This is a genomic window from uncultured Photobacterium sp., assembly GCF_947502415.1.
Classification (GTDB): Bacteria; Pseudomonadota; Gammaproteobacteria; order Enterobacterales; family Vibrionaceae; genus Photobacterium.
On record NZ_CANMZV010000006.1, the window covers coordinates 113080 to 170750 of the forward strand.

General features: G+C 47.0%; 60 protein-coding genes (2 of these 60 only partly in view). 35 read left to right on the forward strand and 25 right to left on the reverse strand.

Going from position 1 to position 57671, the window contains the following annotated elements:
- Positions 1–192, forward strand: partial view of a VCBS repeat-containing protein gene (locus tag Q0852_RS08480; protein ID WP_299016960.1) — the final stretch only. The gene continues 2331 nt to the left of window position 1, outside the view; only the last 192 of its 2523 coding nucleotides appear in the window; its start codon lies off the left edge, out of view; its stop codon occupies positions 190–192.
- A gap of 415 nt (positions 193–607) precedes the next feature.
- Here the strand turns inward: Q0852_RS08480 and pfkA are convergent, their stop codons facing one another.
- Complete coding sequence (gene pfkA, locus Q0852_RS08485; RefSeq protein ID WP_299016963.1) at positions 608–1570, reverse strand: 6-phosphofructokinase; 963 nt, start codon at positions 1568–1570, stop codon at positions 608–610.
- Between the two features lie 558 nt (positions 1571–2128).
- The gene (locus Q0852_RS08490) at positions 2129–2629 is read right to left on the reverse strand and encodes a CpxP family protein (protein WP_299016965.1); all 501 of its coding nucleotides are present in this window, start codon (positions 2627–2629) and stop codon (positions 2129–2131) included.
- A 198-nt stretch (positions 2630–2827) separates the two neighbouring features.
- On the opposite strand from Q0852_RS08490, the gene Q0852_RS08495 reads away from it, so the two are divergent.
- The 3 genes from Q0852_RS08495 to trmL all read left to right on the forward strand — a co-directional run bounded on the left by Q0852_RS08495 (position 2828) and on the right by trmL (position 5524).
- A complete protein-coding gene (locus tag Q0852_RS08495) occupies positions 2828–3520 on the forward strand; it encodes a response regulator (protein ID WP_299016968.1) in 693 nt (230 codons plus the stop codon).
- A 70-nt stretch (positions 3521–3590) separates the two neighbouring features.
- Complete coding sequence (gene cpxA / locus Q0852_RS08500) at positions 3591–4952, forward strand: envelope stress sensor histidine kinase CpxA (protein ID WP_299016971.1); 1362 nt, start codon at positions 3591–3593, stop codon at positions 4950–4952.
- A gap of 107 nt (positions 4953–5059) precedes the next feature.
- Positions 5060–5524, forward strand: coding sequence for a tRNA (uridine(34)/cytosine(34)/5-carboxymethylaminomethyluridine(34)-2'-O)-methyltransferase TrmL (trmL, locus tag Q0852_RS08505; protein WP_299016974.1), 465 nt, complete (start codon positions 5060–5062; stop codon positions 5522–5524).
- 73 nt (positions 5525–5597) lie between these two features.
- On the opposite strand, the gene cysE is transcribed toward trmL, so the two are convergent.
- The 4 genes from cysE to Q0852_RS08525 form a co-directional block, all read right to left on the reverse strand.
- Positions 5598–6419 carry a serine O-acetyltransferase gene (gene cysE / locus Q0852_RS08510; RefSeq protein WP_299016977.1) on the reverse strand — a complete coding sequence of 274 codons (822 nt, stop codon included), beginning with the start codon at positions 6417–6419 and terminating at the stop codon, positions 5598–5600.
- Positions 6420–6586: 167 nt separating this feature from the next.
- Positions 6587–7603: an NAD(P)H-dependent glycerol-3-phosphate dehydrogenase gene (gpsA, locus tag Q0852_RS08515; RefSeq protein WP_299016980.1), complete on the reverse strand. Its 1017-nt coding sequence runs from the start codon at positions 7601–7603 to the stop codon at positions 6587–6589.
- A gap of 17 nt (positions 7604–7620) precedes the next feature.
- A complete protein-coding gene (secB, locus tag Q0852_RS08520) occupies positions 7621–8091 on the reverse strand; it encodes a protein-export chaperone SecB (RefSeq protein ID WP_299016985.1) in 471 nt (156 codons plus the stop codon).
- A 139-nt stretch (positions 8092–8230) separates the two neighbouring features.
- Positions 8231–8680 carry a rhodanese-like domain-containing protein gene (locus Q0852_RS08525; protein ID WP_299016988.1) on the reverse strand — a complete coding sequence of 150 codons (450 nt, stop codon included), beginning with the start codon at positions 8678–8680 and terminating at the stop codon, positions 8231–8233.
- A gap of 432 nt (positions 8681–9112) precedes the next feature.
- Here Q0852_RS08525 and gpmM point away from each other — a divergent pair, with 432 nt between their 5' ends.
- The 3 genes from gpmM to Q0852_RS08540 are packed head-to-tail and all read left to right on the forward strand — an operon-like array spanning position 9113 to position 12567.
- On the forward strand, positions 9113–10654 hold the full coding sequence (gpmM, locus tag Q0852_RS08530; RefSeq protein ID WP_299016991.1) for a 2,3-bisphosphoglycerate-independent phosphoglycerate mutase: 1542 nt from the start codon (positions 9113–9115) through the stop codon (positions 10652–10654).
- An 8-nt stretch (positions 10655–10662) separates the two neighbouring features.
- A complete protein-coding gene (locus Q0852_RS08535) occupies positions 10663–11820 on the forward strand; it encodes a peptidoglycan DD-metalloendopeptidase family protein (RefSeq protein WP_299016994.1) in 1158 nt (385 codons plus the stop codon).
- Positions 11821–11850: 30 nt separating this feature from the next.
- Positions 11851–12567 carry a divergent polysaccharide deacetylase family protein gene (locus Q0852_RS08540; protein WP_299016996.1) on the forward strand — a complete coding sequence of 239 codons (717 nt, stop codon included), beginning with the start codon at positions 11851–11853 and terminating at the stop codon, positions 12565–12567.
- A 27-nt stretch (positions 12568–12594) separates the two neighbouring features.
- Here Q0852_RS08540 and Q0852_RS08545 read toward each other — a convergent pair whose 3' ends face one another.
- Positions 12595–13239, reverse strand: a complete 645-nt coding sequence (locus Q0852_RS08545; protein WP_299016999.1) for a TetR/AcrR family transcriptional regulator — start codon at positions 13237–13239, stop codon at positions 12595–12597.
- Positions 13240–13352: 113 nt separating this feature from the next.
- On the opposite strand from Q0852_RS08545, the gene rfaD reads away from it, so the two are divergent.
- The 7 genes from rfaD (at position 13353) to Q0852_RS08580 (ending at position 20713) form a co-directional block, all read left to right on the forward strand.
- Positions 13353–14300 carry an ADP-glyceromanno-heptose 6-epimerase gene (gene rfaD, locus Q0852_RS08550; RefSeq protein WP_299017002.1) on the forward strand — a complete coding sequence of 316 codons (948 nt, stop codon included), beginning with the start codon at positions 13353–13355 and terminating at the stop codon, positions 14298–14300.
- A gap of 13 nt (positions 14301–14313) precedes the next feature.
- A complete protein-coding gene (gene lpxM, locus Q0852_RS08555; protein WP_299017005.1) occupies positions 14314–15270 on the forward strand; it encodes a lauroyl-Kdo(2)-lipid IV(A) myristoyltransferase in 957 nt (318 codons plus the stop codon).
- 1 nt (position 15271) lies between these two features.
- Positions 15272–16453 (forward strand): O-antigen ligase, encoded by a 1182-nt coding sequence (locus tag Q0852_RS08560; RefSeq protein WP_299017008.1) that lies wholly within the window; start codon positions 15272–15274, stop codon positions 16451–16453.
- A 7-nt stretch (positions 16454–16460) separates the two neighbouring features.
- Positions 16461–17201: a glycosyltransferase family 25 protein gene (locus tag Q0852_RS08565; RefSeq protein WP_299017011.1), complete on the forward strand. Its 741-nt coding sequence runs from the start codon at positions 16461–16463 to the stop codon at positions 17199–17201.
- 11 nt (positions 17202–17212) lie between these two features.
- On the forward strand, positions 17213–18295 hold the full coding sequence (locus Q0852_RS08570) for a glycosyltransferase family 4 protein (protein ID WP_299017014.1): 1083 nt from the start codon (positions 17213–17215) through the stop codon (positions 18293–18295).
- Positions 18296–18685: 390 nt separating this feature from the next.
- Positions 18686–20212, forward strand: coding sequence for a phosphoethanolamine transferase (locus Q0852_RS08575; RefSeq protein WP_299017016.1), 1527 nt, complete (start codon positions 18686–18688; stop codon positions 20210–20212).
- Between the two features lie 138 nt (positions 20213–20350).
- Positions 20351–20713, forward strand: a complete 363-nt coding sequence (locus tag Q0852_RS08580; protein ID WP_299017019.1) for a diacylglycerol kinase — start codon at positions 20351–20353, stop codon at positions 20711–20713.
- Between the two features lie 94 nt (positions 20714–20807).
- On the opposite strand, the gene Q0852_RS08585 is transcribed toward Q0852_RS08580, so the two are convergent.
- Positions 20808–22706 carry an LTA synthase family protein gene (locus Q0852_RS08585; protein WP_299017022.1) on the reverse strand — a complete coding sequence of 633 codons (1899 nt, stop codon included), beginning with the start codon at positions 22704–22706 and terminating at the stop codon, positions 20808–20810.
- Between the two features lie 422 nt (positions 22707–23128).
- On the opposite strand from Q0852_RS08585, the gene Q0852_RS08590 reads away from it, so the two are divergent.
- Positions 23129–23944: a glycosyltransferase family 25 protein gene (locus Q0852_RS08590; RefSeq protein WP_299017024.1), complete on the forward strand. Its 816-nt coding sequence runs from the start codon at positions 23129–23131 to the stop codon at positions 23942–23944.
- A 62-nt stretch (positions 23945–24006) separates the two neighbouring features.
- Here Q0852_RS08590 and Q0852_RS08595 read toward each other — a convergent pair whose 3' ends face one another.
- The 3 genes from Q0852_RS08595 to Q0852_RS08605 are packed head-to-tail and all read right to left on the reverse strand — an operon-like array spanning position 24007 to position 26733.
- Entirely contained in the window at positions 24007–24924 is a 918-nt protein-coding gene (locus tag Q0852_RS08595; protein ID WP_299017026.1) for a polysaccharide pyruvyl transferase family protein, read from the reverse strand.
- Between the two features lie 8 nt (positions 24925–24932).
- The gene (locus tag Q0852_RS08600; protein ID WP_299017028.1) at positions 24933–25697 is read right to left on the reverse strand and encodes a glycosyltransferase family 2 protein; all 765 of its coding nucleotides are present in this window, start codon (positions 25695–25697) and stop codon (positions 24933–24935) included.
- A 4-nt stretch (positions 25698–25701) separates the two neighbouring features.
- Entirely contained in the window at positions 25702–26733 is a 1032-nt protein-coding gene (locus Q0852_RS08605) for a CDP-glycerol glycerophosphotransferase family protein (RefSeq protein WP_299017031.1), read from the reverse strand.
- A gap of 224 nt (positions 26734–26957) precedes the next feature.
- Between Q0852_RS08605 and waaA the strand changes: the two genes are divergently transcribed.
- Positions 26958–28244: a lipid IV(A) 3-deoxy-D-manno-octulosonic acid transferase gene (gene waaA, locus Q0852_RS08610; protein ID WP_299017034.1), complete on the forward strand. Its 1287-nt coding sequence runs from the start codon at positions 26958–26960 to the stop codon at positions 28242–28244.
- Positions 28245–28248: 4 nt separating this feature from the next.
- Here waaA and Q0852_RS08615 read toward each other — a convergent pair whose 3' ends face one another.
- Complete coding sequence (locus Q0852_RS08615) at positions 28249–28953, reverse strand: 3-deoxy-D-manno-octulosonic acid kinase (RefSeq protein ID WP_299017037.1); 705 nt, start codon at positions 28951–28953, stop codon at positions 28249–28251.
- A gap of 94 nt (positions 28954–29047) precedes the next feature.
- Here Q0852_RS08615 and Q0852_RS08620 point away from each other — a divergent pair, with 94 nt between their 5' ends.
- Entirely contained in the window at positions 29048–30085 is a 1038-nt protein-coding gene (locus Q0852_RS08620; RefSeq protein WP_299017040.1) for a glycosyltransferase family 9 protein, read from the forward strand.
- A gap of 41 nt (positions 30086–30126) precedes the next feature.
- Entirely contained in the window at positions 30127–30609 is a 483-nt protein-coding gene (gene coaD / locus Q0852_RS08625; RefSeq protein ID WP_299017043.1) for a pantetheine-phosphate adenylyltransferase, read from the forward strand.
- A 54-nt stretch (positions 30610–30663) separates the two neighbouring features.
- Here the strand turns inward: coaD and Q0852_RS08630 are convergent, their stop codons facing one another.
- From Q0852_RS08630 to radC, 6 genes are all read right to left on the reverse strand, one after another.
- On the reverse strand, positions 30664–31668 hold the full coding sequence (locus tag Q0852_RS08630) for an NAD-dependent epimerase (RefSeq protein ID WP_299017045.1): 1005 nt from the start codon (positions 31666–31668) through the stop codon (positions 30664–30666).
- A 155-nt stretch (positions 31669–31823) separates the two neighbouring features.
- Positions 31824–32633 carry a bifunctional DNA-formamidopyrimidine glycosylase/DNA-(apurinic or apyrimidinic site) lyase gene (gene mutM / locus Q0852_RS08635; protein WP_299017048.1) on the reverse strand — a complete coding sequence of 270 codons (810 nt, stop codon included), beginning with the start codon at positions 32631–32633 and terminating at the stop codon, positions 31824–31826.
- 21 nt (positions 32634–32654) lie between these two features.
- Positions 32655–33140, reverse strand: coding sequence for a hypothetical protein (locus tag Q0852_RS08640; RefSeq protein WP_299017051.1), 486 nt, complete (start codon positions 33138–33140; stop codon positions 32655–32657).
- Between the two features lie 247 nt (positions 33141–33387).
- Positions 33388–33555, reverse strand: a complete 168-nt coding sequence (gene rpmG, locus Q0852_RS08645; RefSeq protein WP_004405486.1) for a 50S ribosomal protein L33 — start codon at positions 33553–33555, stop codon at positions 33388–33390.
- A 13-nt stretch (positions 33556–33568) separates the two neighbouring features.
- Complete coding sequence (gene rpmB / locus Q0852_RS08650; protein ID WP_047875542.1) at positions 33569–33805, reverse strand: 50S ribosomal protein L28; 237 nt, start codon at positions 33803–33805, stop codon at positions 33569–33571.
- Positions 33806–33978: 173 nt separating this feature from the next.
- The gene (gene radC / locus Q0852_RS08655; RefSeq protein WP_299017115.1) at positions 33979–34653 is read right to left on the reverse strand and encodes a DNA repair protein RadC; all 675 of its coding nucleotides are present in this window, start codon (positions 34651–34653) and stop codon (positions 33979–33981) included.
- A 309-nt stretch (positions 34654–34962) separates the two neighbouring features.
- On the opposite strand from radC, the gene coaBC reads away from it, so the two are divergent.
- The 3 genes from coaBC to slmA all read left to right on the forward strand — a co-directional run bounded on the left by coaBC (position 34963) and on the right by slmA (position 37419).
- Entirely contained in the window at positions 34963–36186 is a 1224-nt protein-coding gene (gene coaBC / locus Q0852_RS08660) for a bifunctional phosphopantothenoylcysteine decarboxylase/phosphopantothenate--cysteine ligase CoaBC (protein ID WP_299017117.1), read from the forward strand.
- Positions 36173–36628, forward strand: a complete 456-nt coding sequence (dut, locus tag Q0852_RS08665; RefSeq protein WP_299017120.1) for a dUTP diphosphatase — start codon at positions 36173–36175, stop codon at positions 36626–36628. The genes coaBC and dut overlap by 14 nt, the downstream gene beginning before the upstream one ends.
- A gap of 200 nt (positions 36629–36828) precedes the next feature.
- The gene (gene slmA / locus Q0852_RS08670) at positions 36829–37419 is read left to right on the forward strand and encodes a nucleoid occlusion factor SlmA (protein WP_299017123.1); all 591 of its coding nucleotides are present in this window, start codon (positions 36829–36831) and stop codon (positions 37417–37419) included.
- Positions 37420–37532: 113 nt separating this feature from the next.
- Here slmA and pyrE read toward each other — a convergent pair whose 3' ends face one another.
- The gene (pyrE, locus tag Q0852_RS08675) at positions 37533–38174 is read right to left on the reverse strand and encodes an orotate phosphoribosyltransferase (protein ID WP_299017126.1); all 642 of its coding nucleotides are present in this window, start codon (positions 38172–38174) and stop codon (positions 37533–37535) included.
- A gap of 114 nt (positions 38175–38288) precedes the next feature.
- Positions 38289–39005 (reverse strand): ribonuclease PH, encoded by a 717-nt coding sequence (gene rph / locus Q0852_RS08680; protein ID WP_299017129.1) that lies wholly within the window; start codon positions 39003–39005, stop codon positions 38289–38291.
- Between the two features lie 240 nt (positions 39006–39245).
- Here rph and Q0852_RS08685 point away from each other — a divergent pair, with 240 nt between their 5' ends.
- From Q0852_RS08685 to Q0852_RS08715, 8 genes are all read left to right on the forward strand, one after another.
- On the forward strand, positions 39246–40109 hold the full coding sequence (locus Q0852_RS08685; protein ID WP_299017132.1) for a YicC/YloC family endoribonuclease: 864 nt from the start codon (positions 39246–39248) through the stop codon (positions 40107–40109).
- A gap of 233 nt (positions 40110–40342) precedes the next feature.
- Complete coding sequence (locus Q0852_RS08690) at positions 40343–41533, forward strand: tyrosine-type recombinase/integrase (protein ID WP_367278121.1); 1191 nt, start codon at positions 40343–40345, stop codon at positions 41531–41533.
- A gap of 9 nt (positions 41534–41542) precedes the next feature.
- The gene (locus tag Q0852_RS08695; protein WP_299017138.1) at positions 41543–42220 is read left to right on the forward strand and encodes a hypothetical protein; all 678 of its coding nucleotides are present in this window, start codon (positions 41543–41545) and stop codon (positions 42218–42220) included.
- A 122-nt stretch (positions 42221–42342) separates the two neighbouring features.
- A complete protein-coding gene (locus Q0852_RS08700) occupies positions 42343–42546 on the forward strand; it encodes an AlpA family transcriptional regulator (protein WP_299017141.1) in 204 nt (67 codons plus the stop codon).
- 34 nt (positions 42547–42580) lie between these two features.
- Positions 42581–42772 (forward strand): helix-turn-helix transcriptional regulator, encoded by a 192-nt coding sequence (locus tag Q0852_RS23965; RefSeq protein ID WP_367278124.1) that lies wholly within the window; start codon positions 42581–42583, stop codon positions 42770–42772.
- 167 nt (positions 42773–42939) lie between these two features.
- The gene (locus Q0852_RS08705; RefSeq protein ID WP_299017145.1) at positions 42940–43536 is read left to right on the forward strand and encodes an inovirus-type Gp2 protein; all 597 of its coding nucleotides are present in this window, start codon (positions 42940–42942) and stop codon (positions 43534–43536) included.
- A gap of 123 nt (positions 43537–43659) precedes the next feature.
- The gene (locus Q0852_RS08710) at positions 43660–44274 is read left to right on the forward strand and encodes an HGGxSTG domain-containing protein (RefSeq protein ID WP_299017148.1); all 615 of its coding nucleotides are present in this window, start codon (positions 43660–43662) and stop codon (positions 44272–44274) included.
- 64 nt (positions 44275–44338) lie between these two features.
- Complete coding sequence (locus Q0852_RS08715; protein ID WP_299017151.1) at positions 44339–44836, forward strand: hypothetical protein; 498 nt, start codon at positions 44339–44341, stop codon at positions 44834–44836.
- 62 nt (positions 44837–44898) lie between these two features.
- Here the strand turns inward: Q0852_RS08715 and Q0852_RS08720 are convergent, their stop codons facing one another.
- The 5 genes from Q0852_RS08720 to Q0852_RS08740 form a co-directional block, all read right to left on the reverse strand.
- A complete protein-coding gene (locus Q0852_RS08720; RefSeq protein WP_299017154.1) occupies positions 44899–47433 on the reverse strand; it encodes a S8 family peptidase in 2535 nt (844 codons plus the stop codon).
- A gap of 13 nt (positions 47434–47446) precedes the next feature.
- Positions 47447–48427: an AAA family ATPase gene (locus Q0852_RS08725; protein ID WP_299017156.1), complete on the reverse strand. Its 981-nt coding sequence runs from the start codon at positions 48425–48427 to the stop codon at positions 47447–47449.
- 415 nt (positions 48428–48842) lie between these two features.
- Positions 48843–49256, reverse strand: a complete 414-nt coding sequence (locus Q0852_RS08730) for a hypothetical protein (protein WP_299017159.1) — start codon at positions 49254–49256, stop codon at positions 48843–48845.
- Complete coding sequence (locus Q0852_RS08735; RefSeq protein ID WP_299017162.1) at positions 49256–49501, reverse strand: hypothetical protein; 246 nt, start codon at positions 49499–49501, stop codon at positions 49256–49258. The genes Q0852_RS08730 and Q0852_RS08735 overlap by 1 nt, the downstream gene beginning before the upstream one ends.
- Positions 49489–49971 (reverse strand): hypothetical protein, encoded by a 483-nt coding sequence (locus Q0852_RS08740; RefSeq protein WP_299017165.1) that lies wholly within the window; start codon positions 49969–49971, stop codon positions 49489–49491. The genes Q0852_RS08735 and Q0852_RS08740 overlap by 13 nt, the downstream gene beginning before the upstream one ends.
- Positions 49972–50296: 325 nt before the next feature.
- On the opposite strand from Q0852_RS08740, the gene gmk reads away from it, so the two are divergent.
- The 6 genes from gmk to Q0852_RS08770 form a co-directional block, all read left to right on the forward strand.
- Complete coding sequence (gene gmk / locus Q0852_RS08745; RefSeq protein ID WP_299017168.1) at positions 50297–50923, forward strand: guanylate kinase; 627 nt, start codon at positions 50297–50299, stop codon at positions 50921–50923.
- A gap of 52 nt (positions 50924–50975) precedes the next feature.
- Positions 50976–51251, forward strand: coding sequence for a DNA-directed RNA polymerase subunit omega (gene rpoZ, locus Q0852_RS08750; protein WP_036821454.1), 276 nt, complete (start codon positions 50976–50978; stop codon positions 51249–51251).
- An 18-nt stretch (positions 51252–51269) separates the two neighbouring features.
- Complete coding sequence (gene spoT, locus Q0852_RS08755) at positions 51270–53372, forward strand: bifunctional GTP diphosphokinase/guanosine-3',5'-bis pyrophosphate 3'-pyrophosphohydrolase (protein WP_299017173.1); 2103 nt, start codon at positions 51270–51272, stop codon at positions 53370–53372.
- Between the two features lie 93 nt (positions 53373–53465).
- Positions 53466–54173: a tRNA (guanosine(18)-2'-O)-methyltransferase TrmH gene (trmH, locus tag Q0852_RS08760; RefSeq protein WP_299017175.1), complete on the forward strand. Its 708-nt coding sequence runs from the start codon at positions 53466–53468 to the stop codon at positions 54171–54173.
- A 20-nt stretch (positions 54174–54193) separates the two neighbouring features.
- Entirely contained in the window at positions 54194–56275 is a 2082-nt protein-coding gene (gene recG / locus Q0852_RS08765) for an ATP-dependent DNA helicase RecG (protein WP_299017178.1), read from the forward strand.
- 375 nt (positions 56276–56650) lie between these two features.
- Positions 56651–57671, forward strand: the 5' portion of a protein-coding gene (locus Q0852_RS08770) for a uracil-xanthine permease family protein (protein ID WP_299017181.1). It continues 350 nt past the right edge of the window; 1021 of the gene's 1371 nt are visible here — the first part of the coding sequence; its start codon is at positions 56651–56653; the stop codon falls past the right edge of the window.

Below are 57671 nucleotides of genomic sequence, written 5' to 3' on the forward strand. Positions count from 1 at the left end.
ATCGCAGCGATCATGATCAATGATGGCACAGGAAACTTCCTCGACGGCCAGAAGATAGAGGGCACCAGCTCCTATAACAACAAGTCCGCGCTAGGTGACCTGGATAATGATGGCGATCTGGATCTCCTCATTGCGGGATATATTCAAAAAGGAAATTCCAATAAAACAATTTACTTTAATCAGAATCGATAATTAATCACACATCACCGAAAGCGCGCTAAATAGTTAACGCGCTTTTTTCAGGGGGCGAACTGCCCATTTTTATTCACCGACTACAACTCAACACCAGTGATTGTCCCCCTTTCTCCTTCGTCTGATTTCCACCTTACACTTCCACCTTACACATTGATATGATGCAAAACTAACGCATTGGAATGGCTGTCATCAAAAACCACTTTCTTCGGTATTCCATATCGGCCGATAGCCTTTGACCTGGCTTTTTCACTTGTCGGGCACGATGCTCCTGTAAGGAAACGTATTTGATAACCCACCGGTTGATGGTCAACATAGATATCTAACGGAAAGTAACAGCATGATATATACCGATATTAAAAAACCGGCCATCAGGCCGGTTTTTCAATCAAGCTATTTAGAGAATAAGCTGTGCTTAGAACAGCTTATCAGCTAAATCGTACAAGTCTTTACGAACTGGACGTTTCATGTTCTCAATCGCATCGATGATGTCGTGGTGAACCATTTGCTCGTTCTGGATACCCACACAACGACCACCTTCACCTTTCAGCAACAACTCAACCGCATAAGCACCCATACGTGAAGCCAGGATACGGTCGAATGCCGTTGGCTGACCGCCACGCTGGATGTGACCCAGTACAGTTGCACGAGTTTCACGACCAGTTTCATCTTCGATGTACTTAGCCAGCTCATTGGCATCGGTCATCAGCTCTGTCAATGCAATGATTGCGTGCTTCTTGCCTTTGTAGATACCTTCTTTGATCTTCGCCAGCAGCTCTTCTTTGTTCAAACCGGTTTCTGGTGTGATGATATATTCACAGCCACCAGCAATCGCAGACATCAGGGTAAGATCGCCACAGTGGCGGCCCATGACTTCGACGATAGAAATACGCTGGTGAGAAGAAGACGTGTCACGTAGACGGTCAATCGCATCAATAACGGTATTCATTGCCGTCAGGTAACCAATTGTATAATCAGTACCTGCTACATCGTTATCGATCGTGCCTGGAAGGCCTATACACGGATAACCCATCTCAGTCAGCTTTTTCGCACCCATGTAAGAACCGTCACCACCGATCACAACCAATGCGTCGATGCCGTGGATTTTCAGGTTCTCAATTGCCTGAGTACGCACTTTCTCATCTTTAAATTCAGGAAAACGTGCTGAACCCAAGAAAGTACCACCTTTATTGATCACATCTGATACGCTTGAGCGAGTCAGCTTCTCAATACGGTTCTGGTGTAGGCCCTGATAGCCGTCATATACACCATAAACTTCCAGGCCTTCAGACAATGCAGCACGCACAACACCGCGAATCGCCGCATTCATACCAGGTGCGTCACCACCACTGGTCAATACACCAATCTTTTTAATCATGGTTACCCTCTGACTTTGGGAAATGAAAATTCAAATCCGACACGAGTTACCAAGGTTCCCCCGCTTGGCACCATAAGCCGATATATTGTGCTTATGCTCGTGTAAACTGTAACTTTCCTACTAATGTAGGAGTATTACAATTTTGATAAAAAATTTTGTTGATTCACATCACGATCACTTCGGACTTCAGCCAACCACGTGACTTTTGCCTGAATTGACAACGGATATGAAACGAAACTGTTAGCATTCTGGTTGACGACCTGGCAAACAACTAACTGCAAGCAGCCAAAATAGAGTCATACCTTAAGTATATATCCTGTCATCAGAGCCACCAGCCGTGCATGAGGGAGAGTGATAACCGTGGTGGCTGGGTGTTTTCATCCATGATAATCACGCCTGTTCATGAGCACTCACTGGGCAATATCCCGCAGTATAGCTGTTTTATGATGAAAATTAATAACAAAAAATGACAGAAAATATGAATTTCATACCAGTTCAAAGTTTCAAAACCACAAAAAAGCCGCAACCTAAGTTGCGGCTTCAGTCATCCGAAAAAGCTTACTGGTCATCGTCAGCCCAGCGTCCTTCACAGTGCGATCGGCGATCCTGCTGTAACTGTTTAAATTTTTCTTTTTGAGCCGGAGTCAGGACTTTCAGCATTTCATGGCGTTTTTGCAGCATAGCGACACGGTGCTCTATTTGTTGGTCTGACATCTGCTTAGCCAAAGCACGTACTGCATTTTCATCAAAGTTTTCAGCCAGCATCAGGTTCTGCATCTGCTGGTGATAACCACGCATGCTGTCAAAATGCTCACGGTACTCAGTGCGCATCGCATCACGATTAGCTCGGCGATAATCCCGCACCTGGTCACGCTGCTCATCAGTCAGATCCAAATCACGGAACATCTCGCGGCCATCGAAATTACCACAACCTCCTCGGCCATCTTGATAACCATGGTGTCCGCCTTTATGGCCTCCACCGTAAGCCAGTACGCTCGCCGAGCCCAATGCGAAAGGAAGAGCGATTGCAATTAACACTGTTTTCTTAAATTTTGTCATGATTGTTCTCCAGTTTCCGTCAGCAGGTATAAGTCTAGAATAATCCCTGCTAGGTAAAGTGCTGTCTGCCAAACGTAAAACTGCGTAAAGCCAACTTTTGAAAGCTTGGCTGAAAAGAGGAGATTAGCGATACTGGAGCTATCCCATTAATCTTAACACGCCTCCCCGCAAAGGCAACCAGATGCATAAGGTGGTAATATGGCAAAAATTCTGCTCGTCGATGATGACACTGAACTTACTGCACTGTTAACGGACATCCTTGAGATGGAAGGCTTCGAGATCATTGAAGCAAACAATGGCGAGCAGGGGCTAAGCAAAGTCGATGACAGCATCGACCTGATCCTGCTTGATGTCATGATGCCGAAAATGAACGGCACTGAAATGCTCCGTAAACTACGCGAACAGCACAGCACGCCAGTATTGATGCTGACAGCGAAAGGCGAGGAAATCGACCGGGTACTGGGACTGGAACTGGGAGCCGATGACTACCTACCGAAGCCTTTCAGCGATCGGGAGCTGCTGGCCCGGATGCGTGCCATCCTGCGCCGGACTCAACACACCGACAGTGATCACCGCCAATCCCCAGATTGCCTGACCTATCAGGATATTAATATCTATCCGGGGCGACAGGAGGTGCACTGCAACGACCAGGCTATTGATATGACGGGCACCGAGCTGGCCCTGCTGAGCTATTTTATCCAGCACCCCGGCCAGATCATTTCTAAACATGAGCTCAGCCTGGAAGTGTTGGGCAAGCGCCTGGCACAGTTTGACCGGGCTATCGACATGCATGTATCCAACTTGCGGAAAAAGCTGCCCGTACGGAGCGATGGCAAACCGCGAATTAAAACCTTGCGCGGCAAAGGCTACCTGCTGGTAGAGGAGATCTGATGCCACTGCCTATTCTGACAACATTCCTATCCCTTCAAGCCCAGTTGTGCGTATCAACAAGGAGGGCTTCATGAAACTGCCCCGCTTTTCCAGCCTGTACGGACGGATTTTTGCCACCTTCTGGTTAACGCTGCTGATCATCGTACTTGTGCTCTTATTGCTGCCAAACCTCGATCCGCGCTCACAGCATACAATTCCGGAACCACAACTTAAGCGATTCCAGGACTCTGCGCTCAACATTTCAGATAAAATCACCTACAGCAGAGGCTCGCTGGAAGATAAACTTCGTCGTTTTGCTGATCACAAGCGCCATCAAGGCTTTCAGCTTTACTTCACAACGATCGAAGGAGAAATCATCAGCCCGGGCGGTCGCAACAAAGCCCTGCGTAATTTCATTACGATGGCCGATAGCCCGGACACGCCAAGGCAAAAACTTTACGGCCGCTGGATGATGGCAGGCCCATTTGCTGTCACCGATCAACAGCAAACCATTCTGATGTATATCGGCCGGATATGGCGCCAGCCGCCGCCGTTCTTCATCCAGATCCTCGATAAACCTTTCCAGCTCCTGTTACTGACAATGTTAATCAGTACCCCTCTTTTGCTATGGCTGGCCTGGGCAATCAGCATCCCGGCCCGTCGCCTACAAGAAGCGGCCGAGCGTGTTGCCACCGGAGAATTTGAAGCGGATCCAAAGCTGGAATCCGGTCCGCGAGAGTTCAAACAGGCGGGAGCCAGCTTTAATCAAATGGTTCAGGCCATCAATCAAATGATCAGCGGCCAACAACGACTGCTTTCCGATATTTCCCATGAACTGCGATCACCGCTGACCCGGCTGCGGATGGCCACAGCCCTGACACAGCGCAAACAAGGGGAAAGCAAAGAGCTTAACCGCATCGACACCGAAGCCGAGCGACTGGAAAAAATGATCAGTGAACTATTGGAGCTCTCGCGAATGCAGGTCAACAGTCATGAGCAGCGCGAGCACGCTGATGCCCGTAGCCTGTGGTATGAAATGCTGGAAGATGCCCGCTTCGAAGCCGAGCAAAATAGCAAGCAGCTAAGCTACACGCCGCTGGAAGAATGGCCGATCAGCGGTAACCCCAACCTACTGATCAGTGCGCTGGAAAACGTGATCCGTAATGCCATCAAATATGGCAACGATATCATTGAGGTCACCTTCACGCCCAAGAACGAGATACTCTCTATCGAGATAGACGACAATGGGGAAGGCGTACCGGATGAAGAACTGAATGATATTTTTCGCCCCTTCTACCGGGTTTCGGCCGCGCGCGACCGTCGCAGCGGCGGTACCGGGTTAGGGCTGGCTATCACTGAAAGTGCCATCCGCCAGCATAGCGGAACGATCCAGGCCAGCCGCAGTCCTCTTGGCGGCCTGAAGATCAGCATTACCTTACCCCTGACACAATAAATGATTACCTCAACCAAACGCTAAAGCCGGGCGTTCAGATAAGTGACTGTCTGATCACCCGGCTTTTTCGCTACAATAGAGCAAATTTTCGAGCTGAAGCCACCATTATGTTTGATATCGCCCTGTACGAACCTGAAATCGCCCCGAATACCGGCAACATCATCCGCCTGTGCGCCAACTGCGGCGCCAACCTGCACCTGATTGAACCACTCGGTTTTGATCTGGAAGAGAAAAAGCTGCGCCGTGCCGGCTTGGACTACCACGATCTGGCACATGTCCAGCGCCATAAAAACTTCGATGCTTTCATGGCAAAAATGGGCGATCGCCGAATCTTTGCCTGTACCACTAAAACCACCAACTTCCATACCAATGCCCAGTTCCAGGAAGGCGATGTGCTTTTGTTCGGCCCGGAAACCCGAGGCCTGCCTGCCGAGTTCATTGAAAGCCTGCCACTAGAGCAGCGTCTGCGTATCCCTATGCACCCGGACAGCCGTAGTCTGAACCTTTCTAATGCTGCCGCCATCATTGGCTATGAGGCATGGCGACAATTAGGTTTCAAAGGCGCGATATAGAAGCAAGCGACTCATAAAACAAAAAGCGAGAGCCTAAACTCTCGCTTTTTTAAATCTGTGTTCCGGATAACACTTAAATTCCATCACCGGCAGTAAAAGTCTGGGATGTCCCATTGAACTGCTGGTCCATATCCATCGCTGGTTTTTCACTGCTCGGGCGGCCAACAATTTTCGCCGGTACACCAGCCACTGTCGTGTGCGGCGGAACCGCGTTGAGGACAACAGAACAAGAGCCAATTTTCGCCCCTTCACCAACCTCAATATTACCCAGGATTTTGGCACCGGCACCGATCATCACCCCTTCACGGATCTTAGGATGACGGTCACCACTTTCTTTACCTGTACCACCCAAAGTGACATCCTGCAAAATAGAAACATCATTCTCAATCACTGCAGTTTCACCGATCACAATGCCGGTCGCATGGTCAAACATGATCCCCTGGCCGATAGTAGCGGCCGGATGCACATCAACCTGACAAGCCACCGAAATCTGGTTTTGCAGGTAAACAGCCAAGGCAATGCGTTTTTGCTTCCAGAGCCAATTGGCAACCCGGTAACCCTGTAGTGCATGGTAGCCTTTCAAATACAACAGAGGGATCGAATACATGCCTACCGCCGGATCCCGCTCGACAACCGCCCGGATATCACAGGCAGCCGATTCAGTGATCATACAATCGGCTGTAAATGCTTCCTCAATCACTTCACGCACAGCCATGGCTGGCATTGATGGTGTCGCCAGTTTATTGGCAAGAATAAAACTGAGTGCCGCAGCCAGGTTGTCATGCTTGATAATAGTGGCATGATAAAAGCTGGCTAACATCGGCTCCTGCTCTGACTGCGCTCGCGCTTCCCGCGTGATCGCCTGCCAGACCTCATGTTGTTGACATTCCCTCACATCACCCTCTTATTATCCAATCATTCAGTTTAGCTATCTGTTTAACTGTAACCTGCGCAGAAAAAAAAACAACGCGAGCATATCGCTCACGTTGTCTTATCTCATCAGCATTTCTATCCACCGAGGTTACACCCAAACGGATTTCCTCATGGTCAAGAAAATAGCCGTTATTCGTCTTTTTTCTCGCGAGCCAACAGATCTTTGGCTGCTTCACGAGCATCTTTATCCTGATAAAGTACCTGATAAATCTGCTCAGTGATCGGCATTTCAACACCAAGACGCCGGGAAAGCACCCAAACTTCTTTGGTATTGCGATAACCTTCAACCACCTGGCCAATTTCTTCCTGGGCGGTATCAACCGACTTGCCCTGACCCAGAGCCAGACCAAAGCGGCGGTTGCGCGACTGGTTATCGGTACAGGTCAGCACCAAATCACCCAAGCCAGCCATACCCATAAAGGTTTCCGGCTGAGCACCCAGCGCAGCTCCAAGACGACACATTTCCGCCAAGCCACGCGTGATCAGTGCGGTACGGGCATTGGCACCAAAACCGATGCCATCCGACATACCGGCACCGATGGCAATCACGTTCTTCACCGCGCCGCCCAGTTGCATACCAATAAAATCGGTATTGCTATATACACGGAAAGTCTTGCTGCAGTGAATTTTCTCCTGCAGCTCGCGGACAAACACCTCATCCGGAGATGAAACCGCAATCGCGGTTGGCAAGCCAGCCGCCAGCTCCTTAGCAAACGTCGGGCCGGACAAGACAGCCAGCGGCACGCCTTCGCCCAAGGCATCGATAGCCACATCTTTCAGCAAGCGACCGGTTTCCGGCTCAAGGCCTTTAGTCGCCCAGCAAATTCGCGAGTCATCGCGCAGGAAAGGCTTCACATTCGACAGCACCTCACCAAATACATGGCTCGGCACTACCACCAACAAATCCTGACTAGCTTTTACGGCAGATTCCAGATCGGCCGACACAATCAGCGAGTCAGGAAACGGGACGCCCGGCAAAAACGCTTCGTTAGCCCGGTCCACCTCAAGCTGCGCCATATGCGTCGGTTCATGCCCCCAAAGGATGACATTTGCACCATTACGGGCCAGAGAGATTGCCAATGAGGTACCGTAAGAACCGGCACCCAGCACTGTCATCGTGATTACTTTATCTACGCTTTGATTCATAACGACTAATCAGCTAATTAAGCTTCTGTATTTTCAGGGTTCGCTTGCGCTTGGTTCTGAAGGTAGTTCATGAACAGCGCGTCAAAGTTCACTGGAGCCAGGTTAAGCTGCGGGAACGTACCCTTAACTACTAGGCTAGAGATTGTCTCACGTGCATATGGGAATAGGATATTCGGGCAGAACGCACCTAGGCAGTGAGCCAGCTGAGGCGCTTCCATACCAGACACTGTGAAGATACCGCCTTGCTGAACTTCGCAAAGGAATGCTGTTTCTTCAGCATTTTTCACTGTTACAGTCAGACGAAGAATAACTTCAAATACACCTTCGCCTAGCTCGCGGCTTTGAGTATCCAGATCCAGTTTCACATCAGGGTTCCACTCTTTCTGGAACATATCTGGAGAGTTTGGAGCCTCAAAAGAAACGTCTTTCAGGAAGATACGCTGGATTTGGAAGTTCTGTTGCGCTTCGTTGTTTGCTGCTTCAGCCATTTTAATGTCCTTTTCTTTCTTATTTCTCATCACATGAGATCATAAATACTCGCAACCATGATAATCATCACGCGCTGCACTAATGGGATCTTAGCCTGTAACGCAACCGGAAGATGCGCTTACCTTGGCAGCAAGAATATTACTTCTTGCCTTTGTTCGATTTACTGCGAACTAACGGCAGATTGGCTTCATTCCAAGAAATCAGGCCATCTTTCAGTAAATTAACGTTTTCAAAGCCGGCTTGGTGTAACAGGTTGGCACTCTCTTGTGCTGTCTGACCTGTCTTGCATACCACAATGATTGGGGCAGTTTTATGCTTTTCAAGCTCTGAAAAGTTCTGTTCTTTAATTTGGCCTGGCAAAATGTGAAGCGCGCCCGCAATGTGACCCTGGCGGTACTCGTCACGGCTGCGGATATCGACGAACACACCGTTTTCACGGTTTACCATGCTGGTAGCCTCATTCGGGTTCACAACGCTATAGCCTGACGTCTTCTGCTTCACATAAGACGCAATGATGGCTACCACCAAACCAACCCATACCAAAGACAAAATGGCATTACTTGTAACAAAATCGATGTATTGCTGCATGATTTTCGCTCTATTTTCCTAATATCAGACACCTGGGGTCAGGGCCAAACTCCACGTAAAAAGGAACCCGAGTATACCTTTGTCGACCTTGTTGTACAGCAGGTGTCAGCAATTACGCGCCATGGCTCACTCGATTCCAACGTTAATAGTATACGCCTTGAACAACCGCTTTCGGCTCCCACCTATCAATGAAATAGGAAAAAACTCGCCTGCAGGGCTTATATAAAAGGATAGAAATGATTATATTTCTCGTTGGAAGATAACAATCTATTTACAGCATTGTTTGATCTTACCCTACAGTTTTTGGCATAAGTTGTAGTAAAATTACACATAAACCAGACGAATCACCTTAGATATTTCAACTTTCATCAGATGTTTAATGTAATTGGTCTAAATTAAACTCAGATTTCTAACTTTATGAGAGGACAGCATATGTCTGCTAAGAAGCCACTGGCTCTAGTTATCCTGGATGGTTGGGGTTACCGCGAAGACAACGCCAACAACGCAATTGCCAACGCCAAGACACCAGTTATGGACGCCCTGATGGCAAATGAAGCCAATACCCTGATCTCTGCCTCTGGCATGGATGTAGGCCTACCAGATGGTCAAATGGGTAACTCTGAAGTTGGCCATACCAACATCGGTGCCGGCCGTGTTGTTTATCAGGATCTGACTCGCATCACCAAGTCTATCGCAGACGGCGATTTCTTCGAAAACGAAGCGCTGGTTTCAGCAATGGATAAAGCAATCAAAACCGGCAAAGCTGTTCACATCATGGGTCTGATGTCTCCAGGCGGCGTACACAGCCATGAAGACCACATCGCAGCGGCAGTTGAGATGGCAGCCAAGCGCGGCGCTGAAAAGATCTACCTGCACTGCTTCCTTGATGGTCGTGATACCCCACCACGCAGCGCTAAAGCCTCTCTTGAACGTTTCGACGCAATCTTTGCTGAGCTGGGCAAAGGCCGTATCGCTTCTCTGGTTGGCCGTTACTACGCAATGGACCGTGATAACAACTGGGATCGCGTTGAAGTCGCTTACGATCTCCTAACCGCAGCGAAGTCAGAATTCAGTGCAGAATCTGCAGTTGCTGGCCTGGAATCTGCCTACAACCGTGACGAGAACGACGAATTCGTTAAAGCAACAGAAATTCGTGCCGAAGGCCAGGACGTGGCAGCAATTGAAGATGGCGATGCCGTGATCTTCATGAACTACCGTGCCGACCGCGCCCGCCAGATCACCCGAGCTTTCGAAACAGACTTTGCCGGTTTTGAGCGTGCACAAACTCCAGCTCTAACTGATTTCGTGATGCTGACTCAGTACGCTGCTGATATCAACCTGGCAATTGCCTTTCCACCTGCGAGCCTGGAAAACACCCTGGGTGAGTGGCTGTCGAAGAAAGGCAAAAAACAGCTGCGTATCTCTGAAACAGAAAAATATGCGCACGTTACTTTCTTCTTCAACGGCGGTGTAGAAAATGAGTTTGACGGTGAGTCTCGCTCACTGGTTGCTTCACCAAAAGTTGCGACTTATGACCTACAGCCTGAAATGAGCGCACCAGAGTTGACAGATAAACTGGTTGCAGCCATCAAAGGCGGCGAGTTCGACACTATCATCTGTAACTACCCAAATGGCGACATGGTTGGCCACACCGGTGTTTACTATGCAGCAGTAGAAGCATGTGAAGCACTAGACGGCTGCATTGGCAAAGTCGTTGAAGCTATCCGCGAAGTTGGTGGCCAGATGCTAATCACTGCTGACCACGGTAACGCAGAAATGATGGTTAACCCGGAAACAGGCGGTATTCACACTGCGCACACCAACCTGCCGGTACCACTGGTTTATGTTGGCGACAAATCACTAACCCTAAAAGAAGGCGGTAAACTGTCTGATCTTGCTCCAACTATGCTGGCGCTATCAGATATCGAAATCCCTTCAGAGATGACTGGTCAGGTGCTGTTTGATCTGAAATAATCAATCCCATGCGGGATATGATCAGATACCTAAACCAAACTCTCCGCGCCAGTGCATTTTGCACTGGCGCTTTGTTATGCCTGGCTATTTCACAGCCTGTTGGAGCCGCCAACCAAAACCAGCTTGAAGGCATGAAGAAAGAAATATCTCGCCAGCAAACCCAACTCAGCAGCAAGCAGAAAAAAATTAGTTCTCTGCAAAAATCTCTCAAACAGCAAGAACTCGACATCGCAAAAGCAGCAAACAAAATTCACCAAGCTGAGCGTGAACTCTCAACCCTTGATCGCTCTATTGGCCAACTTCAGCAACAGCAGCTGCAACTTCAACAGCAACTGGTCGGCCAGCAAGAAATGCTCAAAGAGCTTTTAAACACCCAGTATCGTCAAGGTAAGAACAACAAGCTAGCGTCCTTGCTTAGCGGTGAAGACAGTACGGAACTGGACCGGATGTCGGTCTATGCCGAGCGATTAAGCAAAGCCCGGGCAAATGCTCTTGATGAACTGGCCGCGACCACGACAGAATTACAGCTCAAGCAACACCAGCTTAGCCAGCATCGTCAGCAACAACAAACGTTACTGTCCCAGCTAAAAACAGAAAAGAGCAAACTGGAAACCGAGCAGCGCCAGCGTAAGAAAACCGTTCGCAACATCAAGGGCCAGCTTAAATCCGACACCCTTTACCTATCAGAGCTGAAAACTAACGAGAAGAGACTGGTTAAAGAAATAGCCAAGGCCAAGGCTGCTTCCGAGGCGGCTCGCCGGGTACCGATGGACGGACTTGCCAAACACAAAGGTAAACTACCATGGCCGGTCAAAGGCACGGTCCTGCATCATTTCGGTAGTCCGCAGCAGGGAGAATTACGCTGGAAGGGAATGGTGATCAGCAAGCCGACTGGCAGTCAGGTCAAGGCCGTTTACCCAGGTAAAATCGTATTTGCCGACTGGCTTCGCGGCTACGGCCTGATGCTGGTGATCGACCATGGCAAGGGAGACATGAGTTTCTACGGTTATAACCAAACCTTGCTGAAAAAAGTCGGAGACACGGTTCAGGCCAATGATGCGATTGCTCTGGTCGGCGACAGCGGCGGTCAGGATCAATCGGCGCTGTATTTCGAAATCCGCCGCAAAGGATCCGCAACCAACCCGACAGGTTGGTTAACAAGATAACCTCGGCTTAATAAGATAAGGACAACAAAAATGCGATGGATTGCAAACTGGTTTATCTTGCTTACCGGACTAGCAGTATCAGGTCCGCTGCAGGCTGCCATGCTGGCAATCGTCATTGATGATCTGGGCTATCAGGCTATGCCAGTCGCTCTGTCCGATCTGCCGGCCGAGGTCAGCATCTCTATCTTACCCGATACCCCGTTTGATTTGAAAACGGCCTATCTGGCAAAACAAGAACAGCGAGATACCCTGCTCCATATGCCAATGCAGCCCCTGCGTAAGGCACCACTGGAACTCACCACCCTCACGGATGCAATGTCGCAGGTTGAGCTCCAACAAACCCTACGTCATGCACTCAGCCGAGTTCCTAATGCCGTTGCCATGAATAACCATATGGGCAGTGCCCTGACCCAAAATACCAAAGCGATGGATTGGGTGATGACAGTATTGGACGAACAGGGCGTTAAATTTCTCGACAGCCGAACTACCGCAAAATCCATCGCGCTTCAGCAGGCAAAAATACGGGGAGTTCCGGCTCTGCGCCGGCACATTTTCCTCGATCACTTCCGCACCCGTTCTTTTGTCACCCAACAATTAAAACTGGCGATCAAACGAGCCAAGCGAAACGGCTTTGCAATTGCTATCGGTCACCCCTACCCGGAGACACTTTCAACCTTGGAAGAGCAACTGCCGACATTAGCAGAGCACGATGTCAAACTGGTACGTATCTCCACTCTCTATCGCTAACCCCGGCGATTTCCCCAAACCTAATCCCTAGGTATCCCGTGTCACCTGCTCGCAGTAGTGAGATTCAAGCTGCATAACCTGCTCTTTGCCTTTCACTGTTGTCAGCGGACGGACGATGCTCAGCATCTGTAATACACCCTGATAAATAACAGCTTTGGTAATTTTAGCTCCGGCGGCTTGGGTGGTTTGATAACAAATCCAGCTCGATGCCACCAACTTAAGGGTATTAGCCAGACTAAGCAGGTCTTCATCATCCAGGTCAAGTAAACCACTTACACGGAAGCTGTTCATCATTGCCATGATATTACTGTGCAGCTGCTCTTGAGCCGCCAGGTATTTGTGCTGCAACTCAGGATCCCGGCGCAAGATATCCGGCAAGTTGGCATAGAAAAATCGATAACGCCACATCAGCATAAATACGCCGTCAAGATAACCTAATAAATTATCAGCAGTTACATTCGCTTCATCCTGCGGTTGAAAACGAATACTCAAGTCACAGGCGTATTCATCGAAAATACTGTGTATAATCTCTTCTTTATTTCGAAAATGATAATACAGATTGCCGGGACTGATCCCCAAATGAGCAGCAATATGGTTCGTGGTTATGTTTGGCTCACCACTTTCGTTAAAAAGTTCCAGTGCAGCCTGAATAATTCTGTCGCGGGTCTTCATTCGCTTCTCACTTCCGTCGCCCGATAGCAATAGTGTAATGTTATCACAAAGAATATTCTTCTCGGTGGCAGATATGCGGCCGTTGTCCCAATGTACTATGAACAGGAGTTGTCATGATTATTGTAACTGGTGGTGCCGGCATGATCGGCAGCAATATCGTTAAAGCCATTAACGAGCAAGGCCGCAATGATATTTTGGTAGTCGACAACCTAAAAGACGGAACTAAATTTGCCAATTTGGTTGATCTGGACATCGCAGATTACATGGACAAAGAAGATTTCATCACCCAAATCATGGCTGGGGACGAATTCGGTCCTATCGACGCCGTCTTCCACCAGGGTGCCTGCTCTTCCACCACGGAATGGGATGGCAAGTACATGATGCTCAATAACTATGAATACTCTAAAGAGCTGTTGCACTATTGCCTTGAGCGCGAAATCCCATTCCTGTACGCCTCGTCAGCAGCGACTTATGGCGGACGCGACCACGATTTCATCGAAGAAAAACAGTACGAAGGCGCGCTGAACGTCTACGGCTACTCCAAACAACAATTCGACAACTATGTTCGCCGCATCTGGCAAGATGCCGAAGAACACGGTGAAAAACTATCTCAGATCACCGGATTCCGTTACTTCAATGTCTACGGTCCTCGCGAACAACACAAAGGCAGCATGGCTTCGGTAGCCTTCCACCTCAATACCCAGCTCAAAAATGGTGAGAGCCTGAAACTGTTCGAAGGTTCAGAAACCTTCAAGCGTGACTTTGTCTACGTCGGCGATGTCTGCAAAATGAACCTGTGGTTCTGGCAACAGGGTATCTCCGGCATTTTCAACTGCGGCACCGGCAACGCCGAATCCTTTGGTGAAGTCGCCAAGGCCGTGATCAAATTCCATGGCAAAGGTGAAGTAGAAGCCATTCCGTTCCCAGAGCACCTGAAAGGTCGTTACCAAACTTTTACCCAGGCAGATTTGACCAAGGTACGGGCGGTAGGTTACAAAGAAACCTTCAAGTCCGTTGCCAAAGGTGTGGCCGAATACATGACAACCCTGAACAAGCAATAGTGAACACCGTCAGATGAAAGACCATTTTGATCCACAGGCTTACCATCCCCACTTCCAATGGGGATTCTTGCACCCGAAATACTGGGGAACCTGGCTGGCAGTCGGCTCAGCCGCCCTTATAAGCTTGTTACCACATCGCTGGCGACTGGCGTTAGCCACTGTTTTTGCCAAGTTAGCCATTAAGCGAAGCAGCAAGGCGAATATTCGGGCCCGGGTAAACCTGGCTATGTGCTTCCCGGATAAAACGGAACAAGAGCGCGAAGCCCTATTGCTACAAAGCCTGATCACCGCCGGAACTTTCCTCATGGGCTTTGCCGCGATGTCCACCAGAAGTCGACGCTGGCTGGAACAAAATACCGTGATCCGTGGCGAAGAACACCTGCAGGCCCAGAAAGATTCTTGCAGTAACACTATCCTGCTGGTACCGCATACTTGGGCTATTGATGTTCCCGCAGTCCTTCTGGCATCGAGAGGACTCCCGGTTGTTGGCATGGCCAAAAAGCAAAAGAACGCAGTGACAGATTGGTTAATGCACAGACAACGTGTACAATATGGCGGCAGAATTTATGAACGTAGCAGTGGCATCAAGCCATTCATCCGTTCGATCAAAGAAGGTTATCTAGGGTACTACCTGCCTGATGAAGACTTAGGCCCGGATCATAGTGTGTTTGTTGATTTTTTTGCAACGACAAAAGCGACAATGTCTGGACTGGGGCGACTTTCTAAACTCAGCCGTGCCAAAGTGATCCCGCTATGTGCGATATACAACCTGGAAACTGGCCAGTACGAGATAGATATCAGACCGCCACTGGATCCATTCCCAATGGAGACAGAAGAACAAAACGCCCGCACGATGAATGCATGCCTTGAAGACTTTATTAATATGGGTCCTGAGCAGTACATGTGGATATTACGCTTGCTAAAAACCCGACCGAAAGGCGGAAAAAACCCGTATAATACAAGTGCTTAACATGAACAAAAAAACAGTAAACAACCTACTTATCCTACTCCCTTTTATCTGGCTTTTTAGCGGAATGCTTGTAATCAAAAGCGGGGATAAGGCCATGATTGCGATGATAATTATTTCGATTATCGCCACCTTGGCTAACCAAGGATTCAATTCAATCAAAAGCAACCTACAACATAATAAGACGCTGTGGGTTATACTGGCAATGGCTGGCTATGCCCTTTTCAGTTATCAATATCATGGCCTGAGTTCACGAGAACTGAGGGCGCTACTTGGCGCATCTCTCTTTTTGCTTTTTTTCCCTAGGCAGTTACTAACATCCAAGTTCTTGCTTGGTTTAAGCCTAATAGGTGCAATCATATGTATTTCCAATGCCTTTTACTTCAGTCAAGTTGCTAACTTGCCAAGACATCTCTGGACAATAAATGCGATTCCACAGGCAACTCTCAGCGCCTCCATCGGTATAGTTGCACTTGTACAATTACTAAGATGCGAAAACAAAAAAGAGCTGCTTGTAGCAAGCATATCATTAGTCCTTAGCATTATCGCAATAATCTTCAGCCAAACCCGTGGCATTTGGCTTGGCTTTGGAGTTGCAACCTGTTTGATAATGCTACAACTATTCAGATACCGACAAATTAACTGGAAGTTTGTTGTTACCGGAATGGCCATCATCTTTGCCGCTGGTTTTTCATTAAAGCCCCAGCTTGAACAACGTATAAACAGCACCCAACATGAAGTAAAACAAATTACTTCAGGTAATCTCAACTCCTCAATTGGTTTAAGATTACAAATGTGGAAGCTAGGTCCGCATATGCTTAACAATAATGTATTACTTGGTGCAGGAGACTCCCATTCTCAGAGATTTGAAGCCCTTTATAAACAAGGACTAGTTTCCGAGAAACTATATCGCTTCCAACCAGCGCACTATCACAACCAGTATTTAGACCGTTTGATAAAAAATGGGATCATTGGCCTTACTATGCTGCTTTTAGTGTTCCTTGTGCCTTTAGCTCAAACTCGCAATCAACCATCAAGCAAACGCTATATGATTACCGGACTCGTGGTATTATATGCAATTGCCGCTTTAACCGATGTCCCGTTTAACCATGGTCAAACACTGTTCATGTATATGCTATTAATTTGCGGCCTGTTTGCATATCCATCAGAAACTGAAGAAAGTTAGTATTTTTATGATCGATATTTTTGTCATCAACCTCGAGTCTTCAACTGAACGTCGAGAGCATATTTCCAATCAGATGAACGCTCTTGGAGTGAATTATCATTTTTTTTCTGCTGTTGATGGCCGCAAAAAACCACACCCACTATTTGAAATGTACAACGACAAGCTCAGCCAGCTATATCGTGGCAAATCTCTTAGTCGTGGTCAGCTCGGCTGTTATGCCAGCCATTACTTGTTATGGCAAAAGTGTGTAGAAGCAGGGAAACCCATTATCGTAATTGAAGATGACGCTTTAATTTATCCAGAAGCGTTCATGGAATTTATTAAGCACGCCCCAATACTCGATGCTCGTTTTGAGTGTATCCGTCTCTTTGATAACAAAAGAAAAAGCTTCAATTACACACCGGTAAAAGAACTAGATAAAGTTGCCATCAGCAAATTCAGCAAAGGGCATATGAGTACAACCGGTTATTTTATTACCCCAACAGCAGCTGAAAAATTACTCAAGCATTCGTCAACCTGGTATATGGCTGTCGATATCTATATGGATCGCTTTTGGGTAAACGAAGTAGAATGCTATGGCACTTCACCGGCCTGCCTGACCAATGATCCTATCTTTGATTCAGAAATAGGCTATAGCCCAAAAGCCAAAAGAAGTTTCTTAACACGCTGTAAGCGTGAGTGGTTTAACTTTACTGAACTGGTCAAACGCGAACTTCATAATTTACGATTTAACATTCAAAACAAATAAAAGTGAATACGATGAAAATTCTGATTGCCAGCTCTTACCACCATGCCTGGAATAGTGTTCGACCTGAGGCTGAAATGTTTATTGAGATGGTTCGTCAAGGCCACCAAGTAACAGTCGCAACTCAAGGTGATGCGGAGTATGTAGCCCGATTCAGAGAGCATGGTGTTAAGGTCATCGATTGCTACCCGAAAAAAAAGATCTGTCCGAGCACCATCAAAACACTTCATAAAGAACTCAAGGATGGCGATTATGATATCTGCTATGCCTTTAACTCAAAGACAATTCCCAATGCAGCCTTTGCCTGTATCGGCACCAAGGCGAAATTAATCACTTACCGTGGAACCACTGGCGGACTATATCGCCACGACCCAAGTGCCTATTTGACCCATCTTCACCCTCGAGTCAATGGTATTGTCTGTGTTTCTGACGCTGTTAGAAAAGATGTCTGCAACCGTGTGTGGAAAAACCGCGACAACATCGTCACCATCTACAAAGGTCATCAACTTGACTGGTACAGTGTCGCTCCAACAGAACGAGCTGAGTTTAACCTCACCGACAACGACATCATCGCTGTCTGTGCAGCCCATGTTCGTCCGAGCAAAGGGATCTCAGTTCTCATCAAGGCAACACACCAGATTAATAACCCCAATTTCCATTTACTCTTGGTAGGTAGTGGCTTTGAACCTCACTATGAAGAGATAAAACAAAGTCCGATGGCTGATCGCATTCACCTTGTCGGTCACCGTAAGGATGTCCCATCTATCATGGCAATGGCCGATTTTCAAGTTCAGCCATCGATCAGTGGCGAAGGCTTACCGCGTACCATCATTGAAGCTATGGCCAATGGTACGACTTCCGTTGTTACCACTACAGGAGGCTCACCAGAGCTTGTTAATGATGGCAAAACGGGCTTTGTCGTTCCTGTCGGGGATGCCGATGCTTTCGCTAAAGCAATGAATATACTCATTGCCGATAAAAATAAAATCGTTCAATTTAGTAAAGCAGCTAAGCAAAAACTGGATAAAGAGTTCAATGCAACCCAGACGGTAAAGAATCATATCGCTTACTTTGAAAGGCTACAGAACAAAGACTAATAATCTCACACCTTTCGCCCAAGAGCTTATCAGCGACGATAAATGCAAAGCATTTTCGTTCTGTTTTAAAAGAACTCCCAATATTCTCATAGCCCCCACCTCACATTTGGCCTTTAACATACCAAAGGCCAATTCACGCTTATATAATATGAAGACATACTACTTATATCCAGATTTCTTCTTACCTAGCAATTAAATCCGATAAAACTCGCCCTTACCTCACTTACAAATTAAATCATTGTTAATAAATCAAAACATTAGGATAACTCAGCTCACTCACGCACTAAACACAACAAAATTCAAAAATTCAGATAACAATCAAAATACAAGCACTAAATCCCATACAAACATGATAGAATGCTTAAAAAGCAGACTAACACACCAGATCAAATGAAAAAAGTAGCATATAAACCTATATTATCTATAATATTCCTTTTGTTATTTTCTATTAGCATAAATCATATGCTAGGTTATAAATTCAAAATAGACCGAACATTAATAATGTTCTTTTTTTCATATCTTTTAATTGATAATACATATGGACGAATTTCATTATTCGGATTATCTCTTATATCAGCCTTGTATTACCCTATTTCTTGGTTTTATGGCCATCCAAACCTGACAATCATGTCAGCAATACTTGAAACAAATATCCAAGAATCTACAGAATTTTTATATGACATCCCTGTTATAGCAACTTTATTATCAATTACGTATTTATTAATAATATATATCTTATTCTTTAAGCTTCGTATTGAAATAAGCGTTAATAATAAAAAAACCATGTCGATCTTGTTTGCTTTATCTTGTTTATGGCAACCTTTAAAGTCATACGCTTCAGATAAAGATGATAATTATATCTATACGTTACGCTTTACTCCAGTAGAGTTCATTTCAGACTTTTATAAGTCTTATCATTCATATTCTGATGAAAATAAAAAGATAAGAAAGCAAGTTAACCAGCCACCTAATTGGGATGTCCTATCCAGCACTCAAAAATACAAAAACTACATCCTGGTAATTGGTGAGAGTGTTCGCAAAGATTACTTGAATTCATATGGTTTTGAACTAGATAACACTCCATTCATGTCAAACTCTCCGGGGATCGTATGGGACGGATTAATTGCGCCAGGACCAAACACTTACACATCTGTCGTTCGGCTACTTTCAGTCAACAATGGTATCGATGTAGAGTTAAATAATAATATTATTTCATTAGCAAATGAGTCTGGACTCAATACCTATTGGTTATCAAATCAAGGAAAAGTAGGTCCAACTGATACGGTCATTAGCTCAATCGCTTATTATTCCAAAAACATTTTCTTTTCAAAAAAAGGAAGTTATAAAGATGTCGACATACCAGACAGTGCGCTACTACCACATTTAAGTTCAATATTAGACAAAAAGACAAAATCACCTAAGTTTATTGTTATTCACTTGATGGGATCTCATCAAAATTTCTGTCAACGCGTTGACAATGATATTAAATTTGACCATGTAAATAGAAAAATCTCATGCTACATAACCAGCCTATACAAAACAGATGACCTCCTAAAAAACATACGGAAAATTGCCAATAAAACTGGTGAAGAGTTTTCAATTGTATACGTTGCCGACCATGGATTAGGGCACCCTAATAATAAGAAGAAGAACTTAAAACACAACCCAAGAGTTAAACAAGCATACGAAGTTCCATTGTTTATTACATCAAGCGACGATAATAAACACACTTATATTGAACGGAAAAGATCGGGGCTTCACTTTATTCATTTCTTATCGGAATGGATTGGTGTAACAGCCGTCCAACTTGAACATGGCTATAACTTTTATAGTCAACAGAGCGATATGAATATCAAAGTCAATACAGGCGATGGCAAGCTGGTTAACTTTTCGACATTGCAAGATGATCCAGTTTAAATTAAATTACCACGGATAAGTTAAGTTGTACGTAGTTTTTATGATGAACGATGCCGCCACGCCAACAGGCGGCTTACGACTGCTATCTTTTTCTGACACTAATTCATTGTTAGTATTAACAAATAGAAGGTAATAGATTTGAAGCCGGGACATACTGGATTGTATCGCTTATATAAAGCGTCAGGGTACTCCATACAGGGGTTTAAAGCGGCATGGAAATATGAGTCTGCAATTCGTCAAGAAGTTATCATGCTCATGATCTTGATTCCTATTGCACTAATATTTGGGCAATCCGCCATTGAAAAATCACTGCTTATTGCAAGCATCGTATTAGTACTTATCGTAGAGTTGCTAAACGCAGCAATAGAGGCAGTCGTCGACAGAGTCGGTAGTGAGTACCACGAACTCAGTGGCAGAGCAAAAGACATTGGATCTTGTGCTGTTCTTGTCACACTCATTCTTGCCGCCTCCGTCTGGACTCTCATTTTACTAACCAACTAATGAGTAATGTTACTAATAATCATGGTAGAGGGAGTAACACTGAACGGGTTTGTGCGTCAGAGCTGACGTCGAAGTCAGCCCTGCGCTACTGAAGCTAATTCTGGTACAGTGAATTATTGATCAACCCATTGTTATAGAACTGCACATAGGCTTTTAGCTTTTCGCCCAAGCTTTCCTCCTGTTTCACGCCCAAATTCGCCTGTTTCGTCACAAAAAAGGCCGATGGCAGCGGCTGCGGATTACTAATCTGCAGCTTCTGATTCATACGCACGTAAGCATTGTCGCTAACCAGCCAGTAATCGTTAATCTCCTTAAACAGAGCTATACCTTGACGCTCACTTTTCAGCAATGATTGTCCAAACGGTAACAGCTTATCTGATTCATTAATATTCAGATAATCGACCACCGTCGCAGGAATATCTGCCTGCTGGGCGACATCCAAGCGAACTTCTGGTTTGATCTTTCCGCCTGGATGGTAAAGAAGAATAGGAACTCGGTGACGCCCCAGCGGAGTTGCAAAATCAGGATCATGGTTGTCGGAAGTATGGTCCGCAGTGATCACAAATAACGTATCCTGATACCAAGGCATCGATTTGATCGTCTCAAAAAATTTTTTTAACGCCATATCAGTATAGCGAACCACGCGATGCATTGGGATGCTTCCCTCCGCAATTTTACCTTTGTATTCCGGCGGCAAGGTATAAGGGTTATGCGAACTCAGGGTAAACACTGACGCTAAAAACGGTGTCGGTGAACTATTCAGAGTCTGAGCCATATTCTGCAAAAATGGCTCATCAAAAATCCCCCAGTTACCATCATAATCACCATCGTTGGCATACTCAGTTCTGCCTATATAATTATCCATTCCGAGACGTAAAGAAATGGCATCAAAATACATGCTGCCATTTTTGGCCCCATGGAAAAACCAAGTCTCATAATTATAAGGCTTCAGTATATTACCAATTCCATAAAGAGTGTTGCCCTGATATGCCGATCGCACTAACGGCTCTGACATCAATGACGGAATACCAGCTAAGATAGTAGGCACCGCTTCAATTGAACGTCTGCCATTAGCAAAACCATTTGGGAAAAAAGTTCCCTGTTCCGCAAGTGACTGCAAAAACGGCGTATAGCCGACCTTTCCATAGGGAGGGCCAAAATATTCGAGGCCAAAGCTCTCCAATATAATGATAATCACATTGTCATTAGGGGCTGTATGTTCTGGCTTCGAAGCAATTTTGTTGGTGATTAGTTCTCTTGCCTGTTTATCACTTTCAAAAAAGTGAAGCGGTTTGATTTCACTACCTTTCTTTTTTATCAAGGTAAACGAGGTATTAAGTACTAGTGGGCCAAGCTCGGCACTAGGCCATGAGTAAGCATGAACAGAACGTATAGGTTTACTCTGTAATCCACCTCGGGCAGATACAACGGTTATCGCAACCAGAGCAATGACCAATAGAGGATACAAGATCAAACGAACCTCTAGGGAAGGAAGCCTATCGTATAGCCATCTTGAAGAGATACGTGTTAAGGCAAAGACAAATATAATAGCAAGCGCGGCTAAATACCAGAACTGACCAGCTAACTGTTGTCCCTGGTCGATGAGATCCGGAGCAAGCGCCATTACCTCCAAACCACTACGTCTACCACTAAATGGGAAGTAAGCAATATCGGCAAAGTTACTTAATAAAAAGGGAATATTCAGCAATAGGAAAAAATAGAATATAAACTTCGGTAAACGATTGACTACAGCCTTAAAAGGACTAAGTAAAAACACCAGTAGCAATAAAGGGGCATTGATCATAGCGATACTCGCCAGATCAAAACGAACACCGTGAAGAAATGCTATAAGGATACTCTGAAAGTCACTCCTAACAAAATAGTCACTATTATCGATATAAAAAATGAATCTAATCAAACTGTAAGCAATCAGAGCTAACAGGGATAGCGAACATAAATAAAACAAAGGTCTAAGATTGACTTTATTACGCATTTTAAATCGTCTTCATATAATCGCGAGGATGAGATTGTTTCAAGCCTGAAGCAGTGTTTGTTCAGACGCGGATTAGGAATTTTTTATTCGTCACTCATACAGCCAATATCCAATGGTGCAGAGATATTTTTATAACAGCAAGGCAAAAATGGTACATAAATAACTCAGGTTACACAACGACGAAAGGGAGAGAATTTTAAGAAAACATAACCTTTTCCTCAAATATATGTCTGTAACTCTTACACCAGATAACAAACCACTACTTAACTTATTGCTGAGCATAAAGTTGCTCATATGAAATACATCCTCAAATAAAGCTAACAAGATCAATCAGCATAATAATTACAGCAAATAAGGCTTATATAAATACTGTCGACTATACTCATAGCTTAAAATATGCTCCTAACGTGGGAATAGTTCAAATGAAAGCCTTTGTGATAAGTCTCGTAGATAGCCTAGAACGTCGCAAAAAGGTAATGGATATTCTTGGACAGCACCATATCCATTTTAATTTGATAAATGGCATCGATGGAAGAAAAGAAAATCATCCCTTTTTAAAAAGGTATAATGAAAAAGAATTTATTTTTCACTATGGTAGGAAAGCTGCGCCAGGGGAGCTGGGGTGTTATGCCAGCCATATTCTTGCTTGGCAAAAGTGTGTCGAACTTGGAGAACCAATTCTGGTTTTTGAAGACGATTTAGTACTTAAACCTGGAGTAAAAGAGGCTATCAAGGCATGTGAAAAGTTGATCTCTGACTATGGTTTTATCCGTATGGAGAGCACTCGTAAAAAACCTCAATATCCAGTAAAACACGTAGGGAAATTCACCCTATTTAATTTCATGAAAATACCACAATGTACCACGTGCTACGCAATTTCTCCGCAAGTAGCCAAAGCATTTCTTAAACATAGTCAAACCATTCGCCTTCCCGTGGACGTATTTATACGCAACATCTGGATACACAAGCAGCCTATTTACGGCCTGCAGCCTTTTTTAATTTCTGCGAGTAATGATGAATCTCTCATTGGAAAAAGAGCAAAACTAAAACATAAACCCTTGTCTATACAGCTAATATGCCTATTATTTAAAGCAAGAAGAATACTATTTAACGGCTATTACCAACTCAAATGGCGCCTTACCCGACGTACCTTTGTATCGTTATTAATCCTGAATAGTCAATGCTTTATGCTACAACAACTTACCATCCAGGAGCTCGAGTTTTTATTGATTATATAACTTGATTTGCACTTAGGTGAACGAGAGTTATTTAAAATACAGGGATAATTCTCCCACTCCTATCAATCACAATGCTTAATTATATCCTGAACAATCTGATATTGCCTCTCAGTAACCAATTCAACATGCTCGTCACCGCTCAGCACTCCAGAATTATTACCAGATATTTCACATAACGCCTTACTTAAATTATCTAAATCAGACTGAGATGCTATTGTGAAATAAACAGGCAACCGTGACCACTTACGTGGGCATGAGAAAATTTTACTTAACCATTTTTTCGTCGCGTTTTCAAAAACCTTTCCAAAACCCATTTTGAATTGTGCCATAAATGGCAGTGATTCAAACGTTAATGAAATAGCCATAGATTCAGTAAAGTCATACCACTTTCCTTCATTAAATGCCGGAGAGAACTTCGCCGCAACCCAAGGAATACGCAGAGCATCTGCCACAATGGCACCATGCATCGCTTCAGTAACTACTTTTTCACAACCTTGTAATGCAACAAGAAAGTCATCTACTGGCTGTTTCGCTGAAATGAACTTTAATCCAGCCTTATCACAAACCGACTGCCAATCGATAAAGTCTTCACTTCTATGGTGAGGAATAAAACCAATACCAGACTTCTTTTCAGCTTGCGGCAAAGTGACTTTACGCAATAAATAAGCCCCATCCCCAACCGCCAATTCAGGAGCAACTCCTAATTTTTCAGCCGTCCTCGGTCCACGCACCCCAAAAACCTGACAACGTTCATCAAGCCGAGGAAGATCTTCATCCCATCCACCGGAAGAAAAAATTACAATTTTCCTGGCATCTTTCAGATTCTCGTTAATCCGCTTCTTGGTTAAAATAGTCCCAATACCCAGAAAATATGTATCTGAGCATTCGTCAATTTTGTCACCTAACAACTTCGGCCATAACCAAGAGTTCAGATCATCTCCAAAATTATATGTTTCAGAACGACAGTATTCTAATTTCATCTATTTATCTATTTTTCCTGCTCCAGCAGCCATAGCCCGACATATTTGTTGAAATTCACCTGAGCATAAGTCATCGCGATAATGAAACCCACGCTACCGTCCAGAAATCCACGGCGGATCACATAAATGTGGAAGAAGGTCCAGATAGCCCGTAACAATGCCAAGAACAAGCCATGGGACTTCTTGCCCTTGCGGTGATACTTCTGCGCGCCCAGCCAGGCATATTGTGCGGCCTTATCCAGACCATGACCGTAATCCCGGTGTGTATAGTGCAGCAAAAGCCCCTTCATAACTCCGGTACTGCCTGTAGCAGGAATTACAGTTTCATGGACTTCATCCAGGGTATAGCGGGAACCATCACGCTGGAACAGACGCAATACTGAACGAGCGCTACGGCCATGCTTCAACGTCTTACCATAAAGGGTTACACCCCATGGCAAACGATAAGCAGTATCTTCAATCGTGTCTTGCTCAAGCAGTGACACCAAGGCCTTTTGCATGTCAGCATCAAGCGCTTCATCGGCATCAATCGACAGCACCCAGTCACAGGTTGCCTTGTCCAGTGCTCGCTGCTTCTGCTTGCCAAAGCCCGGCCAGTCAGTGATGGTGACATTATCAGTATAGCGGCGGCAGATTTCGACCGTGTCGTCCGTAGAGCCGCTATCAAGCACGATAATTTCATCAGCGACCGCAGCAACAGACTGCAAACAGCCTTCGACCCGGTCAGCTTCATTTTTGGTGATGAGTATTACAGATAGGGTATGTTTTCGCATGAAGTTACCATTTCCAATAGCCAAGCGACTTTCTCATTTTTAGATTGCGCCATACATTCTTCGGTTTGCGATCCTGCCAGCCCTGCTGCAGCATTTCAGTGACCGCAGCCAGAACCCGAGGTACCGACTTGCCATCCAGATACGGCGTGATTGCAGGGCCATACTGGGCAATGCGCTCCAGCAGCTCTGCGTCGGGGTTTAATCCATGCTCAATCGCACCGGCCAATGCCTCTGGTTGGGTGATATTAATAAAGCTCGGTTGCACCTCACGGTTATTTACCGTCACCACAGGTTTGCCCAGCAACAAGAATTCTTGAAAGATTGACGAATTATCACACACCATCACATCGGCGCGATGCAATAACTCGATCACCCGATCATTATCAAAAAACATCAGGTTTTCATTCTCAAGTGCCCGGTATTTCGCCACCGTTTCCGGTGCCATCTTAGGGTGCAGCGTTACCAGCCACTGCCAGTTACCTTGCTGACTCAACATTTTAATTTGGTCATAGACCAGCTCGGCACAAGACAAGCTAGCGGAAAATGTTGAGGAAAATGCAATTTGCGGCCGGCTATACGACTCATCATGTACATAGCTAAACAGACTATCAAGCTTGATCCAGCCAGTTTCAACCACCTTAAAATAGCCACGCTGCTGAGCCAGTGGTAGTAAGGTACCTGTACGCTCATGCCCTTCGGTACAATAGAGATCAAACAGGCCGCGCTCCGGATACAAATTGCCACGCTTGCTTTCATTCAGGCCATGAAAAACCTGAACCTTCAAGCCTGGAATAAAGCCTGGAATCCGATCTCCCGGTGCAAACACAGCATCAGGATGATAGGTTACCGCTGCATCCACGCTCTCTAGCATCTCTTCGCCCGGCAGCAAAAATTGCTTTGAAACATCCTTGCCGACAAGCAACCATTTCACTTCATGCCCCAACGACTTTGCGTATTGCTGTAGCGGCCGAAGAATAGAAAAGGAATAGTTTTGCTCAACATAAAACAAGAAACGGTATAAAGAGTTCTTGTTCATAACATTACCATTTGGTTGCATTGTGAGTTCCAGGCTGATTTTTCAACGATGCTTCTGCGCAGATTGAAAGCAATTTAAGACCATATTCAAGCGCTCAATAATACCAGAAAATCCCCCTGAGCTATGCTTTCACAACAAAAGCTTGGTAAAAAATCGCAAACCCTTACCGACATCGTTTACACTCTCGTCTGCAAACTGACAGCCGATACACAGGACGAAACAACATGATCTTTCGCTGGTTATACACCTTACTGCTTAGTTTAGCGGCCCCACTACTACTGTATGGCCTATATAAGAAAAAAGAGGGAAAGCCAGCTTTCGGCCCACGCTGGAAAGAACATTTCGGATATACTCCCGCTCTCGCAGTCACAAATGAAAACACACGTCCAATCTGGATCCATGCCGTCTCAGTTGGCGAATCGATCGCGGCTGTCCCGGTCATCAAAGCATTAAAAGCTCAGCATCCCGAGCAGCAAATCATCGTCACCACCACCACCAGTACCGGGGCCGAGCAGATCGCCAAACTAGGCGACTTGGTAGAACACCGCTACATGCCGATTGATTTTAGCTGGTGCGTTAAAGGCTTCCTTAAAACTATTCAGCCTGCTGCAATGCTGATAATGGAAACGGAACTGTGGCCGAATACCCTCACCACTGTCCACAATTCTGGTATTCCGGTGATCGTTATGAATGCGCGCCTTTCGGCCCGTTCAGCCGACCGCTACCGCAGGTTCAAACCACTGTTCAATATCCTCACAAAACATATCGACCACTTGTTATGCCTGCACCAAGACGATGCCGATCGCTTTATTTCCCTTGGCATCCCGGCCAGCAACGTCAGCGTAACCGGCTCAATTAAATTTGATATCCAGATCTCTGACCACGTGTTCAAAAAAGCCGCCGAACTTCGCCTAGATCTTGGTGAGCAGCGCCCTATCTGGGTAGCAGCTAGCACACATAAGGGTGAAGATGAGCAGGTTCTAAGCGCATTCAGCCAGGTTCAACAATCTTTCCCGGACAGCTTGCTAATTTTGGTGCCACGCCATCCAGAACGGTTTAACCAGGTTGAAAAGCTCTGCCTCGACAGCGAATTCAACTGCGTCCGCCGGACCCAAGGTGAGGTCATTACCCCTGATACCCAGATCTACCTGGCCGATACCATGGGCGAGATGTTGATTTTCCAGGGAGCTGCAGACATCACCTTCATGGGCGGGAGTCTGATCGGCAATGCCGTCGGCGGTCACAACATGCTGGAGCCAGCAGCTCTGGGCAAACCGACTATCACAGGGCCAAGCTATTACAACTTTACCGATATTACCCAACAGCTGACGGCTGCCGATGCGGTATGGGTCTGCGACGGTTCTGAATCTCTGGCACAGATGCTAATTCAGCTTATTGATAACCCTGAACAACGACAAAAAATGGGTACGGCCGCACTGACCGTAGTCAAACAAAATCAGGGAGCCGTTGAGAAAACCCTGTCGGCTCTCAGCCAGCAGCTCGCCCGCTAAAAAATTACGCTTTCCCGTAACCATCCAGCAATGCCTGCCAACATTGCTCGCTAAAACGGATCCCCCGCTTGCCCTGCTCCTTAACAAAAGAGCGGCGCAGGCGGGCCAGGTTCTTCGCCTTCCAGGACTCACCAGCCTGCTCGTAGCATTTATCAAAATCAATCAGCCAGACCTGCTGCTGACTATCGAGCAGGATATTATGGCTGTTGAGATCGGTATGGCACACTTGGAGATCGTGCATCTTGCGCACCATTCTTCCAACCGCCTTCCAGACTGATTCCGCGAGTTCCTCTTGTTGCAGTATCCCGACCAAATCTCTGGCGTCCGCAATCTTTTCTACCAAAAGATCGGCACTATAAAGCAGCCCTTTACGGATCGCCCGAGCAGCAACCGGACGGGGTACACGTACCCCCCCCCGCACCAACTTATCCAGCAACGCAATTTCTTCAGCGCAGCGGGTCTTAGACCACCCGATGAACCAATACGAATCTTCCACCAGCTTGCCAAACAATCCGCCACGACGGTAATGCCGCAGCGCCATATCCAACGTCTCACCACGAACAAACCAGGTTGTACCCCGGCCTTGGGCCGAGCCAATCACCCGATCAGACTGCTGCCAATAACCAGGGTTAAAACAAGCATCAGCCTGCTCAGGTAATAACTCAGGGTCAAACCAGATACGCTGGTTGCCGGATATGATTTCTTGCACGTATAAAACTCCAAGGCTGGATGTGACAGAGTATTTTACAATCACTTACCTGAACTGCATAATTCCATCTTCAAATCATTACTGGGTATAAGCAATGGCGCTATTTTCTACTCCGCCACAATCGTTATGTATTCTTAGGTTATCTGCCATCGGTGATGTCTGCCACGCCATTGCCGTCGTCCAGGCCATCCAGAAACACTGGCCACAAACAGAAATTACCTGGATTACAGGGAAAATAGAGGCCCAGCTGGTTGGCGACCTGCCTGGCATAAAAGTCGTCGTCTTTGATAAAAAAGCCGGTCTTGCCGGTATGAGAGCAGTATGGTCAGCCCTAAAAGGGCAACGCTTCGACGCCCTGCTCCATATGCAGGCCGCCCTGCGTGCCAGCGTCCTGTCTCTGGGTATCAAAGCCAAATATAAAATCGGATTTAGCCGCAACCGCACCAAAGAAGGACAGTGGCTGTTTACCAACAAGCACCTGCCAAACACCGATGCCTTCCATGTACTCGATAACTTTGCCGAATTCGCCAAATACCTCGGCGTACCTTTTGCGAGTCCCGAGTGGAATATCCCGCTGGCAGAGCAAGACATCAGCTTTGCCAAACAATACACCGGCAGCAAACCAACACTGGTTATTTCACCGGCTGCCAGCAAAGATGAGCGAAACTGGCTGACTGAGTACTATGCCGAACTGGCTGATTATGCCAGCAGCAAAGGCATGAATGTGATCCTGTGCGGCTCGCCTGCCCCGCGCGAAATTGAACTGGGCAAAGCCATTGAAGGCCTCTGCAAGCAACCTGTTGAAAACCTAATCGGCCAGACCAGCCTGAAACAGCTCACGGCTCTGCTAGGCCAGGCCAGTGTAGTTCTGGCTCCGGATACCGGGCCGGCACACCTGGCAACGACACAAGGCACCCCGGTGATTGGCCTGTATGCCCACAGTAACCCAAAACGAACCGGCCCTTACAACAGCCTTGACTATGTAGCGAGCGTCTACAACCAGCATGCCGAGCAGCAACATGGTAAACCGGTTGGCGAACTGCCATGGGGAACCCGCGTCAAAGGCAGCGAGATCATGAAAGATATTGACGTAGACGGAGTGAAATCTACACTCGATATGCTTGTATCATAATTCGCTGAAGCTCAAGAACATCACTATTATTGGTATTAATTATGACAACCCGCGTTATCTATCCCGGTACTTTTGATCCCATCACCAACGGCCACCTTGACCTCATTGAACGTGCTGCCGCCATGTTCGACCACGTGGTTGTCGGCATTGCCTTCAGCCCAAGCAAAAAACCGCTGTTTGGCCTGGAAGAACGGGTAGAGCTAGCCAAAACCATCACCAAACACCTTGATAACGTTGAAATTGTTGGTTTTTCCGGACTGCTGGTTGATTTCGCCAAAGAATATCAGGCCAACGTTCTGGTTCGGGGCCTGCGTGCGGTCTCAGATTTCGAGTACGAGTTTCAGCTTGCCAACATGAACCGCCGCCTGATGCCAGAGCTGGAAACGGTTTTCCTGACCCCGGCAGAAGAAAACTCATTTATCTCTTCGACCATCGTCAAGGAAGTCGCGCTGCACAAAGGGGACGTCAGCCAGTTCGTCGACCCGTATGTAACCGATGCCCTGATGAAAAAGCTGCACAACTAAGTGAACAAAAAAAAGGAGGCATTCGCCTCCTTTTTTATTTTCAACAATCAGCAATTAGCACTGGTAAAATTCGCGATACCAATCAACAAAAGCTTTCACGCCTTCCTTAACCTTCACTTCCGGCTTGTAGCCTGTGGCTTTAAACAAATCTTCGGTATCGGCATAGGTCGCATATACATCACCCGGCTGCATCGGCATGAAGTTCTTCTTCGCTTCAATGCCCAACGCCTCTTCCATTGCTTCAATAAACTCCATCAGCTTAACCGGACTACCATGGCCAATATTGTAGACACGGTATGGAGCCGAGCTAGTTGCCGGGGTGCCGGTTTCAACAGTCCAGTCTGCCGTTTTCTCTGGAATCACATCCTGAATACGAATAATGCCTTCAACAATATCGTCGATATAAGTGAAGTCACGACGCATATCACCATTGTTGTAGACATCAATCTGCTCGCCATTCACAATCTTCTTGGTGAACTTGAACAGTGCCATATCAGGACGTCCCCACGGGCCATATACGGTAAAGAAACGCAAACCGGTTGTCGGAACACCGTACAAGTGGGAATAAGTGTGCGCCATCAGCTCATTCGATTTTTTCGTTGCCGCATACAGTGAAATCGGATGATCGACACTGTCAGCCGTATCAAATGGCATTTTCTGGTTCAGGCCGTAAACCGAGCTTGACGAAGCATAAACCAGGTGCTGAATTTTATGATGCCGGCAACCTTCCAGAATCGTCAGGTGCCCAACCAGGTTGCTATCAGCATAGGCCATCGGGTTATCAATGGAATAGCGTACCCCGGCCTGAGCTCCTAAATGGATCACCCGGTCAAATCTTTGCTCAGCAAACAGGTTGGCAATCCCTTCCCTGTCAGCCAAATCCATCTTGATAAATGTAAATGCAGGGTTGGCCATTCGCTCCAAGCGAGCCTGTTTCAGGGCTACATCGTAGTAGTCATTAAGGTTATCAATACCAACCACATCATGGCCCTGCGCGCACAAGCGCTCGGTAACAGCACTACCAATAAAACCGGCTGCACCGGTAACTAGATATTTCATAATACTCTTTACAACCCCAGCAAATGTGCCACCTTAGGCCCATTGCGAATGATTCAATAACGCCCGGATCATAGCACTCCATACCCAGAGGCGATACATATCTACATTATAAACACGGTTAATTATCCTGAGCCCCAGGTTAAGCAAAGCTAATCCTATGTCTGGCAACTGCTGCAATACACAGTTGCCCGTTGACCGATTTTTACCTCATTCAGAGGCTTGTCACAGCGTGGACACGGCTCACCGCCTTTTCCGTAAACTTGCAACTCCTGAGCAAAATACCCCGGCTTGCCATCGGCATTTTTAAAATCTTTTAAGGTAGTGCCGCCCTGCTCGATAGCAAATGCTAATACCGCCTTAATCTCATCCACCAACACCGCCAATCGCGACAGGGAAATATTGCCAGCCGCCCGCTTCGGGTGAATACCAGCACTGAACAGCGACTCATTGGCATAGATATTCCCTACCCCAACGACCACCTGGTTGTCCATAATGAACTGCTTGATAGCGGTACGCTTACCCTTGGCTTTATCAAACAAGTAATCAGCTGTAAAAGTATCACCAAGCGGTTCGGGACCAAGCTTGCCCAGTACCGTATGCTGTTCGTCAGCCAACTGCCACAACCAAGCTCCAAAGCGTCGGGGATCGTTATAGCGCAGCAGCTCTCCGCTCGCGAGCAGCAGATCGACGTGGTCATGCTTCTCTGGCGGCACAGTTGCAGGCAGAACACGTAAACTCCCAGACATTCCCAGGTGAACAATGGCTGTACCGGCATCCGTTTCCAACAACAAGTATTTGGCCCGCCGGCTAACCCGGCGAACCACCTGCCCCTCAATCTGTCGGATCTCTTTCGGAATCGGCCAGCGTAACCGCGGATTCCTGACAGTGATACTCACTACCGTCTGCCCCACAACATGAGGCGAGATCCCCATTCGGCTTACTTCAACTTCAGGTAACTCAGGCATGATTTCTTCCGTTAGTCGCAATCAAAGGGGAAACAGGTATGACTCATCGACAGAAATCGCCAGCCACACCCCTTGCCAGCCTTTCAGCAGCCAGAACTGCGGTAATTGATAGACCGTTACCCGTACAGGCTCTTCAACCGATTGCAACCAAATTTCGACGGTTCTGGGCGTTCCTAGCTGCGGTTTCAACTGAGTCATCATCGCCTCATCCACCACCGTCCCGGCAATCGACTGCCAGTTTTCAACAATAATCTGAGGTGACTTCTCCGTTGCTGGCTCGGCAATCCATAAACTACCTTGTTGGATAAGGGTGTGGCCAGGAAGGTAAAGACGGGTAATCACCGCCTGTTCAGGCAAGAGGGATTGCGAGGCGGATGGAGAGACCGGGGTGCTTTCCGGTTTGAGTCGCTCTCGGATCAAGTCCGGGAACTGCACTAATGCGATAAAAAGAATGACCGCAATAATGATGACATTATTCCAGCCCCGGCGTGATAGTTTGATCCCCATGATGTTCCTTTCCCCGTAATAAACCAAATTGAAGAATAATCTAGCTTATCATCCAGAACGTCACTGCCGTCCAGAGTGGAGCAGATCATTGTTCAGTTTGCTATATCAAGCTTCACTATGAATCATAACAATAAAACAATGAGGCCAGACAAGAGAAAACATGGAGTAAATTCAGATAACGCTGAATAACAGGTATAAAAAAACCCAGCGAGATGCCGGGTTTTTATCAAAGAACTGCGAAAACCAATTACTTGATTTTAGCTTCTTTGTACATAACGTGCTTGCGAACTACAGGATCAAATTTCTTGATCTCGAATTTGCCTGGCATGTTACGCTTGTTTTTGTCGGTAGTGTAGAAGTGGCCTGTACCAGCAGATGATACTAGACGGATCTTCTCACGAATGCCTTTAGCCATTGTTCAAATCCTCTTAAACGTTCTCGCCGCGAGCACGCATATCAGAAAGAACGGCATCAATACCTTTCTTATCAATGATACGCATACCTTTCGCAGAAAGGCGTAGTTTAACGAAGCGTTTTTCGCTTTCTACCCAGAAACGATGAGTTTGCAGGTTCGGCAGAAAACGACGCTTGGTGGCATTACGTGCGTGTGAACGGTTGTTACCCGTTACAGGACGCTTACCAGTTACTTGGCATACTCGGGACATTACTGTCTTCTCCAAATCGTTTCAGCTCGATATCTACCGTGGTTGATTCAATGCAAAAAAACTTTTTACATATAACCACAGCTATCAAAGGTCGCGCATTATACTAAGTCAAAACCAGTTGCTCAAGTCCCGAGCAGATCCTTTCTCATCTTTTTAAGCGAATTTTGACTATTTTATAGCCAACCCCGTTCGGTAAAAGAAACTATTTCTCCGTCACCAACAATAAAATGATCCAGGATACGAATATCGACCAAGGCCAGCGCATCGCTGATCCTTCGTGTAATTCGACGGTCTGCCTGACTCGGCTCTGCGACGCCTGACGGGTGATTATGCGCTAAAATGAGTGCGGCTGCATTAAGTTCCAGTGATCTTTTTACAACTTCCCGCGGATAAACGCTTGCAGAGTCGATAGTTCCCTCAAAAAGTACTTCTCCAGTCAGCACTCTGTGCTGGTTGTCCAGAAACAAAACATAAAACGCTTCGCGATGGCGATCACGCAGCACCTGACTAAGATAACGACGCGTATGCTCAGAGCTGGTCAGGGCATCTTCTTTTTTCAGCGTCTCAACAAAATGCCGCTCACTCATCGCCATAACTGCTTGTAACAAAGCATATTTTGCCGGCCCCAACCCTTTATGGCGACAAAAATCATCTTTATTAGCTGCCAGCAAGGTCCGCAACGAGCCAAACTCCTCCAACAGGTAGGTCGCCAGCTCCAACGCATTCATCCCGGCAATCCCGGTACGCAAAAAAATAGCCAACAGCTCAGCATCAGTCAGGGCATCCGGCCCGTGGGATAACAGCTTTTCCCGAGGACGGGAGGCTAAAGGTAAAAGTTTTAAAGACATGCGCTCCCCTTTTGTCACTCGCTACAGAAGAGGGTGTTACGGTATCCCGGGCAAGCCCGGTCAATTGCTTATGGGAAAGCCTTCTCAATATTTATGAACAATTACATTACACCCGAAACTGTCTTACGAGCGCCCGCATCTACCCACTCAAGGTTTCATTCCTTCTGTAAAAATATTATCTCAACAATACGTTAATGGTGAAAATTTGCTCTTCTCTGTGCGTGCGCCTTGATCTCAACCGATGAATGTCCTGTTTTTTGGTGCTATCTTGTTGCCGGAATTCACAGGTTCAGAGAGACAGGCAGAACAATGCAAACACTGGCAGGAAAAAAAATACTTCTTGGGATCAGCGGCGGGATTGCAGCTTATAAGTGTGCCGAGCTGACACGTCGTCTGATTGAACGCGGTGCTGAAGTTCGGGTGGTGATGACCAAAGCCGCCCAGGAATTTATTACCCCCCTGACCATGCAGGCGGTCTCGGGTCACCCGGTATCTGACAGTCTTTTCGATCCGGCAGCCGAAGCCTCAATGGGCCACATTGAACTCGCCAAATGGGCAGACATGGTGCTGCTGGCGCCAGCCACCGCCGATCTGATTGCCCGCATCAGCGCAGGGATGGGCAATGACTTGCTAACCACCCTATGCCTGGCTACTGACTCTCCGATCGTTGTCTCGCCAGCCATGAACCAACAGATGTACAGCAACATCGCCACACAAGAGAATATTGCGACCCTGAAACGCCGAGATTTCCATATCTGGGGGCCTGATAGCGGTGAGCAGGCCTGCGGAGATATCGGCCCGGGACGCATGCTTGATCCGATGGAACTGGTTCACCGCACCGAATCCTTTTTCCTGCCAGCCGATCTCACCGGTCTCAAAATTGCGGTCACTGCCGGACCGACCAGGGAAGCGATTGATCCGGTTCGCTACCTGACCAATCACAGCTCAGGCAAGATGGGTTATGCCATTGCTGAAGCCGCCGCCAAACGCGGTGTCGATGTGACTCTGATCAGCGGTCCGGTCAACCTGGCCACCCCGGCCGGCGTCAAACGTATTGATACCGCCAGTGCCGAACAGATGCATCAGGCTGCCATGGATGCAGCCACCAGCCACGATATTTTTATCTCCTGCGCAGCAGTAGCTGACTTTCGTCCGGCTGAAGTGGCCGACCAGAAGATGAAGAAAAAATCCGGCGAAGATGAAATGGTACTGCGACTGGTCAAAAATCCGGATATAGTTGCCAGCGTTGCCGGACTTACCAAACAACGCCCGTTCACTGTCGGGTTTGCAGCTGAAACCCAGGATGTGGAACAATATGCCCGCGGCAAACTGAGCCGCAAAAACCTAGACCTTATCTGTGCCAATGATGTTTCACAGCAAGGACAGGGCTTCAACAGCGACAGCAATGCCCTGCACCTGTTCTGGCCTGCTGGCGACAAAGTACTGCCGCTGTGCTCGAAGCACGAGCTTGGCCAGCAACTAATCAGTGAAATCATTGCACTTTATAAAGAGAACAAGCATGAAAAAAATTGATCTGAAAATCCTCGACCCACGTGTTGGTAACGAGTTCCCGCTTCCAGCCTATGCAACTGAAGGTTCTGCGGGTCTGGATCTACGTGCTTGTCTGGATGACGCGCTAACTGTTGAACCAGGCCAAACCCACCTGATACCAACAGGCCTGGCAATCCACATTGGCGATCCTAGCCTGGCAGCAACTATCCTGCCGCGCTCAGGCCTGGGCCACAAGCACGGCATCGTACTGGGTAACCTGGTCGGCCTTATCGACTCAGATTACCAGGGTCAGCTAATGGTATCGGTTTGGAACCGTGGACACAGCACCTTTAATATCGAACCGGGCGACCGCATTGCCCAGCTGGTATTTGTTCCTGTGGTACAAGCTGACTTCAATATCGTGTCTGATTTTGATGCCAGCGACCGTGGTGAAGGCGGCTTCGGTCACTCTGGCCGTAGCTAGTACCAGTCTGGATAGATCAGTGTTGGCGAGTTAAGCGAACGAGATCAAATATAAAGCCCAGCCCTTCAGGTTGGGCTTTTTTTGTCGATAAATAGATCAGTATCTAAAGCCAGAGCTTTTCACAGCGCAGCTGCATCGCTAAGATATGCGGGTTTCAAGCTGTCCGGTGACAGCCTCATTTCGAAAAGGAACGGTTATTCATGGCAGGCAACAAAAAGAACAATCGCCGCGAAGAAATTTTGCAAGCGCTGGCACAAATGCTGGAATCTGCCCAAGGCAGCCAGCGTATTACCACAGCCAAGCTGGCAGCACAGGTTGGAGTGTCCGAGGCCGCCCTGTACCGCCACTTTCCAAGCAAGGCACGTATGTTCGAGGGGCTGATTGAGTTCATCGAAGACGCAATCACCACTCGTATCAACCGTATCCTGGATGATGAGAAAGACACCCTGAACCGACTTCGTATGGTACTTCAGCTGATCCTGGGCTTTGCCGAACGTAACCCGGGCCTGAGCCGCATCATGACAGGTCATGCCCTGATGTTTGAACAAGACCGCCTGCAGGCTCGTATCAACCAGCTGTTCGAACGTATCGAAGCCCAGCTACGCCAAATCCTGCGCGAACGCAAACTGCGCGAAGGCAAAGGCTTCCCGGTTGATGAAAATATCCTGGCCGCCCAACTTCTGGGCCAAGTAGAAGGTAGCCTGAACCGCTTCGTTCGCTCTAACTTCAAGTACAAGCCGACCGACAGCTTCGACGAATACTGGCAGCTACTGAGTGCGCAGCTAGGCTAAAAGCAGCCCAGGCCGCAAGTTACAAAATAAAAAAGCGAGAAGCATATACCTCTCGCTTTTTTGATTTGTGGGCGAAGAAGACAGCTTTCCCCTAACCTCTAGTGAAAAGCCTCTTAAACGCCGTACTGCGCACGATAGGCTTTCACCGCTTCCAGATGCGCTACCATGCCGTCCTGCTCTGCCAGGTAGCTCACCACATCATCCAGCGACACAATGGAAATCACTGCACAGCCAAAATCGCGCTCAACTTCCTGAATTGCCGATAGCTCACCCTTGCCTTTCTCCTGGCGGTCAATCGCTACCAGTACACCGGCCAGATCTGCGCCATTTGCCTTGATAAGTTCCATCGACTCGCGAATTGCTGTACCGGCGGTGATCACATCATCAACCAGCATAATGCGGCCTTCCAGTGCACTACCAACCAAATTGCCGCCCTCACCGTGGTCCTTGGCTTCCTTACGGTTGAAACAGTATGGAGTATCAACACCATGATGGTCTGCCAAAGCAACGGCTGTAGTTGTTGCAATTGGGATCCCTTTATACGCCGGACCAAACAGCACATCATATTCAATGCCTGCATCCACCAAAGCTTCAGCGTAAAAACGGCCTAGGCGTGCCAAATCACGACCCGAGTTAAACAGGCCCGCATTGAAAAAGTACGGACTCTTACGGCCGGATTTCAGAGTAAACTCACCAAACTTCAGTACGCCTTTTTCTAGGGCGAATTCGATGAACTGACGCTGATATGCTTTCATGGTTTCTCCTTTATCTTCGATATTAGTGCTGTTACACATGCTCCAAACCTTGCTAATTGACTACATCACCAAAATTTAGACAAAAAAAAGCGACTCAATAGAGTCGCTCAATAATTAACTTTCCAACGCCTGCTTCTGGACGTTGATAATGTCGGCAATGCCCTCTTTCGCCAGGGCCAGCATCGCCAGCAATTCTTCATGGCTGAAGGCTTCGCCCTCTGCCGTCCCCTGAATCTCGATCATCTTGCCTTCTTCGGTCATCACCACATTCATGTCCGTTTCGGCAGCCGAATCTTCAACATACTCAAGGTCGCAGATGGCCTCACCTTTATAGATACCAACCGACACCGCGGCTACCATCCCTTTCAACGGGCTTTGTTTTAGCATGCCGTTGGCCATCATATAGTTGATTGCATCAACCAGGGCTACCATCGCACCGGTAATAGAAGCAGTACGTGTGCCGCCGTCAGCCTGGATAACATCACAGTCAACGGTGATCATTTGCTCACCCAGCACTTCCAGATCAACAGCTGCACGCAGGCTACGAGCGATCAGGCGTTGGATTTCCATCGTACGGCCTCCTTGCTTACCGCTCGCAGCTTCACGGCGGTTACGCGAATGGGTCGCACGAGGCAGCATCCCGTATTCAGCCGTAACCCAACCCTGCCCTTTGCCTTTCAGCCAGCGCGGTACATTTTCTTCAACACTGGCGGTACAAATCACTTTGGTATCACCAAACTCGACCAGCACTGAACCTTCAGCATGAGCTGTAAAGTTACGGGTAATAGTAATAGGACGTACTTGATTGACATTTCTTCCGCTTGGGCGCATCGGTGTTACCTTTGGCTGGCTGATATTAACCGGCGATTATAGCCAGAACACGCAGGCCATGTATACAACACCATGAAAACACAGCCCGGCGCACTAGATTTCTTTTATAGTCAATGGTGCGTATAATCACCGCATTGTCGCAGCTACGTCCATACTGTTATTTATTACGCTTCCTGCCGCTACTGGTCAGTAAGCCTGATACGTAGCTGCAATCCACTTTTATTTAAGGGCCATCAGCCAATGATTCATAGCATGACCGCCTATGCCCGTCGTGAAGTTAAAGGCGACTGGGGCACTGCCGTTTGGGAAATCCGTTCCGTCAATCAGCGTTACCTGGAAACCTACCTGCGTTTGCCAGAGCAATTCCGCAGCCTGGAACCGGTTCTTCGCGAGCGTTTCCGCAAGCGCCTTGCCCGCGGTAAGGTGGAATGTAACCTGCGCTTTGAAGCCAATGCAGCAACCAGCAACGACCTTCGCATCAACGAAGAGCTGGCCAAGCAAGTCATCAAAGCGGCTCAGTGGGTCAAAGAAACTGCCGGCGAAGGTAGTGTTGGTCCATTTCAGGTACTGAACTGGCCGGGCGTGATGGAAGCACCAGAACAAGATCTGGATGCCATCAACCAAGCTCTGCTCGAAGGCTTCGATGAAACCGTCAAAGACTTCATTGCCGCACGTGCAAGCGAAGGCGAAAACATGAAAGCCCTGATCGAGCAGCGTCTGGAAGCGATTGCTGTTGAAGCGGCGAAGGTTCGCCAGCAAATGCCGGAAATCATCAACTGGCAGCGCGAGCGCCTGACGACCCGCTTTGAAGAAGCCAAAGTTGAACTGGATGCAGGCCGCATTGAGCAGGAACTGATCCTGATGGCACAAAAGAGCGATGTTGCCGAAGAACTGGACCGTCTGGACTCGCACGTCAAAGAAACCCAGAAGATCATGAAAAAAGGTGGCGCATGTGGCCGCCGCCTTGATTTCATGATGCAGGAGTTCAACCGCGAATCGAACACCCTGGCCTCAAAGTCAATTAACACTGATATCACCGCCTCAGCAGTAGAGCTCAAGGTATTGATTGAGCAGATGCGCGAGCAGATCCAAAATATTGAATGATGTTTCCATAAGATTCCACTCAAATCGAACCACCTCAAAGCCCCTGTAATATGGGGCTTTATTGGTTTTTATGGGTTCTAGCTTGTTTCGTATAGTTCATGATAAAGTGATGACACGTATGATGACACATATTTTTGTCATCATCTTTCCCAACTAAAAATAAAACTGTGTCATCATTTTAAGCTATGAACAACAAACAACTTGATGCCCTTCTCAGAAAAGGGGAACCTGTAATGCAAACCGTTGATAGTGGTTTGTATTTCCGAATAGCTAGAAGTAAACCCTCATGGGTTGTGAAATATTCGCTAGGAGGCAAGCGTTCTCAAATAGCCTTACCGAAGGCCTACCCACAGTGCTCAATTTCAGAAGCTAAACAATTAGCGCTAGAAATACGTTCAAACGTAAAAGTTGGTATAGACCCCAAAGCCCAGCGAAAACGTGAACAGCAAGTTGCTATCCGTACCGTAAACGACCTATTTACAGATTGGTGTGAAAACGACCTCAACAAGCGCCTCAAGCATCCCCAAATTCCTAAACGACTCTATCGTAAAGAGATGAAAAGCCATATCGGTGAGCTTGCTATAAAAGACGTAAACCCAAGAGACGTTCGCGACATCATTCAACGTATTCTAGTAAGTGGAAGGCCGACTACGGCAAACCAAACGTTAATGTATGCAAAGCAGCTTTTCAGACACGCTGTAAAGCTTAATCTTATTACTTACAACCCAGCGCAAGCTTTTACCCAAACCGATGCTGGTGGCGTACAAGAAGGACGAGCTCGTGCGTTGACGTTTGAAGAGATTGGAGCAACTTTTGAAGTTTTCAGAAAGCACAATGACATCTTCACGCGAGAAAACTACCTCGCTTGCTGCTTATTACTCACTCTGGGTGTGCGCAAAGGTGAGCTTATCTCTGCAAAGTGGGAGCAGTTCGATATTACTAATCGCTTATGGCATATGCTCGAAGAAAACAAAACTCGCGTAGCAATTACCATTCCACTACCAGAAATCACAATTAAATGGCTGGAAGAGTTACATACACGCGCTTGTGGTTCTGAATATGTGTTCCCTGCTCGTAGGGCAAGTAAACGTAGAGCCTATATTTCTGATGACACGTTAAACCATGCGTTAGCCAAAATATTTGGGAAAAAAGTTGATAGCAAGAAGCAGCCCTACCCTAATTACCTTGAGGAGGCTGGTATCGAGCACTTTACTATTCACGATTTTCGAAGAACCTGCCGTAGCTTACTCGCACGTTTAGGCGTTCAGGGGCATGTCGCAGAACGCTGCCTAAACCACAAGGTGAAAGGTGTGGAAGGTATCTACAATCGCCATGATTATCTTGATGAACGGCGAGAGGCTCTTGAGCTACTTGCCAAGACATTGAAACCTTTGATTCACGCGCCATCAAAAAAATTCAAGTGAGAACATGATATGGACACTGACATTTTTCCGGAAGCAAGCGTTTTATGCGATATAGAACAACCCGATATTGCAGTTAAACTTTTACCTAAATTCATAGAACTAGCTACTGAATCGCAGATTACTGAAACAAGCCCTCTATACGCACTATTAGAGTTGGTTGAACAACGATTAAATAAAATCGAAGCCAATGACATCAAGCAGTTATCAAATACCGAGTCTCAGGATCTCCGCGCAATATCCAAGTATATCAATGCCTTATATCAGCAAGGAAGCCCTACAATCACTCATGAAGTAGCAACAATATTGTTACTGATAGGTGTTTATGTCGGTAGACATGATAAAAGCAGGCAATTATCACCATTAGTTAAAACAGCTATCGACAATAAAATGTCACAAAAATCAGGTGTTATTGCTAGATGTGCTAAAGAAGAAGAATCACTGTACTACATCCACCAGCTTGCCATTAGCTTTTATGGGGATATGGCAAATCATAATGTCAAAGCAAGCACATTCTGTAGAGCTGCGTGTGAGTTAATGCAAACAGAAGGCAGAATAACCTACACATTTGAGACAGTAAGAAGCAGATTAAAAGAACGTGGTGCTTTCCCAGAAAAAAGTTTAACAAATGGAAGGGGCTCAAGGATTGACGCTAACCAACTGAAAAACATATGGATTAAGCAGCAATAAATTAGAACACCAGCTTTAACTTCCTTCTTTTAATACCCCCTTATCTAGATAGGGGGAATTTTTTTAATCACCTTTCTTCGCCATCATTACCTCCAGAATCATAACGGAACATCAGGAAAAAAATGATGACTCAACCAGCATACATCAACCGGTTCGTTCGAGAACCAGAACGTAAAGCCATTACCACCATTTCTCGTACTCAAGCATGGAAACTTGAAAAGCAAGGGCTATTCCCCAAACGGATCAAGCTAGGTAACCGCTCCGTTGGTTGGAAACTTTCAGAATTAATGGAATGGATTGATAACCAACCAACAGCTGAGGCATAAAATGGAACGTAAACACTTCGATTACACACGCCATATGACAAAGCATGGCCAAATAACCATTATTAAAAAGAAACAACTAGCCAAAATGCTTGGTGTCTCACCATCTACGATATATCGAATGAACAAAAGTCAATCACTACCCAAACCGCTTTACTGTCCATCGGGATATATAAAAGGCTGGCTTTCTACCGCCATTGATAATTGGGTCACAGAAAACAGTCGCTAAAAGAAAGGGCTTAAAGCCCTTTCCTTTTGTTCTCTTTTGAACGCATTTGACACAGAAATCAATCTTAATGTGCGCTTAGCTAGCTTTGGTTATATCTATTAAAGACTTATCTGATAAGGACTCCAAGCAAACCATCACCATTTAAGTAGGCAGGTTAATAATAATGTATGTCGCAGATTATCCTTCATGAATCAAAAAAATGGTTAGCGTATTACATTCATTACGACACGCCGCAACTTATCTTTTACCGCTCAACAGGTATTAAAAAAGAGATCTTACAAAAAGGATTCACACAACTAGACAACCTAATGACCTATTACTCGAAAGTAACTGTGATCTTTCTTCAGCTACATCAACAACAATTTACAGAAGACAATCAAGTAATCACTAAATTTCTAGTTAAGTTCCAAAAGAGACTCAAGTCAGAATACGCAAGCCGAATTGGCTATCTTTGGGTAAGAGAACACAATGGCGCACCAGCACAACATTATCACCTTGCGGTCATGCTGAACGGTCATAAATGCTGTCGCAGTGGAAACGTCAAACAAATTGCTCATGATATCTGGCAAAACCAAAGTGATGGAAACTATACATACTCAGTCAAAAACCGAATCTACCGCATTGAAAGCTATAAAGGAGAACGAGAGCTAAATGCCGCCCGTATGAGGCTCAGTTATTTTGCTAAGAGAGACACAAAGGACTTCGACAAGTATACGAATAGCTTCGGTACAAGCCAATTACGACGGAACAAAAGAGTGTCTTAACATACACGTTTCTGATAACTAAAAACGAACCCCATGAACCGAACACAAAATAGCAACCAAGACGATACAAGCGATCCTTACTCATGCGCATTTCGCAGTTGCAAAACTATTGGAATAAAGAAAATGGCTCAACGATTCAACCTTCAAACTCTCCCTCAATGCGGTGCAAAAAACCGTAATGGTTCCCCGTGTAAACGTAAGGGAAACTTACGTAATGCCCGTTGTAAGTTACACGGAGGTAACTCTACTGGTCCAGTCACAGAAAACGGTAAAATTGTAGCTCGCCATAATGCCAAAAAGTCGTTTCCAGTGGAGCTAGCAAGCATCAAAGCTAACAATGACTATCTTATGAAAGCTCATACTGCTTATTCTATGCTCCATCATTTAATGTCCGAGCAAGACATCAACTGGGAAAAAGTCCACCAAATAGTAGCTCAATCTCATATCCAGCTAGAATATGCCAAATACCGGATAGCAGAGTTTGCCGAACCATACGCTCTAGCCATTATCCAAACGGCCCTAGATCGTTATTATCAAGACACTAATGCTCCTCACCTGAGATTCCATGCTTTTCAAGGAATGATAATGTTACCCATGTTTTCCCGCCGTTTAACTAAGGTCCAGCAGGCCAGAGTTAATACATGGCTGAAAAATCAAAATTTACCATGGAAGGAGCCTAATTTTATACGGAAATTGAATGCTTGGATGAACAACAAAAAAAATATGCAAACAAATTAAACGTTAAAAAAACCTTTCCTTTTAACCATTTGAATCAATTTAATCCTGAAGAGTTCATAAGAAAATGAAAATAGACTATAAAAAACATCAAGAAAAATTTTGGGAACTTTCAAAATCCACCCAAAAACTAACAGTGATAAAGTACTGCGAATTATTTGGTTTAAATTACGCCACTGCAAAAAGATACATTAAAAGATGGAAGAACAACAAATTAACACCAACAACTAGTGGCATAAAAACAATAAAAAGACATGAACGCACTGAGTTTTGGATTAAGCACGTTAGATCATATCTATTACTTGCTACAGAGAATCCAAAATTAACTTTAGAAAAATACGCTATAGAAAATAATATCAATTACAATACATTTAGGACTCGATTTAGAAAACTAAAAGCAAGGCCTGAGCTTTGTCCTTTGTACCAGAAAAAACTTACTGCGGAAAAAGTCAATAATACAAAGTCCAAGATTGAAAAAATAGCGGCCATATCAAATGAAATTAACCGCCTATCCATAGAATTACACTTTCTAACAACAGACTCTAGAGTAAATTACGTTGAATAGTAGCAACTCTAGAAATAGAAAAAGGGCCCGTATAGGCCCTTGATATAACTGAAACTACGTAACTAAACCTCAACTAAATTTTCGGTAGCTATTTGAGTTGCAACCTTCGCATAAACTTCACTATATAAGTCCACTTCAACTTCAGGAACCGATAGAGAAACAACTAGCGCATATCTCGCTTTAGAGTCATAGCGCTCATGAGCTTTACGCGTCTTCCACCATCCACTTGCTGGATATACAGCAATCTTTCCTCTAGCAGCTAAGTCTGCGGCACTACCTCTCCAGATATCCTTATGTAAGGAGCCTCTGTGGCGTTGTGTCGCTCCCAACAGCCAATTGCTATCACCCGGAGATCCTGCTCGTTCCCCCTCCGCAGCAGCGTTAATACGTCTCATAAACTCTGCATCAGATTCATCTTGATGTTTAACATCAAATCTTAGCTGGTGGCTTGCATAGCTGTATTTATTTAGAGTACTGCGACTTGATGGATTGGGTTCAATGAAGTAAGAGAGAGTAACCGTTAACTCCACATCTGCTTCACCAATATTCAATAATTCTTCTACTGGCCACGGCAGATCATGTAAATGCATATCCTTAGTTCTGGTGTCCTTTCCAGTGGGCTTCATAAAGGGTTGAAGTTCATCTTGGATAACTAGCGAGAGAGAATTATTCGCGCTATTCAACGCCTTTGGCAAATTAGGAACACCAAAGCCAACCTTACGAACCAGTTTGGCCATATCAGCTTTTCTGATATTCCGGTCACTACGGTGAGCAGAAATTAGCGAATACATTTCATCAGTCCAGTCAGCCGAGTGAACCGTCAGCGCCCTTACGGTTTCAGGCCAAAGATCGCTGTACTGAGATTTTATTTGAGCAGTAAATCGCGCTGCTAGTGCCGTTGCTGCACTTGTCGCATTCGAACATTGAAAATGTCTCTGTGAAAAATCACTATATGTTGTGAGCAACTGCAAATCTTGCATACCCGCACAACCAGATTCATCACGACCAACGTTACCACCTTCGAATACAACTTCAGGCTTTATCGGCGTATTTCTTCTGTCCCACTCTAAAGACGTCGTCGTATATGGAGACAGACCACCAGAAGGAGCTACAGGTTGGTAATCGCTTGACTCAGAAAGGCTATCTTTTTCAGTATATGCTCCAACTGTTAGCACATTCCAAGCCTGAGCTGGATCATGGACATCATTTAAATAATTAACTGTCGGATACTCGATATTGCCTACAGGTTCGACATTACCAGCACAAACCGTAAACAGCCGTGGCATTTCCCCTTCACCAAGATAATCTACTGCTAAAGTATCCATGGCACTTGACCAAGAAGATGGCCTTCCACGATCTGTTCCTTTGCCCGACGATAAAGACATAGAGTACGTTCTTGAGCGCTCTGGGTTATGAAATTCCACTTCTGATACTGCGTTCTGAGTAATTACCCCTAACGATTTGCCAGCATTATCGCCATCAAACCTCATGGTTTTTACTGACTCTAGCCTGTGTTTTACCGTTGCTATATCTGTTGAACTTAGCGAATCGGTTAAATCTCCCCACATCGCAAGCCCTGCCATCCCAGTACCATGCCCCATAGTATCAGTGGGATCACTATCATCCGTAATTGTTCTTTGATCGCTTAAGTTAGCAAATGGAGCCAACAATGGATGCTCTACATTGACTCCAGAGTCAATTATGCAAACGTACGGAGAATTATCTGAGTGGGAATGGTTTAGCCGTTGAAGTAACTCGTCTGACCAACCTATTTGCTCACAGGGCTCCATAGCATCAAAGAAATCAGCGGTAACTTTTGGATAGCGCATTTCTGAGACTCGGAAAAGCAGCTTAACGTTGTCTTCCAGCTTCCTTTGACTCGCCTTTATCTGAATAACGGTATGTTCAGGGAATCGTAGTTTATGGTCCGATATCTCTATTTCAGCAATACTCGCCAGTTGGGAAAAATCTGAAATTATTTCTTGATAGTGATTATGAGTCTGGCGGCTTTTTCTTGGTGTCGCTAACCATACTTCCCACCAAACTTCAGCCTCTTTGTCTTCTGGAAGGAGACTGTCATCGTCTGCCCAAATGGCCGAAAATGTAGCGCTACGAATGGATTTTATAGAATCAATTAGCTTCTGATGATCAGCAGAATCGCCATTTTGCTTTGTTTTATACTCCTCATAGTCATTGAGCTTCTTCTGATAGAAGCTCAATTTACCTTCAGGTACAAAAGCCGTAGCAATTGTGGTTTGCTGACCATCTTGCTCTACAGTTTTAATATTGTGTAATAAAATTCCTTGCGGATCGTTTGCGAGACTTTGCACCGCAATTTCAACATCTGGAAAGCTTTCAAATTCAACTTGAATACCAACTCCCATTTCGAGAGTAGATATCGGTATGCCTTGTTTTAATGACGAAAAATCACTCGCAACACTTTGAATGTCCTGACGTAGTTTACTACTGTGCGTAGCTCTGTTTTTTGCAGGGATTTCTACTGAGGAGCCACCACCTCTGGAAGGTGATGTAAATTCGTGAGAACTGGCGGAAGAGTTTAAAAAGAAATGGGGTTTATTATAATCGTTGCGGGCCATTCAGTATCCTTACTTACTCCATAAAGTGTTGGCTAATACTTTTTCTGTCTTCAATTGCATGTTGAAGCATTGAGATGGTAATTGAGTTGTGCTCGTGGATCAGCATTTCCTTGATTGCGTCGTTAGCTGCAAGAGTGATTTCAGCGTTACTAAGCCCTTCCGAGATTGCCGGAAGCTTTTTCCAAGAAAAGTTTCTAGCCACATATCCTTGAAGTCGAGATTTGAACAACTGAATTATTTCCTCTTCGGATGGAAGCTGATATCTGATGACATCATCAAAGCGTCTAAACAAAGCATGATCTAGAGCTTCAATATGATTCGTCGCACATACAATCACACTGTTAGAGTCATCCTGCTCAATCATCTGTAAAAAACTGTTTAGAATGCGACGTGCTTCCCCCACATCATTGCTGGAGACACGGTGTGAGCCAAGAGCATCAAACTCATCAAAGAAATAAACACCTCTAATTTCACGAATAGTATCAAAAACTTGGCGTAATTTGGCCGAGGATTCACCTAAATATTTGGTGATAACAGCATCTAAACGAACTTCAAATAACGGAAAGTCTAACTCACCCGCTAATACTGAAGCGGTATAGGTTTTTCCTGTTCCAGGCAGCCCCGCTAACAGGAGTTTTCTACGTGGTGATAAGCCATGATTTTTCAGGGTCGTAAGATGCTTTTGCTCTTTAACTAACCTCTTCAGCCGCTCTTTTACCGCTGAAGATACAATCAAATCAGAAAATCGTAATTTGGGATGACTGGTGGTAAGCAAGCCTGAAGAATCTTTAACGCTATTTGCAATTGATACAGGAAGATTCTTCGCACTGTTCTTCTTTGCTTTATCAACGAGCTGCTTTAGCTCTTGTGCAAGCTTCCCATGACCATTTCGAGCTTCATGAGCCGCGACCTGAAGCGCGATAGATAAAAACCTATCGTCATCTTTGTCGATATGCGACTGCATCAGCGCTTTAATTTGAGTTGAACTGGCCATGATAAAAGTCTAGTTGAATTTAGTAGTATTCCCGTCAAATGATACATGAAATCATCGTTTTCATCTATCAGCTGAAGTGCGATGACTCACATCAAACCAAGTTTATTCGACTCCGCTGCATCAGATAGGATTGGTCAGCCAAGCTTGCCAATGAGACGTTATACGTCTACCACAACTCGAAACGATACCCTTTTAGTTGTAGCAAGAACATAAACTTGTGCCCACTGAAATCAACCAAACGATGACACAAGTGATGACACAAATTGATTTCAGGCCACATCAGCAGCTCTCAACACCCACCAGCACTAACTTCTTACCCAACACCCTACGAGCAGATCCAGAATATTGAATAAAATGCCAAAGCCTCAGCAATGCTGGGGCTTTCTTTGTTAACAATAAAAGCCAATACCAAAATTCAAAATGAGTCACAGCTGATAACCAGTAAGTTATTTCCCCGCATTAAACTCAAGTGAGCAGACATTCCTTCTGAGGCACTTTTTCTTACCGAGCTTCTGACTAAAACCTTACGGCCATCAGTTTCAACAACCACTTCAAACGAAGAAATGAACGGTTTTTGCAGCGACGGCGTCACAACGACTGTATTGGAAAGACTTATATCTAAATTTGAATGGGTGTAAACGTTATACAAGCTGGGTTGTGGTGAAGTAGAAAGCAAAACAGGCTCAAGCGGAGTGAATACTGAGACCTGTGAAAGGTACCCCTCATTGACCAATGCACACCCAACACTCGTTCCCTGTGATGCAAAGGAATCACTGATAGAAAAGATCATTAAGGCTACGGCCACAAAGCAAGAGTAATACTTCTTCATTAGTAATAAACCCCTTTACCAACAGATTTACCATTAAGTATCTGCCAACGGAGCGTTTTTTCTATTTGCCACATTCCTCTACGTAATGTCCCTAATGTGGCATTGTCAAACTCTCTCAATACTGCAGCCAAGCGTTGAGTCAGCCCATAATGTCCATCCAGTTTATCTAAAGCCCAACTAGCTGCTAAACCAACAAAAATAGCTATAGCCAACGGTGCCGCTGCAACCGTTGTTATTGACCCCATAGCAACTCCTGCGGCAGCTGAAAATATGGAAGCAATACCTTATCTTTAAACAAATGTTCAACTACAACTAGAGGAACCGTGAAAAACAAAGTTAGACGGAAACCGCTAAGAGCCGAGTTTTTCAGGGCAGTAGTTCCTATAGCCATATCCATGACCTTACCATTTGTTGCAAGATAGCGAGTCCCCATAAATATACTTCGCAATCCCGGATATCCTTTAAATATGATATATGTTTTTCCTGATACTCTCTTTTGAATAATTCTACCGGTAAAGCCAAGTTCGCGAACTAACTTAGTTAATGTTTTCAAATCTAATGCTGTCGCGGCATTACCTCCCAACAACTTAGCTAGAGGTACCCCTTTATTTTTCGCGAGCTCTACCACTTGCTCCTCAGACAAAACAAAAGCCGTTTGGTGATTCTGTCTTAGTTGTTCATGTAATAACTTTAAACGTGCAGGATTAAAAATCATATTTCATTCACCAAAGTAACTTTTGAATGAAAAATGCTACAAAGTAGTATGAATACAGACCAATACATAAACCTTAAATATCAGTAAGTTCCCAAACAATACCAAAAGATAAAATTAGCTATTACATCCAGATGCGGATTGCTTCACTTAAAAACGAAAAAAACAGTTCGCACCATCTGACAGCACATAATATAAATGTTATCAATTACTGTGATAATTGATGCCTGATAACCAGCCAAGTTGAATTTTTCATCAGTCAGCTAATTCATTTTTCACGCAGTTCATGATACCCTGCGCGACCTTCTTCCACTTGATGAACAACACTATGAGCAAAGGCACCCTGTATATCGTTTCTGCGCCAAGCGGCGCCGGTAAATCGAGCTTAATTTCAGCATTGCTGGAAAAAAACCCGACATACGCAATGAAAGTTTCGGTATCTCATACCACCCGTAACATGCGTCCTGGGGAAGAAAACGGTGTGCACTACAACTTTGTCTCAGTGGAAGACTTCAAACACCTAATTGATGATGGTGCATTTTTAGAGTACGCCGAAGTATTCGGTAACTACTACGGCACCTCTCGACCATGGATTGAAGAAAACCTGGAAAAAGGTATCGATGTTTTCCTCGATATCGACTGGCAGGGTGCACAACAAATCCGTAAACAGATGCCGGAAGCTCGTAGTATCTTTATTCTTCCGCCATCTCGTCCTGAGTTAGAGCGTCGCCTGAACGCCCGCGGCCAGGACAGCGAAGAAATCATTGCCAAACGTATGTCGGAAGCACGCTCAGAAATTTCCCATTACAATGAATATGATTACGTCGTTGTCAATGATGATTTCGACACAGCCGTTATGGATATGAAGGCGATTCTTCGTGCCGAACGCCTGAAACAGGTAAAACAAGCCGATAAGCATGCTAATATGCTTGACTGCCTACTGGCAGAAGAATAAACAATTTTGTACAATTTTCCCCTTATTTGTTAATTAACCACTGGAGTCCTCCATGGCACGCGTAACCGTTCAAGACGCTGTTGATAAAATTGGCAACCGTTTCGATCTCATCCAAATTGCTTCACGCCGCGCGCGTCAGATGCAAACTGGCGGCAAGGATCCACTGGTTCCGGAAGAAAACGACAAGTACACAGTGATCGCGCTTCGTGAAATCGAAGAAGGCCTTATCACTAAAGATATCCTGGATGCTCGTGAGCGTCAGGAACTTCAAGAGCAAGAAGCAGCAGAGCTAGCAGCTGTTAGCGCTATTGCAGGCGACCACCGTTAATTCAGGGAACCGGGCGAATTGTATCTTTTTGATAGCCTGAAAGAAGTCGCAACCGAATACCTGCCTGAGCCCCAAATTGAGGCCCTCAGGCAGGCATATCTTGTTGCGCGAGATGCCCATGAAGGGCAGACCCGCTCCAGCGGCGAACCATACATTATCCACCCGATTGCCGTAGCCCGCATCCTTGCGGAAATGCGCCTCGACTACGAGACGCTGATGGCAGCCCTCCTCCATGACGTTATCGAAGATACCGAGGTCACCAAAGACGATCTCGCCAGCCGCTTTGGCGCGACGGTAGCCGAATTGGTCGACGGGGTATCGAAGCTGGATAAGCTGAAGTTCCGCGACCGCAAAGAAGCGCAAGCAGAGAACTTCCGCAAGATGATCATGGCGATGGCCCATGATATCCGCGTTATTCTGATCAAACTGGCCGACCGTACGCACAACATGCGCACCTTAGGTGCCCTGCGTCCGGACAAACGCCGCCGCATTGCCCGCGAGACCCTGGAGATATTCTCTCCCCTGGCCCATCGCCTCGGTATCCACAACATCAAAACCGAACTGGAAGAGCTCGGCTTTGAAGCGCTGTATCCCAACCGCTACCGGGTACTGAAGCAAGTCGTGGCCGCAGCGCGAGGCAATCGCAAAGAAATGATTAATAAGATCCACGCAGAAATCGAGGGTCGCCTCGACGATGCGGGGATCAACGGCGCCGTACTGGGCCGCGAGAAGAACCTGTACTCCATCTACAATAAGATGAAGAACAAAGAGCAGCGCTTCCACTCGATCATGGATATCTACGCCTTCCGCGTACTGGTTAATGATCTGGATACCTGCTATCGCGTTCTGGGCCAGGTCCACAACCTGTATAAGCCCCGCCCGAGCCGGATGAAAGACTATATCGCCATTCCGAAAGCCAATGGCTACCAGTCGCTGCACACATCACTGGTCGGCCCGCACGGGGTTCCGGTGGAAGTTCAGATCCGTACCGAGGATATGGACCAGATGGCCGACAAGGGCGTAGCGGCACACTGGACATACAAAGACGGTGAAAGCAGCGGCACCACCGCACAGGTTAAAGCCCAACGCTGGATGCAGAGCCTGTTGGAACTGCAGCAAAGTGCCGGTAGCTCATTCGAATTCATCGAGAATGTTAAGTCTGATCTGTTCCCGGATGAAATTTACGTCTTCACGCCGAAAGGCCGTATTGTCGAATTGCCTGTCGGGGCAACAGCGGTCGACTTTGCCTACGCCGTTCATACTGATGTCGGCAACGCTTGTGTCGGCGCCCGGGTAGAGCGACAGCCTTATCCGCTGAGCAAGCCGCTGAAAAACGGCCAGACCATCGACATTATCAGTGCACCGGGCGCACGCCCGAATGCCGCCTGGCTCAACTATGTTGTGACATCCCGTGCCCGGACCAAAATCCGCCAGGTACTGAAAACCATGCGCCGCGAAGAATCACTCAACCTTGGCCGCCGTCTGCTCAACCATGCGCTGGGTGAACTGAATCTCGACCAGATCGATACAGACAACCTCGAGCAGGTACTCACTGATCTACGCCTCGAGACGCTGGATGATTTGCTGGTTGAGATTGGCCTTGGCAAGTTGATGAGTGTCGTAATTGCCCGTCGACTGCTGGGTAATGCCGACGAGCTTACCGAACGAGAAACGGATCGCCGTCTGGCTATCCGCGGTGCCGACGGTATCCAGCTGACCTTTGCCAACTGCTGTCACCCTATTCATGGTGACCCAATCATGGCCCATATCAGCCCAGGTAAAGGTCTGGTGATCCACCGTGAAGAGTGTGCCAATATCCGTGGCTACCAGCGAGAGCCGGATAAATACATGGCGGTAGAGTGGAGCGAGGATTTCGAGCAGGAATTCGTGACCAACCTGAAGGTCGATATGCTGAACCACCAGGGTGCACTGGCCGATCTGACCAATACCATCGCCGCAACCGGTTCCAATATCCAGGGACTGGCGACGGAAGAAAAAGATGGCCGCCTGTACACCATCACGGTACGACTGACGACCAAAGGGCGTATCCACCTGGCTGGCATTATGCGCCGTATCCGGGTCATGCCGAATGTGGTGCGAGTCTCTCGCCGGAAGAACTAACAAGCAAGAACAGGGCTTACGGCCTTGCTCCTGCAACGAACCGAAACGCCCGTCTACGGGCGTTTTCTTTATGATAGAAAGACAGACAACATTATGACTCCTGATCGTTTTCAACGTATTCAGTCGGTATTGGCCACCCGCCAGCCGGATCTGACGGTGTGCATGGAAGAAGTGCATAAACCCAACAATGTCTCTGCCATCATCCGCACCGCCGATGCCGTAGGCGTGCATAAAGTTCATGCCGTCTGGCCCAAAGATGGCATGCGCGTTCTGAGCCATACCTCTGCAGGCGCTCGTAACTGGGTTGAACTGGAAACCCATGACACCATGGTTAATGCCGTCAGTACACTCAAAGCCCAGGGAATGCAGGTACTGGCAACCAACTTGTCCGACACCGCGATTGATTTTCGTGAAGTGGATTACACCAAACCGACCGCCATTATTCTTGGCGGAGAAAAAAATGGGATCACCCCTGAAGCCTTGGCCTTAGCCGATCAGGACATCATTATTCCGATGGTCGGTATGGTACAGTCTCTGAATGTCTCGGTAGCCAGTGCGCTGATCCTCTATGAGGCCCAGCGTCAGCGCCAGCTTGCCGGTATGTACGAGCAAGAAAAGACCCTGCTTCCGGACGATGTAGTACAGCGTATTCTGTTCGAGCGCGGCCATCCGGTACTGGCCAAAGTTGCCCGTCGCAAAGGGCTGCCTTACCCGCCGCTGGATGAACAGGGCCAGATTGCTGCCGATGACGAATGGTGGAGCATCATGCAGGCGACCGAGCCCAAGAAAAAAACCAAATAATAGCGAGACCAGGAACAGCAATGAGCGGACAACTACTTGATACCATAGCCCTGACCGAACTGGCCGGCGTTGGGGCCAAGATGGCTGAAAAGCTGGAGAAAATTGGCCTGCATACGGTTCAGGATCTGCTGTTCCACCTTCCCCTCCGCTATGAGGACCGCACCCGTATCTGGCCATTGGGCAATGTCATGCCCGGCCAGCACCTGACCGTTCAAGGTGAAGTCCTGAGCAGTAGTATCAGCTTCGGCAAGCGCCGGATGCTGACCGTCAAAATCAGCGACCCGACCGGCTCTGCAACCCTGCGCTTCTTCAACTTCAATGCGGCGATGAAAAACAGCCTGAGCGAGGGCAAACAAGTCAAAGCCTACGGTGAGATAAAGCGGGGCAAGTACGGGCTGGAAATCATCCACCCAGACTACAAAGTCTTTTCCGAGCCAACCGACCTCAGCGTAGAAGAAACCCTGACCCCGGTCTACCCGACAACTGACGGCCTGCGCCAGCTAACCCTGCGCAACCTGACCGATCAGGCCCTGCGCCTGCTCGACAAAGCAGCCGTCAGCGAACTGCTGCCCGATGGACTGTATGACCGCCAGATGACCTTAGCCCAGGCTCTGCACATCATGCACCGCCCAACTCCGGATGTCTCACTCGACCAGCTCGAAGAAGGTAAGCACCCGGCGCAACAGCGATTAATCCTCGAAGAGCTGCTGGCACAAAACCTCTCGATGCTTGCCGTCCGTAATAAAAGTCAGCAACACGATGCCTGGCCGCTACCGCCAAGTGATACCCTGAAACAACAGCTACTCGCCAGCCTGCCGTTCAGCCCGACAGGCGCTCAACAACGGGTCGTGGCCGATATCGAAGCCGATCTTATCCGGCCACAACCAATGATGCGCCTGGTGCAAGGAGATGTAGGCTCAGGCAAAACCCTGGTCGCCGCCCTCGCCGCCCTGCGGGCCATTGAGCATGGCTACCAAGTCGCGCTGATGGCACCGACCGAGCTGCTGGCCGAGCAGCATGCGATCAACTTTGCCAACTGGCTGGAGCCGATGGAAATCCAAGTCGGCTGGCTGGCCGGCAAGCTCAAGGGCAAAGCCCGCGATAGCGAACTCGCGCGGATTGAAAGCGGTGAGGCAAAAATGGTGGTCGGCACCCATGCCCTGTTCCAGGAACAAGTGGTGTTCAACAATCTGGCTTTGGTCATCATCGACGAACAGCACCGTTTCGGTGTCCACCAACGCCTGGAGCTGCGGGAAAAAGGTGCCAACAACGGCCGCTACCCGCACCAACTGATCATGACTGCCACCCCGATCCCGAGAACCCTGGCCATGACAGCCTATGCCGATCTCGAAACCTCAGTCATTGACGAGCTGCCGCCGGGCCGGACACCGATCCAAACCGTCGCCCTGCCGGACTCACGTCGGGCTGAGATTATCCAGCGGATCCGCTCTGCCTGCCTTAACGAAGGTCGTCAGGCTTACTGGGTCTGCACCCTGATTGATGAATCTGAAGTCCTGGAAGCCCAGGCCGCCTCAGATACGGCCGATGAGCTGACTGCCCAGTTGCCGGAGCTGAAAATCGGGCTGGTGCACGGGCGGATGAAACCGGCAGAAAAACAGGCCGTGATGCAGCGCTTCAAAGAAGGTGAACTTCACCTTCTGGTTGCCACCACCGTGATAGAAGTTGGGGTAGATGTGCCCAACGCCAGCCTGATGATCATTGAAAACCCGGAACGCCTGGGTCTGGCCCAGCTCCACCAGCTTCGTGGCCGTGTTGGCCGGGGCAGCGTTGCCAGCCACTGCGTATTGCTTTACCACGCTCCGCTGTCGAAAACCGCCCAGAAACGCCTCGGGGTTCTGCGCGAAAGCAGTGATGGTTTCGTCATCGCTCAACGCGATCTGGAAATCCGTGGCCCTGGTGAGCTACTCGGAACCAAACAAACCGGTATCGCCGAATTCAAGGTTGCCGATCTGGTACGTGACCAGCATCTGATCCCCCAGGTGCAGAAACTGGCACGCTATATCCACAGTCGCTACCCGGACAACGCCAAAGCAATTATCGATCGCTGGCTAGGCCAGCGTGAAAATTACTCCAACGCCTAGTCTGGAGAACATTTCAGCCAGAAGTAACAAAAAAGTAACTTTTTCACGATAGGCAATCGCTTGGCAGGCAGGCTCACTATAAATTGTGATCCCGGCAGCCAAGAGCGAATAACACACCCAGTCATTTCTTTATCTTTTCAGCCATTCCGGCACTTTTTTCCTTATAACAGGAAATAATCCTCACTAAAGCACGCAAACGTTTGCCATTTGCCGATAGATAATTACAATAGCGCACAAATTTCATCCACACCCATCTCTCCCGGTGCCGGACTGGATCTGAGTAACAGCAATCACAGAGCTATCCAGCCGTCACGGACCGCTACCCATTCAGCGTACTGGTCAGGATCACAGAGATACACCAAGGAAAAAATGGCCATGACTCGCCAACACAGAGAAATAGAGACACCTGTTAAATCCGATCTGATCTACCGCCTTGATGATCGCCCGCCGTTGCCGCAAACCCTGTTTGCCGCTGTCCAGCACCTGCTGGCTATGTTCGTCGCCGTCGTCACCCCCTCGCAGATCATCTGCCAGACGCTGGGTGTACCGGCCGGCGATACCAACACCATTGTCAGCATGTCTCTGTTTGCCTCGGGCATCGCCTCCTTAATCCAAATCCGTACCATCGGCCCTATGGGTTCCGGTTTGCTTTCTATCCAAGGTACCAGTTTCAACTTCCTCGGCCCGATCATCGGTGCAGGGCTTTCCCTTAAAGCCGGTGGTGCTGATATCCCGACCATGATGGCCGCCATCTTCGGCACCATTTTAGTCGCCTCCTTAACCGAAGTTCTGATTTCCCGAGTACTGCAACATGCCCAGCGCATCATCACTCCGCTGGTGTCCGGTATTGTAGTCACCTTAATCGGCCTGACCCTGATCCAAATCGGCCTGACGTCAATGGGAGGCGGTTATGCCGCAATTAAAAACGGTACGTTCGGCAGCCTGGATAACCTGATGTTGGCCGGCACGGTACTCAGCCTAATCGTATTGCTGAACCGGGTTAAAAACCCATACCTGCGCGTCTCCTCGATTGTGGTTGCTATGGCTGCTGGCACCCTGCTCGCCTGGCTGACCGATCTGGTGGATACATCACGCATGAGCCAATCTGAACTCATCGCTATCCCGCAACCAATGCAATACGGGCTAGGGTTTGAATGGTCACTGCTGATCCCACTGGTGATTGTATTTGCTATTACCTCTCTAGAAGCCATTGGCGACATTACCGCAACTTCTGAAACCTCCGAGCAGCCGGTTGCCGGCCCGGTATATATGAAGCGAATCAAAGGCGGTGTACTGGCCGATGGCATCAACTCCGCCATGGCAGCAGTACTGAACAGCTTCCCAAATTCTACCTTCAGCCAGAACAACGGAATTATTCAACTCACCGGTGTTGCCA

What these genes read in the sequence shown, in the direction of transcription:
- trmL (WP_299016974.1), top strand. Translation starts at nt 5,060, where the DNA reads ATGTTTGATATCGCCCTGTACGAACCTGAAATCGCCCCGAATACCGGC.
- Q0852_RS08540 (WP_299016996.1), top strand. Translation starts at nt 11,851, where the DNA reads ATGCGATGGATTGCAAACTGGTTTATCTTGCTTACCGGACTAGCAGTA.
- Q0852_RS08565 (WP_299017011.1), top strand. Translation starts at nt 16,461, where the DNA reads ATGATCGATATTTTTGTCATCAACCTCGAGTCTTCAACTGAACGTCGA.
- Q0852_RS08695 (WP_299017138.1), top strand. Translation starts at nt 41,543, where the DNA reads ATGGACACTGACATTTTTCCGGAAGCAAGCGTTTTATGCGATATAGAA.
- Q0852_RS08630 (WP_299017045.1), bottom strand. Translation starts at nt 31,668, where the DNA reads ATGAAATATCTAGTTACCGGTGCAGCCGGTTTTATTGGTAGTGCTGTT.
- lpxM (WP_299017005.1), top strand. Translation starts at nt 14,314, where the DNA reads ATGAAAGACCATTTTGATCCACAGGCTTACCATCCCCACTTCCAATGG.
- dut (WP_299017120.1), top strand. Translation starts at nt 36,173, where the DNA reads ATGAAAAAAATTGATCTGAAAATCCTCGACCCACGTGTTGGTAACGAG.
- Q0852_RS23965 (WP_367278124.1), top strand. Translation starts at nt 42,581, where the DNA reads ATGACAAAGCATGGCCAAATAACCATTATTAAAAAGAAACAACTAGCC.
- cpxA (WP_299016971.1), top strand. Translation starts at nt 3,591, where the DNA reads ATGAAACTGCCCCGCTTTTCCAGCCTGTACGGACGGATTTTTGCCACC.
- Q0852_RS08545 (WP_299016999.1), bottom strand. Translation starts at nt 13,239, where the DNA reads ATGAAGACCCGCGACAGAATTATTCAGGCTGCACTGGAACTTTTTAAC.
- Q0852_RS08700 (WP_299017141.1), top strand. Translation starts at nt 42,343, where the DNA reads ATGATGACTCAACCAGCATACATCAACCGGTTCGTTCGAGAACCAGAA.
- Q0852_RS08620 (WP_299017040.1), top strand. Translation starts at nt 29,048, where the DNA reads ATGGCGCTATTTTCTACTCCGCCACAATCGTTATGTATTCTTAGGTTA.
- Q0852_RS08495 (WP_299016968.1), top strand. Translation starts at nt 2,828, where the DNA reads ATGGCAAAAATTCTGCTCGTCGATGATGACACTGAACTTACTGCACTG.
- gmk (WP_299017168.1), top strand. Translation starts at nt 50,297, where the DNA reads ATGAGCAAAGGCACCCTGTATATCGTTTCTGCGCCAAGCGGCGCCGGT.
- Q0852_RS08600 (WP_299017028.1), bottom strand. Translation starts at nt 25,697, where the DNA reads ATGCGAAAACATACCCTATCTGTAATACTCATCACCAAAAATGAAGCT.
- trmH (WP_299017175.1), top strand. Translation starts at nt 53,466, where the DNA reads ATGACTCCTGATCGTTTTCAACGTATTCAGTCGGTATTGGCCACCCGC.
- Q0852_RS08740 (WP_299017165.1), bottom strand. Translation starts at nt 49,971, where the DNA reads ATGATTTTTAATCCTGCACGTTTAAAGTTATTACATGAACAACTAAGA.
- gpsA (WP_299016980.1), bottom strand. Translation starts at nt 7,603, where the DNA reads ATGAATCAAAGCGTAGATAAAGTAATCACGATGACAGTGCTGGGTGCC.
- Q0852_RS08560 (WP_299017008.1), top strand. Translation starts at nt 15,272, where the DNA reads ATGAACAAAAAAACAGTAAACAACCTACTTATCCTACTCCCTTTTATC.
- Q0852_RS08710 (WP_299017148.1), top strand. Translation starts at nt 43,660, where the DNA reads ATGGCTCAACGATTCAACCTTCAAACTCTCCCTCAATGCGGTGCAAAA.
- Q0852_RS08535 (WP_299016994.1), top strand. Translation starts at nt 10,663, where the DNA reads ATGCGGGATATGATCAGATACCTAAACCAAACTCTCCGCGCCAGTGCA.
- recG (WP_299017178.1), top strand. Translation starts at nt 54,194, where the DNA reads ATGAGCGGACAACTACTTGATACCATAGCCCTGACCGAACTGGCCGGC.
- rph (WP_299017129.1), bottom strand. Translation starts at nt 39,005, where the DNA reads ATGCGCCCAAGCGGAAGAAATGTCAATCAAGTACGTCCTATTACTATT.
- rfaD (WP_299017002.1), top strand. Translation starts at nt 13,353, where the DNA reads ATGATTATTGTAACTGGTGGTGCCGGCATGATCGGCAGCAATATCGTT.
- pfkA (WP_299016963.1), bottom strand. Translation starts at nt 1,570, where the DNA reads ATGATTAAAAAGATTGGTGTATTGACCAGTGGTGGTGACGCACCTGGT.
- coaBC (WP_299017117.1), top strand. Translation starts at nt 34,963, where the DNA reads ATGCAAACACTGGCAGGAAAAAAAATACTTCTTGGGATCAGCGGCGGG.
- mutM (WP_299017048.1), bottom strand. Translation starts at nt 32,633, where the DNA reads ATGCCTGAGTTACCTGAAGTTGAAGTAAGCCGAATGGGGATCTCGCCT.
- Q0852_RS08570 (WP_299017014.1), top strand. Translation starts at nt 17,213, where the DNA reads ATGAAAATTCTGATTGCCAGCTCTTACCACCATGCCTGGAATAGTGTT.
- Q0852_RS08605 (WP_299017031.1), bottom strand. Translation starts at nt 26,733, where the DNA reads ATGAACAAGAACTCTTTATACCGTTTCTTGTTTTATGTTGAGCAAAAC.
- gpmM (WP_299016991.1), top strand. Translation starts at nt 9,113, where the DNA reads ATGTCTGCTAAGAAGCCACTGGCTCTAGTTATCCTGGATGGTTGGGGT.
- radC (WP_299017115.1), bottom strand. Translation starts at nt 34,653, where the DNA reads ATGTCTTTAAAACTTTTACCTTTAGCCTCCCGTCCTCGGGAAAAGCTG.
- Q0852_RS08685 (WP_299017132.1), top strand. Translation starts at nt 39,246, where the DNA reads ATGATTCATAGCATGACCGCCTATGCCCGTCGTGAAGTTAAAGGCGAC.
- Q0852_RS08715 (WP_299017151.1), top strand. Translation starts at nt 44,339, where the DNA reads ATGAAAATAGACTATAAAAAACATCAAGAAAAATTTTGGGAACTTTCA.
- Q0852_RS08595 (WP_299017026.1), bottom strand. Translation starts at nt 24,924, where the DNA reads ATGAAATTAGAATACTGTCGTTCTGAAACATATAATTTTGGAGATGAT.
- secB (WP_299016985.1), bottom strand. Translation starts at nt 8,091, where the DNA reads ATGGCTGAAGCAGCAAACAACGAAGCGCAACAGAACTTCCAAATCCAG.
- slmA (WP_299017123.1), top strand. Translation starts at nt 36,829, where the DNA reads ATGGCAGGCAACAAAAAGAACAATCGCCGCGAAGAAATTTTGCAAGCG.
- Q0852_RS08725 (WP_299017156.1), bottom strand. Translation starts at nt 48,427, where the DNA reads ATGGCCAGTTCAACTCAAATTAAAGCGCTGATGCAGTCGCATATCGAC.
- Q0852_RS08735 (WP_299017162.1), bottom strand. Translation starts at nt 49,501, where the DNA reads ATGGGGTCAATAACAACGGTTGCAGCGGCACCGTTGGCTATAGCTATT.
- Q0852_RS08720 (WP_299017154.1), bottom strand. Translation starts at nt 47,433, where the DNA reads ATGGCCCGCAACGATTATAATAAACCCCATTTCTTTTTAAACTCTTCC.
- Q0852_RS08640 (WP_299017051.1), bottom strand. Translation starts at nt 33,140, where the DNA reads ATGGGGATCAAACTATCACGCCGGGGCTGGAATAATGTCATCATTATT.
- waaA (WP_299017034.1), top strand. Translation starts at nt 26,958, where the DNA reads ATGATCTTTCGCTGGTTATACACCTTACTGCTTAGTTTAGCGGCCCCA.
- Q0852_RS08490 (WP_299016965.1), bottom strand. Translation starts at nt 2,629, where the DNA reads ATGACAAAATTTAAGAAAACAGTGTTAATTGCAATCGCTCTTCCTTTC.
- Q0852_RS08690 (WP_367278121.1), top strand. Translation starts at nt 40,343, where the DNA reads ATGCAAACCGTTGATAGTGGTTTGTATTTCCGAATAGCTAGAAGTAAA.
- Q0852_RS08590 (WP_299017024.1), top strand. Translation starts at nt 23,129, where the DNA reads ATGAAAGCCTTTGTGATAAGTCTCGTAGATAGCCTAGAACGTCGCAAA.
- Q0852_RS08705 (WP_299017145.1), top strand. Translation starts at nt 42,940, where the DNA reads ATGTCGCAGATTATCCTTCATGAATCAAAAAAATGGTTAGCGTATTAC.
- Q0852_RS08585 (WP_299017022.1), bottom strand. Translation starts at nt 22,706, where the DNA reads ATGCGTAATAAAGTCAATCTTAGACCTTTGTTTTATTTATGTTCGCTA.
- rpmG (WP_004405486.1), bottom strand. Translation starts at nt 33,555, where the DNA reads ATGGCTAAAGGCATTCGTGAGAAGATCCGTCTAGTATCATCTGCTGGT.
- pyrE (WP_299017126.1), bottom strand. Translation starts at nt 38,174, where the DNA reads ATGAAAGCATATCAGCGTCAGTTCATCGAATTCGCCCTAGAAAAAGGC.
- coaD (WP_299017043.1), top strand. Translation starts at nt 30,127, where the DNA reads ATGACAACCCGCGTTATCTATCCCGGTACTTTTGATCCCATCACCAAC.
- rpmB (WP_047875542.1), bottom strand. Translation starts at nt 33,805, where the DNA reads ATGTCCCGAGTATGCCAAGTAACTGGTAAGCGTCCTGTAACGGGTAAC.
- Q0852_RS08730 (WP_299017159.1), bottom strand. Translation starts at nt 49,256, where the DNA reads ATGAAGAAGTATTACTCTTGCTTTGTGGCCGTAGCCTTAATGATCTTT.
- Q0852_RS08575 (WP_299017016.1), top strand. Translation starts at nt 18,686, where the DNA reads ATGAAAAAAGTAGCATATAAACCTATATTATCTATAATATTCCTTTTG.
- rpoZ (WP_036821454.1), top strand. Translation starts at nt 50,976, where the DNA reads ATGGCACGCGTAACCGTTCAAGACGCTGTTGATAAAATTGGCAACCGT.
- Q0852_RS08525 (WP_299016988.1), bottom strand. Translation starts at nt 8,680, where the DNA reads ATGCAGCAATACATCGATTTTGTTACAAGTAATGCCATTTTGTCTTTG.